The 57,671-nt window shown below is 38.3% G+C and carries 50 protein-coding genes and 2 pseudogenes; 14 read left to right on the plus strand and 38 right to left on the minus strand.

Going from position 1 to position 57,671, the window contains the following annotated elements; translation table 11 throughout:
- Positions 1 to 88 precede the first annotated feature (88 nt).
- The 6 genes from Q1A31_RS05960 to Q1A31_RS05985 form a co-directional block, all read right to left on the minus strand.
- Positions 89 to 1,411 carry a hypothetical protein gene (locus tag Q1A31_RS05960; protein WP_299873754.1) on the minus strand — a complete coding sequence of 441 codons (1,323 nt, stop codon included), beginning with the start codon at positions 1,409 to 1,411 and terminating at the stop codon, positions 89 to 91.
- 444 nt (positions 1,412 to 1,855) lie between these two features.
- A complete protein-coding gene (locus tag Q1A31_RS05965; RefSeq protein WP_299873757.1) occupies positions 1,856 to 4,093 on the minus strand; it encodes a hypothetical protein in 2,238 nt (745 codons plus the stop codon).
- Positions 4,071 to 10,037, minus strand: a complete 5,967-nt coding sequence (locus tag Q1A31_RS05970) for a hypothetical protein (protein ID WP_299873760.1) — start codon at positions 10,035 to 10,037, stop codon at positions 4,071 to 4,073. Before Q1A31_RS05970 ends, Q1A31_RS05965 begins: the two co-directional genes overlap by 23 nt.
- A 133-nt stretch (positions 10,038 to 10,170) precedes the next feature.
- Entirely contained in the window at positions 10,171 to 11,271 is a 1,101-nt protein-coding gene (locus Q1A31_RS05975; RefSeq protein WP_299873763.1) for a hypothetical protein, read from the minus strand.
- An 83-nt stretch (positions 11,272 to 11,354) separates the two neighbouring features.
- Positions 11,355 to 11,876: a hypothetical protein gene (locus Q1A31_RS05980; RefSeq protein WP_299873765.1), complete on the minus strand. Its 522-nt coding sequence runs from the start codon at positions 11,874 to 11,876 to the stop codon at positions 11,355 to 11,357.
- A 13-nt stretch (positions 11,877 to 11,889) separates the two neighbouring features.
- The gene (locus Q1A31_RS05985; RefSeq protein ID WP_299873768.1) at positions 11,890 to 13,011 is read right to left on the minus strand and encodes a hypothetical protein; all 1,122 of its coding nucleotides are present in this window, start codon (positions 13,009 to 13,011) and stop codon (positions 11,890 to 11,892) included.
- Positions 13,012 to 13,358: 347 nt separating this feature from the next.
- Between Q1A31_RS05985 and Q1A31_RS05990 the strand changes: the two genes are divergently transcribed.
- From Q1A31_RS05990 to Q1A31_RS06005, 4 genes are all read left to right on the plus strand, one after another.
- Positions 13,359 to 14,690: a DUF945 family protein gene (locus Q1A31_RS05990; RefSeq protein WP_299873770.1), complete on the plus strand. Its 1,332-nt coding sequence runs from the start codon at positions 13,359 to 13,361 to the stop codon at positions 14,688 to 14,690.
- Positions 14,691 to 14,868: 178 nt separating this feature from the next.
- Positions 14,869 to 16,125, plus strand: a complete 1,257-nt coding sequence (locus tag Q1A31_RS05995; RefSeq protein WP_299873773.1) for a hypothetical protein — start codon at positions 14,869 to 14,871, stop codon at positions 16,123 to 16,125.
- Positions 16,126 to 16,300: 175 nt separating this feature from the next.
- Positions 16,301 to 17,647 (plus strand): 23S rRNA (uracil(1939)-C(5))-methyltransferase RlmD, encoded by a 1,347-nt coding sequence (rlmD, locus tag Q1A31_RS06000; protein ID WP_299873775.1) that lies wholly within the window; start codon positions 16,301 to 16,303, stop codon positions 17,645 to 17,647.
- Positions 17,648 to 17,734: 87 nt separating this feature from the next.
- The gene (locus Q1A31_RS06005; RefSeq protein WP_299873778.1) at positions 17,735 to 18,175 is read left to right on the plus strand and encodes a hypothetical protein; all 441 of its coding nucleotides are present in this window, start codon (positions 17,735 to 17,737) and stop codon (positions 18,173 to 18,175) included.
- A gap of 260 nt (positions 18,176 to 18,435) precedes the next feature.
- Here Q1A31_RS06005 and Q1A31_RS06010 read toward each other — a convergent pair whose 3' ends face one another.
- The 8 genes and pseudogenes from Q1A31_RS06010 to rplU all read right to left on the minus strand — a co-directional run.
- Positions 18,436 to 19,770, minus strand: a complete 1,335-nt coding sequence (locus Q1A31_RS06010) for a DUF58 domain-containing protein (RefSeq protein WP_299873781.1) — start codon at positions 19,768 to 19,770, stop codon at positions 18,436 to 18,438.
- 29 nt (positions 19,771 to 19,799) lie between these two features.
- Positions 19,800 to 20,777: a MoxR family ATPase gene (locus Q1A31_RS06015; RefSeq protein ID WP_299873784.1), complete on the minus strand. Its 978-nt coding sequence runs from the start codon at positions 20,775 to 20,777 to the stop codon at positions 19,800 to 19,802.
- A gap of 78 nt (positions 20,778 to 20,855) precedes the next feature.
- Positions 20,856 to 22,202, minus strand: coding sequence for a DUF4350 domain-containing protein (locus Q1A31_RS06020; protein WP_299873787.1), 1,347 nt, complete (start codon positions 22,200 to 22,202; stop codon positions 20,856 to 20,858).
- On the minus strand, positions 22,195 to 23,799 hold the full coding sequence (locus tag Q1A31_RS06025) for a hypothetical protein (protein ID WP_299873790.1): 1,605 nt from the start codon (positions 23,797 to 23,799) through the stop codon (positions 22,195 to 22,197). The genes Q1A31_RS06020 and Q1A31_RS06025 overlap by 8 nt, the downstream gene beginning before the upstream one ends.
- Positions 23,796 to 24,812 (minus strand): stage II sporulation protein M, encoded by a 1,017-nt coding sequence (locus Q1A31_RS06030; RefSeq protein WP_299873793.1) that lies wholly within the window; start codon positions 24,810 to 24,812, stop codon positions 23,796 to 23,798. The genes Q1A31_RS06025 and Q1A31_RS06030 overlap by 4 nt, the downstream gene beginning before the upstream one ends.
- The gene (locus Q1A31_RS06035) at positions 24,812 to 25,519 is read right to left on the minus strand and encodes an RDD family protein (protein WP_299873796.1); all 708 of its coding nucleotides are present in this window, start codon (positions 25,517 to 25,519) and stop codon (positions 24,812 to 24,814) included. The genes Q1A31_RS06030 and Q1A31_RS06035 overlap by 1 nt, the downstream gene beginning before the upstream one ends.
- Before the next feature lie 193 nt (positions 25,520 to 25,712).
- On the minus strand, positions 25,713 to 26,114 hold the full coding sequence (locus Q1A31_RS06040) for a helix-hairpin-helix domain-containing protein (RefSeq protein ID WP_299874073.1): 402 nt from the start codon (positions 26,112 to 26,114) through the stop codon (positions 25,713 to 25,715).
- Positions 26,106 to 26,399 (minus strand): annotated as a pseudogene (rplU, locus tag Q1A31_RS06045) (50S ribosomal protein L21); the annotation flags it as partial. The gene Q1A31_RS06040 and the pseudogene rplU, both read right to left, overlap by 9 nt.
- Positions 26,400 to 26,651: 252 nt before the next feature.
- Here rplU and Q1A31_RS06050 point away from each other — a divergent pair.
- Positions 26,652 to 27,152 carry a PaaI family thioesterase gene (locus Q1A31_RS06050; protein ID WP_299873798.1) on the plus strand — a complete coding sequence of 167 codons (501 nt, stop codon included), beginning with the start codon at positions 26,652 to 26,654 and terminating at the stop codon, positions 27,150 to 27,152.
- A 166-nt stretch (positions 27,153 to 27,318) separates the two neighbouring features.
- On the opposite strand, the gene Q1A31_RS06055 is transcribed toward Q1A31_RS06050, so the two are convergent.
- Together Q1A31_RS06055 and Q1A31_RS06060 are read right to left on the minus strand one after the other, a co-directional pair.
- Positions 27,319 to 28,047 (minus strand): hypothetical protein, encoded by a 729-nt coding sequence (locus Q1A31_RS06055; protein ID WP_299873801.1) that lies wholly within the window; start codon positions 28,045 to 28,047, stop codon positions 27,319 to 27,321.
- A gap of 177 nt (positions 28,048 to 28,224) precedes the next feature.
- Positions 28,225 to 28,602, minus strand: coding sequence for a hypothetical protein (locus Q1A31_RS06060; RefSeq protein WP_299873804.1), 378 nt, complete (start codon positions 28,600 to 28,602; stop codon positions 28,225 to 28,227).
- Between the two features lie 144 nt (positions 28,603 to 28,746).
- On the opposite strand from Q1A31_RS06060, the gene cmk reads away from it, so the two are divergent.
- The 5 genes from cmk to pyrF all read left to right on the plus strand — a co-directional run bounded on the left by cmk (position 28,747) and on the right by pyrF (position 33,854).
- Positions 28,747 to 29,433, plus strand: coding sequence for a (d)CMP kinase (gene cmk, locus Q1A31_RS06065; protein WP_299873807.1), 687 nt, complete (start codon positions 28,747 to 28,749; stop codon positions 29,431 to 29,433).
- 184 nt (positions 29,434 to 29,617) lie between these two features.
- On the plus strand, positions 29,618 to 31,282 hold the full coding sequence (gene rpsA, locus Q1A31_RS06070; RefSeq protein ID WP_299873810.1) for a 30S ribosomal protein S1: 1,665 nt from the start codon (positions 29,618 to 29,620) through the stop codon (positions 31,280 to 31,282).
- Between the two features lie 186 nt (positions 31,283 to 31,468).
- Complete coding sequence (locus Q1A31_RS06075) at positions 31,469 to 31,774, plus strand: integration host factor subunit beta (protein WP_299873813.1); 306 nt, start codon at positions 31,469 to 31,471, stop codon at positions 31,772 to 31,774.
- Between the two features lie 210 nt (positions 31,775 to 31,984).
- Positions 31,985 to 33,034 (plus strand): hypothetical protein, encoded by a 1,050-nt coding sequence (locus Q1A31_RS06080; RefSeq protein ID WP_299873816.1) that lies wholly within the window; start codon positions 31,985 to 31,987, stop codon positions 33,032 to 33,034.
- 118 nt (positions 33,035 to 33,152) lie between these two features.
- On the plus strand, positions 33,153 to 33,854 hold the full coding sequence (gene pyrF, locus Q1A31_RS06085; RefSeq protein ID WP_299873818.1) for an orotidine-5'-phosphate decarboxylase: 702 nt from the start codon (positions 33,153 to 33,155) through the stop codon (positions 33,852 to 33,854).
- A gap of 37 nt (positions 33,855 to 33,891) precedes the next feature.
- On the opposite strand, the gene rapZ is transcribed toward pyrF, so the two are convergent.
- From rapZ to Q1A31_RS06135, 10 genes are all read right to left on the minus strand, one after another.
- Positions 33,892 to 34,740 carry an RNase adapter RapZ gene (gene rapZ / locus Q1A31_RS06090; RefSeq protein WP_299873821.1) on the minus strand — a complete coding sequence of 283 codons (849 nt, stop codon included), beginning with the start codon at positions 34,738 to 34,740 and terminating at the stop codon, positions 33,892 to 33,894.
- Positions 34,740 to 35,213 carry a PTS sugar transporter subunit IIA gene (locus tag Q1A31_RS06095; RefSeq protein WP_299873824.1) on the minus strand — a complete coding sequence of 158 codons (474 nt, stop codon included), beginning with the start codon at positions 35,211 to 35,213 and terminating at the stop codon, positions 34,740 to 34,742. Before Q1A31_RS06095 ends, rapZ begins: the two co-directional genes overlap by 1 nt.
- 227 nt (positions 35,214 to 35,440) lie before the next feature.
- Positions 35,441 to 35,776, minus strand: a complete 336-nt coding sequence (gene raiA / locus Q1A31_RS06100; protein WP_299873827.1) for a ribosome-associated translation inhibitor RaiA — start codon at positions 35,774 to 35,776, stop codon at positions 35,441 to 35,443.
- Positions 35,777 to 35,891: 115 nt separating this feature from the next.
- On the minus strand, positions 35,892 to 37,349 hold the full coding sequence (locus Q1A31_RS06105) for an RNA polymerase factor sigma-54 (protein WP_299873830.1): 1,458 nt from the start codon (positions 37,347 to 37,349) through the stop codon (positions 35,892 to 35,894).
- A gap of 138 nt (positions 37,350 to 37,487) precedes the next feature.
- On the minus strand, positions 37,488 to 38,255 hold the full coding sequence (gene lptB, locus Q1A31_RS06110; RefSeq protein ID WP_299873833.1) for an LPS export ABC transporter ATP-binding protein: 768 nt from the start codon (positions 38,253 to 38,255) through the stop codon (positions 37,488 to 37,490).
- Positions 38,256 to 38,318: 63 nt separating this feature from the next.
- Positions 38,319 to 38,861, minus strand: a complete 543-nt coding sequence (gene lptA / locus Q1A31_RS06115; RefSeq protein WP_299873835.1) for a lipopolysaccharide transport periplasmic protein LptA — start codon at positions 38,859 to 38,861, stop codon at positions 38,319 to 38,321.
- Positions 38,830 to 39,372, minus strand: coding sequence for an LPS export ABC transporter periplasmic protein LptC (lptC, locus tag Q1A31_RS06120; RefSeq protein WP_299873839.1), 543 nt, complete (start codon positions 39,370 to 39,372; stop codon positions 38,830 to 38,832). Before lptC ends, lptA begins: the two co-directional genes overlap by 32 nt.
- A gap of 75 nt (positions 39,373 to 39,447) precedes the next feature.
- Positions 39,448 to 40,005 (minus strand): 3-deoxy-manno-octulosonate-8-phosphatase KdsC, encoded by a 558-nt coding sequence (kdsC, locus tag Q1A31_RS06125; RefSeq protein WP_299873842.1) that lies wholly within the window; start codon positions 40,003 to 40,005, stop codon positions 39,448 to 39,450.
- Positions 40,006 to 40,986, minus strand: a complete 981-nt coding sequence (locus Q1A31_RS06130) for an SIS domain-containing protein (protein ID WP_299873845.1) — start codon at positions 40,984 to 40,986, stop codon at positions 40,006 to 40,008.
- A gap of 183 nt (positions 40,987 to 41,169) precedes the next feature.
- Complete coding sequence (locus tag Q1A31_RS06135) at positions 41,170 to 42,147, minus strand: calcium/sodium antiporter (RefSeq protein ID WP_299873848.1); 978 nt, start codon at positions 42,145 to 42,147, stop codon at positions 41,170 to 41,172.
- A 219-nt stretch (positions 42,148 to 42,366) separates the two neighbouring features.
- On the opposite strand from Q1A31_RS06135, the gene Q1A31_RS06140 reads away from it, so the two are divergent.
- The 4 genes from Q1A31_RS06140 to Q1A31_RS06155 all read left to right on the plus strand — a co-directional run bounded on the left by Q1A31_RS06140 (position 42,367) and on the right by Q1A31_RS06155 (position 46,535).
- Positions 42,367 to 43,314 (plus strand): cupin-like domain-containing protein, encoded by a 948-nt coding sequence (locus Q1A31_RS06140; RefSeq protein ID WP_299873853.1) that lies wholly within the window; start codon positions 42,367 to 42,369, stop codon positions 43,312 to 43,314.
- A gap of 275 nt (positions 43,315 to 43,589) precedes the next feature.
- Positions 43,590 to 44,264, plus strand: a complete 675-nt coding sequence (locus tag Q1A31_RS06145) for an adenylate kinase (RefSeq protein WP_299873856.1) — start codon at positions 43,590 to 43,592, stop codon at positions 44,262 to 44,264.
- 241 nt (positions 44,265 to 44,505) lie between these two features.
- Positions 44,506 to 46,239, plus strand: a complete 1,734-nt coding sequence (locus Q1A31_RS06150) for a SulP family inorganic anion transporter (protein ID WP_299873859.1) — start codon at positions 44,506 to 44,508, stop codon at positions 46,237 to 46,239.
- Positions 46,240 to 46,286: 47 nt separating this feature from the next.
- On the plus strand, positions 46,287 to 46,535 hold the full coding sequence (locus Q1A31_RS06155; protein ID WP_299873861.1) for a hypothetical protein: 249 nt from the start codon (positions 46,287 to 46,289) through the stop codon (positions 46,533 to 46,535).
- 92 nt (positions 46,536 to 46,627) lie between these two features.
- On the opposite strand, the gene Q1A31_RS06160 is transcribed toward Q1A31_RS06155, so the two are convergent.
- The 12 genes and pseudogenes from Q1A31_RS06160 to dksA form a co-directional block, all read right to left on the minus strand.
- Complete coding sequence (locus Q1A31_RS06160) at positions 46,628 to 47,341, minus strand: electron transport complex subunit E (protein ID WP_299873863.1); 714 nt, start codon at positions 47,339 to 47,341, stop codon at positions 46,628 to 46,630.
- Complete coding sequence (rsxG, locus tag Q1A31_RS06165; RefSeq protein ID WP_299873865.1) at positions 47,341 to 48,045, minus strand: electron transport complex subunit RsxG; 705 nt, start codon at positions 48,043 to 48,045, stop codon at positions 47,341 to 47,343. The genes Q1A31_RS06160 and rsxG overlap by 1 nt, the downstream gene beginning before the upstream one ends.
- 34 nt (positions 48,046 to 48,079) lie before the next feature.
- A complete protein-coding gene (gene rsxD / locus Q1A31_RS06170) occupies positions 48,080 to 49,162 on the minus strand; it encodes an electron transport complex subunit RsxD (protein WP_299873868.1) in 1,083 nt (360 codons plus the stop codon).
- Between the two features lie 3 nt (positions 49,163 to 49,165).
- Complete coding sequence (gene rsxC, locus Q1A31_RS06175) at positions 49,166 to 50,887, minus strand: electron transport complex subunit RsxC (protein ID WP_299873871.1); 1,722 nt, start codon at positions 50,885 to 50,887, stop codon at positions 49,166 to 49,168.
- A gap of 191 nt (positions 50,888 to 51,078) precedes the next feature.
- Positions 51,079 to 51,615: pseudogene (gene rsxB / locus Q1A31_RS06180) on the minus strand (electron transport complex subunit RsxB); the annotation flags it as partial.
- A 1-nt stretch (position 51,616) separates the two neighbouring features.
- A complete protein-coding gene (gene rsxA / locus Q1A31_RS06185; RefSeq protein WP_131905109.1) occupies positions 51,617 to 52,198 on the minus strand; it encodes an electron transport complex subunit RsxA in 582 nt (193 codons plus the stop codon).
- Positions 52,199 to 52,615: 417 nt separating this feature from the next.
- Positions 52,616 to 53,494 carry a DMT family transporter gene (locus Q1A31_RS06190; protein ID WP_299873881.1) on the minus strand — a complete coding sequence of 293 codons (879 nt, stop codon included), beginning with the start codon at positions 53,492 to 53,494 and terminating at the stop codon, positions 52,616 to 52,618.
- Positions 53,495 to 53,659: 165 nt separating this feature from the next.
- Positions 53,660 to 53,965: a BolA family transcriptional regulator gene (locus tag Q1A31_RS06195; RefSeq protein WP_299873883.1), complete on the minus strand. Its 306-nt coding sequence runs from the start codon at positions 53,963 to 53,965 to the stop codon at positions 53,660 to 53,662.
- Between the two features lie 129 nt (positions 53,966 to 54,094).
- A complete protein-coding gene (locus Q1A31_RS06200) occupies positions 54,095 to 55,075 on the minus strand; it encodes a hypothetical protein (protein ID WP_299873886.1) in 981 nt (326 codons plus the stop codon).
- A 13-nt stretch (positions 55,076 to 55,088) separates the two neighbouring features.
- A complete protein-coding gene (locus Q1A31_RS06205) occupies positions 55,089 to 55,796 on the minus strand; it encodes a thioredoxin family protein (RefSeq protein WP_299873889.1) in 708 nt (235 codons plus the stop codon).
- A 32-nt stretch (positions 55,797 to 55,828) separates the two neighbouring features.
- Positions 55,829 to 56,776, minus strand: coding sequence for a tRNA glutamyl-Q(34) synthetase GluQRS (gene gluQRS, locus Q1A31_RS06210; RefSeq protein WP_299873891.1), 948 nt, complete (start codon positions 56,774 to 56,776; stop codon positions 55,829 to 55,831).
- 226 nt (positions 56,777 to 57,002) lie between these two features.
- Positions 57,003 to 57,452, minus strand: coding sequence for an RNA polymerase-binding protein DksA (gene dksA, locus Q1A31_RS06215; protein WP_299873894.1), 450 nt, complete (start codon positions 57,450 to 57,452; stop codon positions 57,003 to 57,005).
- Positions 57,453 to 57,671: the final 219 nt, after the last annotated feature.

Consider the following 57,671-nt stretch of genomic DNA (forward strand, 5'->3'; position numbering starts at 1 on the left):
GGTGGTACAAACATTATAACAATTGAAGTTCAGGCTTTCTTTAGTTTGAATAACTATGGGACAGCAGTGGGGGTGACTTAACTTTTTTTTACTGAACTTTGACCCTAAATAACATCTTAAATGAAGGGTTACCTGCCCCACTATTTCCTAGAAATGGTCCTGTTGTTGCTATCCGAATATGCGTTACATTAGTATCTACCCCATCAGCATCTGCTGTAGGATTATAAATGTAACTACTACCCCCATTATCTGAAAAGCTAAGGTTATCAATTGAGCTTGATAGATTAATAAAGTTATAAGCAAGTCCACTCGGTGTTGCACCATCTTCAAAACGGATAGGACCAGTTCCAGCCCCTGATATATCATTAACATATAAAGCGGTGTGTGCAGGAATAGCATCAGTAATAATGATTGAATTAGAATCGGCAGCGCCTGCTCCCGAGTTTGTGGCACTGATGGTGTATTCTTCCAATGCACCTGGAATAGCTTTTGGATTAGTTCCACCATTTACCGGATCATAAATAGTCTCTAACGTTTTTTGTAAGCTAATACTAGGATTGGATAAGGAAGTACAATTAGCGGGGTCGGCTAAATTATTGTAATTAAAACTTCCCGTCTGTATATGAACACGAAAAGCTTCATTTAATGCATTATTTGTCGAACCGGGTGTATCTGTTATGGCTGATGACTTTGCAAAATTAGACCCATCGAACCAACTTCCGCATGAGAATAAAAAAGTACTAGCTGAACCACTACTACTGCTGCCACCAACTTTAAAAGAACCTGCAGGATAGGGTGTTGAAATACTTCCAAAAGCAAAGCCATGGAATAAATTCCCACTAGCATCACGTGATTGGGCGACATCACCTCCATTACGCATCGTGATGGGATTATAAGAAGGGGTATCGGCTGTAGCACAACTTGAATAACCCGCATCTGAAGATGACGGTGGCCCAGCACAAGTTTTTACGCAGCTTCCTTTTGCTGGCAATACATAGACACCATCGCCATTAGAATCACTAGTATCATCAGCGGGTAAATTATCATTGGGTTCATCATCATTGTATACAACAATGATAGAACCAGGAGGAACAGAACTTAGTGCAGAGCAATTTGTTGGATCAGTCTGTGAATCTAATCGGGCATAACCGGATGATATGCCAATACCTGAAATACTAGCCTGCCAGTCACCATTGTTGTCATCTAGAATCCACTGGTCTAGATTTACAGGAGAAGTTGGATCGGTAGCATCACCTACTACCATAAATTCATAAAACTCCTTTAAGCCAGAGGTACCATTTGAAGCCTCATTTACAATAAGACCAGCCGCCATAATTTGAGTAGAGAAAATACTCGTTATTATGCAGAACAGCGTTAGTATGGTTTTTATTAGAGTCTTATTCTTTGTCATTTATATATGGAATTACATAAAAGGAGTTTTAAATTTATTTTATGTTTGGTCGATTGCTTATAGTTGCTATGTAAAAATATTTGCATGCAATAATAATACATTATCTAGTTGTTTACTTTATGTGAAATCAGATATTTGGTGTATTAATTTTTATTTTTTATGCTTACAAAATACATTCGAAAAGTAGGGAGGGATATAATTTATTTTACTGGACTTTGACATGGAAAAAATCTAAAACCAAGGATCATCAGATGCGCTAGTAGTGCTGAAATGCCCTGATGTTGTAATTCTAAAGCTAGCAACAGTACTAGCTACCCCTCAGCATCAGGTGAGGGGTGATTTATCAGATATTTGGTATAACTTTTTTTAACTTTTAAAGTATGAATCTTTTTAGTTAATGCTTACAAAAAACATACGAAAAGTAGAGGGGTGACTTAATTTGTTTTACTGGACTTTGACACGGAACAAAATCTCAAACCAAGGGTCACCAGATGCACTAGTAGCGTTGAATTGCCCTGATGTTGTAACTCTGAAGCTAGCAACATTAGTATCAACCCCGTCAGCATCTGGTGAAGGGGTTATAGATACGTTACTAGAATTAAAATAACTTACGCTACCCAAAGTTAATCCACTGGATGGAGAGCCGTCCATAAAACGCACTGGCGCAATTCCAGGCCATATCTGTTCAACATAAAGTGCGGTGTTTGCTGGGATAGTGTCTGTAATAACAATTGAATTATTATCAGCCACTCCAGCACCGGAATTTGTGGCCATAATTGCATATTCAGCTATAGCCCCAGGTATTGCCTTCGGATTTACATTTCCATTTATTGGATCAGATATTGTTGATGACGTCTTTTTCAAGTTGATAGTAGGTAATTCATTAGCAGCAATTAAGCATATATCGTCGATATGCCAATGGTCACTAGGAGGACTATCATATCTGTCATTACCCGTATTGCGTATACGTACTCTAAAGTTGGGGTGTTTTGCTGCTGTTGGCATAGTATAACTGAGGTTATATATTTGACCTGCTGTTCCACCACCATCAAAAGTACCAAGAGTTACCCAATTATTTGATGAGTTCAGATATTGAATTAAAATATCGTCATCACCGTTAGGGTTTTCGCTGAATGAATCAGCGCCTCGACGAAGCCATAAGCTAAGTTCATCAAAGTTACTGCTAGTGTTTACAGCAATTGATGTTACATCAGAAGCACCATTAAACATATCTAGTGAGTGTGTTGGTGAAAGCGAAGTAAGGTTAGTAATTGCTGCTCTTGCAGGATTACTCAATATCCAATTGCTAAGACCATTTTCAAAATATTCACATTGCCCAACAGTAAATGCTGGCGTCGTACCACCCGATACCGTAGTTGTAGCGGTGCTGTCATTATTTTCTGTGACATTATCAAAGTTTGTACCAGAGACTGATGCGGTATTACTGATAGAAGGAGAGGCCGAGTTGCCGACTGCAACTGTAAGTGTGATTACTGATGTGCTACTGCCTACTGCTAGATTACCTGTTCTGGTGCAGGTGACATTTTGACCAGAAGCACTACAATTCCAACCTGAACCAGTTGCAGATACATAGCTTAAACCTGTTGGTAAAGTGTCAGTAACAACAATATTACCTGGTTCTATATTTGGACCTATATTGTTTACGGCAATATTATAAGTTGCATTAGACCCTACGCTAAAACTGCTGGTTGCTGTTTTGGTAATATTAAGATCTGATACAGGTGTATTGGTGACACTGATAATTTCAGAAGAAAGCAATACTAAGTCAGTGCCACTACTGTAGGTTGATGTTGCTGAGGTCTCACCCCCTGAAAGATAAGAGCTAATGTCAAAAACATCAAAATCCACTCCATATGAATTATTGTTCACTGAACCTGTGGAAGGTGATGCAGCACGTATATTACTGATTGAATTAAATTGAGCATGCAATGGATTTGAGCTATCCACTAAAGCATTACCATTAAATACTAAATTCTCATTATCGTTATTAAGTGAATTATCTCCCTCCCATGTAAGAGTGGCATGTTTGCCATTTATTCCTGAGTTAGGAGTTCTAAAATTATCTGGTGTAAGAGTAATGCTACTATCTCTGAAAGCCTGGAAGCCTTCGTAAAGGTTAACTACTCTAAAATCTTCACCAGGGGCTTCATAAATTATAACCAGTGACCAGCCAGCTAAAACGCCTTCTGCACTACAGTATGGGTTTACAGTGCTGACTGTTAAGCCGCTAAAATTATAAGTGCCATTACGCTTCGTGTTTACTTGTGAGGTGACATCGGCTACGCCACTAAAAAAATAATAGGTTGACGCATAGTCTGCAGTATATTGTCTATTTGTGGGGGCTGTAACGGTGCTTCCTTCAAAAGTGACAGTATAATCTGGTGTAGGACCAGATCCCGCCCAATATAAATGAGCTGCACGAATAGTAGCGCCAGCCGGTATCCCTGATACAGTAGCGCTATTATTTGTATTTTCACCTAGAACAGCACATGCGTTACCGTTATTAGATTGAGTTCGTCGAGTTGCTTCGACTCCAACAAAATTAACATTTCCAGCATAGCTTTGAAATAAGTCTACAGTTGTGTCAGCAAAAACTGGGAGTGTTGAAATAAATATTACATGACAAACTATAAGTAGTTTAATTAATTTGTGTGACATCATTCTGCTTCACTATTTTATTATTATTTTTCGTATCATTTTCGTCTTTAGTTTTAGCTGTTCTACGATAAGGTAAATCACCTTTAAGCGTATCTTGATTAAATTTATAACGAAAATCTGCATAAACACCTTCACTGGTGTAGTTATTATTATCGAAATCTTCATCAGTGAATCCTTCGACGTTATAACCTAATTCAACCCAGATATTTTCTTTTGGATTAAAACCTACAGAAACTCCAGCTACATATTCGATAGCTTTATCTGTCCAATCTCGTAAATATCCACCATGTAGACCCACATCCCAACGTTTATTTATATCACGACGTAATTCAACGGTTGCTGTATCAATAGTTGATGTGCTTTTTACACCATCATTTTCATCTTTAACGTATTTGATACCATGATGAATTCCTATTTTTGTTTTTTCATTGATTTTGCGGTTGTAATGTAGATTGTGAACGATTTTTTGTGCATCGTTGTTATTAATATTGGCAAAGGCATTTTCACTATCGTTGGTCGTACTTGAAGATTTTTCACTGATTAAATCAAGACGTGAGAAGAAGACAAAATCCTTTTCTTTAGGGTGCCACGCACTACCAAAACTTAACTTTATATCCTTATCAAAGTCACCATCTATATGCTCTGAATTGTAATAGCTTAATTGTGCGCTAAGATTTTTACCATTTTCATAATTTCGAATAATACTCGCTAAGAAATTAATTTTGTCATTGAGCTCACCGTTTCTATATTCCGCACGTGAAGTCCAACTCCAGTCCTTCGTGTTTGAACCTAAGCCCACAGTAAAAGCAGTGTAGTCATCACTCTCTGAACCTTGAATAACTGGTTCATCTTCATTGAAACTTTTCTGGTTGGCACTGTCACCGATAGTTTTAGCTTGATCAACGCTGAAGTCAGCACTAATATTATCGGTTAATTTAACAGTTTGGCTTAAACCTAATGTTGCATAATTACGTTGACCTTCGTCAGTTCTTTCCTGGGTATAAGTAGTTTTAGTTTTTGCGCCTTTCCACAAATCCTTGCTGATGCCTACACGGTTGTTATGTGTTTTTAGTTCACCATTATCGGTTGTTTCATGTTCTGCAAAAACACTGAAACCTTGTGCCAGTTTTACATCTACACCGACTATCATTCTATCTGGGCTAATTTCACTGCCATTTTTAGCAGAGATGTTTTTTTCTAGATCAGTACGTAAAGTAACTTTATTATTTTTAGTAGTATATTGGCCACCTAGTAGTAACGTATCACTTTTTAATATTTCTTTAGAGTTGTCTTCTCCTTCCAAATCCTCTTGTGTATGCCTGTAACCTAGATCCACTTGGTACTGTTTAATTTGATGTGATACACCAAATTTAGCAAGTCGACGCTTATTATCGTTTTCTAAATTCTTTTGAAGTGAGACTTCTGAATTTAACGTCGTTTTTTCATTCACTCTAAAATCGAGTTCGGCACCAATCTTTTCACTGCCATTTTCACTGTTTTGTGAGTCTATTCCAAATCCAGATTCTTGCTTCTTATAGAAAACTCGTGTTTCCATATTCTCGATTTCTTTCTCGAGCTCAATTATGTAAGCCTGACGTTTTTGAAAGTCACTAGCTTCAGTTTTAGATTGTGCTACTTCAATATGGACTTCTGTGTCTGGGGTTATTTTGTATGTGCTATCAGCAGCAATAAGTTGATTGTCACGGCTATTATTTTTACCTTCATGGATAAAACTTATGCCGGTCTCTAGCTTGTCATTTTTAGTCTTTACCGCTATACGTCCACCTGCTGTGATTGATTTATTAGTATTCTCTTCAGAATCATAATCCACAACAATAATGTTAGGGTTAAAGTCTCTATCACGACTGCTTATTGGAAATTTGAAGAAGAGGGTGCCTTCTTCATAATCAATATTGTAATCTTGGTAGCGACTGAGTTGACGAGTTTCTATTATCTTGTCTGAACGGAAGCGATCTCGTGTCTCAATAGAGATGGTTTCACTGTTCGGAATTATTTTATCTTTTAAATAATAAAGTCCAGAAGTCCCGTCACCAGGAATTTCTTCATGATGGTGGTTATTACTGGTTTCACTAATAAAACCTTTGAAGCTGAAACGTTCACCCTGGTATTCAGTATTAATACCATTCAGAGTACGTTGATAGTTAGCCAGTTCCGTAATGGTCATATCTGTTTGATAATCACCATAAAGCGCATAAAAGCTGTCTTTTTCAATTTTTAAGTATAGTTTTTCAGAACTCGGTGCATCATATTGACTATTACTATTGTCTGCGTAGATCGTGTAAAACGCATCTGGGTCTATATTACCGTTTAATTGACTGCCCACTTCCCGGTCTTGTTTGTGCGTGTCATAAGCAGCAGTTAAAAGATATTTACCTTTAACCTGACCCTTAGCGAAGAAAGCCACTCTGCCTCGTTTACTAAACTTATCCGACTTGTCTAAATCTTTCAATGCTTGCATATTGCCAGACAAACGTTTGTGCGCGAGTGTGCCTTCAGCGATACCCACCATGATCCATTCTCTTAGTGCTGGCTTTAACCAGGCAGATATTTTGGTACTTTTATTGTTAGTACCGGAATAATTTTTGCCTGAGCTTGAAAATTCAAGGTTAAGTTTTATTTCTCCAGATTGAGTAGTGGGGTTAAGTTCAATTCTGGCAATGCCACCCTCTTCAATTTGGTATTTGTAGCGGCCTGTATTTGTTTCATTTAGATCGTTGATGGTCTCTTCATTAGTATTTTGTGTTTTTATGCGGTATTTGCTGTTCTCTAGAGTAAAATAACCATTGGTGTTTGCACGTAATGGAAATCCTTCTTCATCTTTTATCAAAAGCGCAATAACAGGTGTAGTTTTACCATCAGCAATTAAAACTGATTTATCTTTAAGTAACTGAGCAGATACAGGATTAGTAGAAAAATGAATATTATGTGTTTTACGTGATATTTCTTTGCCTGACTTATCTTTTAAAATAACAAGTAAAGTGTTGTTTTTTCTCTTTACGTCAATATCCACACCTTTCCAACGTCTAACAGCTACTGTACGTTTTTTGTTAGTGTTGCTACCATCGTAGTTTAATGGTGATACTTTTTTACCGTTAAGAATTACTTCGACTTTATGTTGTGGTGAATTCTTAATGAAAATATTTATAGATCCTATTGCTGGGACATAATTATTTTTAGGCCATAAGATTTCAAAACCCTCAGGTGCGGTTTTTAAATATTCTTTACCGTACAATCTAAATGGATCTTTCGTCCCAGTTTTTTTATCTAGAGTTTCGGTACTTTTTACATAACCATCGATTTGTTTCACATGGAAATCAACGTTCCATAGATTACCCGGCTGCAGATCAACAAAGTGTGACTTAGCATCTTTCGCACGACGAGTATTATCATCACATAACAACGGTTCATATCCAGGGATACTTTCTGTATCTAATTGAACAACATGTGCACCGGGATAAACGCCTTCCATATGCCAGAAACCTTCTTTATCCGTTAGTGCACTTCTTCCAGTTTCAAGATATATTCGAGCTTCACCAAGTACTTCTGGTGGTACTTCATTTTTATCTGATTTAGTTTTGCAACCAATATAAACGCGACCAGTCAATATGTTTTGGCTACGCATTAAGTCGTCTTTAATGGTAACGGTTGCCTGTGCTTTGTTTGAACGTAAAGAGCCACTGGTTAGGTATACTGTATTTATTGCTTCACCAATTTGTACGCCTGCTGACACCTTTGTCACATAGCTGATAGTCCAGGTGCTTGCGACTGGCATATTGATTAAATCGAATGTAAGTGAACGACCATTAAATGTAACTTTGTCATTTAAGCGGCTACCATTTAATTCTGCACTGTCTGGTATATAGCGGAACCCAATTGGTAACAAGTCATGAACTTTTAGGTTATTGAGGTTAAAACCGGTTGTGTTACTAAATTCAAGTGAATATCTAACTAATTCTCCAATCGCAGAATAGTCTTTATCAGCTTGCTTACGAATCTGCAAACTGGTATCAGGTATAATCAGCGCAGCACTAGCACTAGTATCAGTACTATCTTCTTCATCTCGATAGTTCACATTAATCGTATCGCCTTCTGCAATACTTAATATGCCATCTTGTACATTAGTATTATCAGTAGAGGACATGATTACCCCTCTAAATATTCCTGAATTAATAGACGTTTCCGTCAATAACAAAATTTCGGTGTCGTTGGTTCCAGGGATACTTACAGTCACAATTATTGTTTCAAGTCTTTCTGAGTCAATATTTTGATCAAGATCTATCACTTCAATAACAATGGGCTCGCCAAGTGTATATTGATCTGCTTCGACAATAGGTTGTTCTATTGGCAATTTAACAATAGATCCATTAGGCAGTGATATATTTTCAATATCTTCAAAAAATTTACCACCATCTTTATTCGAGTTAAAAGATGTCGATTGAATTATCGAGCTCACACCCGTTTCATTTATTTTTAAGAAATTAATAGTTGAGGGTGTTCTTACTTTAACCATAGCTGTTGCTATAGGTGATTCTGCAAAATCACTGTTTGCCACTACTTTGTTTATCGCTTCTCCGGGGGTTGCCTCTTCATTTACTTTCACTTTATAGGTTAAAACAATTGATGTTGAAGCTTCTAGTGAACCTATTTTAACGTTTAAGTCGTTTCCAGTTACTTCAACAGCATCTGTTGTGAGTAAATTTTCATTAACTTTCAGACTATCAGATTGATAAACAAAACCACTTGGTAAACTATCTTTAAAAGTAAGATTACTCAGATTACGGTTTAAAGGATTAGTCAAAGTCACTGTATATTCGACGATATCACCGTTAGTAACACTAGTACTGCTTGTAGTTTTTGTTAATTTCAATGTGTCGTTTACGATATTTACCGTAGCAGACGAAGTGTTTGAGTTTGCTTTAGGATCATCAGCAATAACATTCGCACTATTTATAAGTGTTCGTGTATTGTCAACAATACTAGTTACAGTCGCTTCATAGGTTAATAGTGCCGTTGAACCTGCATTTATATCTCCCACAATAAAAGATAAACCATTAGTCTCGTCGACAGAAATTGTATTGTTATTAACTCGGGCAGAGCCTGCTAGATAGTCCAACCCAGCAGGTAATAAATCTTTCACTATAGTGCCAGAGACTGAACGACTATTATTATTTTTGATGGTAAGTGTATAGCTAATATTCTCACCAATTTTTACTTCTTTATTACTAGCGTCTTTACTTAATACTAGTGGTATCAAAGGAGTAACAGGAACAATAACAATGGGTTGATTAATTGTTACATTAGATTGTGCCTGTGATGAGGTGACGGTATCAGAAATGGCAATTGCTTTATTGGTAGCATTACCGGTAGGTGTTGCAGTGCTAACATTCGTTTTGTAGCTAACACTCCAATTCGTGTTCGCAGGTATATCGCCCAGGTTTATTACAAGAGAACCTGTATTGCTGCTGATTTGACTAGCATTAACAGCAACATTATTTAATCTTGCAGAATTAGCGATATAAATCAAACCGGTTGGTAAGTTATCCTGAATAATCACATTAGTTAAGATTCTAGGGTTTGGATTCTGTACTGTTAGAGTATAAGTAAGAGTACTGCCAATCACTGCTGAACTGGTATTAACAGTTTTAGAAAGATTAATATTGTCTGTCGGTGTTACAACAGTATCTTTGGTAAATTGAACACTGTCGCTTAAATTTAAGTTATTACCATTAACGGTGTAGTTTGCTGTAGCCGTATTGGTAATTATTGGCATAGCTTCTAAGCTAACTGATGGTGCTGTAAAGCTTAGTATTAATATAAATGTAAATAAAATACGCGCAATCAACCCTTGAAAAACACAGTGGTTTTTCCAGTACTTGGGTAATTTAATATTACCAGTAATAAGAGATGTAAGATCGTTTGGAATCATTATATTTATATTTATTAGTAGTTTGTATGATTTTATTTTTAATTATTATTAAAGAGCATAGATATTAAAAAGTGATATGGTGGAATCAATTGTTTCTGATTCCACCATTACTTGCTAAATAGCAATATTCAAATTATTGAATTTCTACAAAAAACGTCATCGTTGCAGTTCCTGTAGTTGCTGGAACTGTGAAAGGATCACTTGTAACTGTCCCGGTCGTTGATTCACTACAATTAAAAGAAACTCCAGCAGTGCTTGAACATGCTGCAGCAGGAGCTTGAGCTGTTTCATATAGAACAGCACCATCTATCGTATCTGTTATCACAACATCAGTAGCATCTGCAGGGCCTGTATTAGCGACTGTGATGTCATATCTAATAACTGCACCTGGTATACGCTTAGGGTTCGTAGTGCCATTTATAGGGTCATAAACCACTGCAGAAGTCTTTGTAACATTAAGTGCTGCAGTTGAGATTACATATCCGCTCGTATCAGAATGAGAGGCATTTCTTGCTCCTGAATCAGCAGCACCACCAGTACCATCGGCTAAAACGATATCAACACCCGCGGCAGTTTCTGTAGTTCCTGAGTCAACATATGCAGTTGTACCTGTTGCACCTGTAGAAATAGCAGTTGCTAATAATTCCACTTCAGATTGAGCTCCACTAACCACTGTAGCGCTAGCAGCTGGAATAGCACACTGTACTGTGACATTTATGGTTTCATCAGCATCAATAGGATAGTTGGTTCCAGAAGCTAAAACAGGTGCAGTAACTGTACAAGCACTTGTATCAAAAACATCATCAGGACTTGAGGTCGCTACCTGTGTTGGAGTTAAACTGAAATATTCATCACTATTACCAGTATTTGCAACTGTATAGGTAATAGAAGTGCCTGCTCCTGAAGCTTGACCTGGACCAACTGTTACATTTGTGGCTACACCTGTAACGGTTAAGTCTATTTTCTTATCCACTTCAAATGTGGTTGCACAGGTGGCTGCAGCTGGAGGTGTAGATCCATCAACTGGCAAAGCTGCAGTACACGCTGAAGGGTCTGAGTTACCGGTAGGTGAACTATTTATATCAGGTTGATCTGCACCCGAAACTTTATATGAGATTGTTGCTCTGTTGTTTATACTCGTATCTGCTGCTGTACCCGCAGCCCATGCGCTATTACTAGCAAAAGCGAGTATCGCTACACTCGTTAGTGTTTTCATTATTTTAATTTTATTCATTGTTATCTTCTTTTAGGTTTGTGTTAAAAATTAAGATACTTAATCTATTTGTAGTTCTTGTTATTAAGATTTTGTATCAGGGGTTATAGCAGGCGTACTCTGAATCCTACTGCCTGTTTGGTTTGAGGCGCCAAGTTTCCAAGGTATTGCCATTGAATATGGGTATAGTCAGAAGGCTTGGCGGGATATATTTTGCCGTCATTTCCTCTAACCTTAAGCGTACCTGCTTTCCCATAGTGTTTACCGCCGTCAACAGAAAACACGATTTGTGTGTTTTTGCCGTGGGCAGTATTAGGTAAATAAACCGTGTGCTCCGGTATTGGATTGACAATATTGATATTGTCAGCTGGTTTATTACTGATGTTTTCAAAAAAGGTGTTGTATTGAACTGTTTCACCCGGTAAAACTTTTGCTGCTGGAATAAAGTTATACGATTTCTTTCCATCTTTATTCACCACAACCATTTTTTGCACATTTGATGTAACTTTAAGGTGCCCTTGTTGTGCAGCTGATGCTTGCGATGTTAATAAAACGAATGTCGCAATTGCACTAATTAAAATTGTGTTCGCCGTTTTTGATTTATATTTAATCTTTTTATTTATCATGTTGTTATACCCCTTAATTAATAATATATGTCAATAGGATTTCATATTGGCTTCCAGCCGCAAAGCTTCCCAGGTTTATTGTTGCCGTATCGGCGTTTGTAATTCCATAATCAGTGTTGTCACTGTCACTTAGATCAGTTTGGTTCACATTGTTTAATCTTATACTTCCGAGCTTGTAGGTCATATTCATGGGTGTTGGATCGGTAATCACTAAGTTTTCAATATTACCAACGCCTGCGGTATTAACTTGAATTTTGTAAGTAACCTCTGAACCTGTAACTGCAGTATTTCCACTGCTTGGGTCAACAACCGATTCAATGGTTTTATTCATAATCAATGTGGGATCGGCTGTAGCACTGGATGATATATAGGTTCTTCTGGCTGAATGCATGCCATCTCCCATAGCGTCATCTTCACCAGCATCATCAGCAAATACTGTTTCGATGTTGCTTGCGGTGTCAGATCCGGTTGTAACTGTGGTATCTGTTCCATCTTCGTTTTTAACTACTTCAGCGATTAATCCGATTAATGCAGTTTCGCCAGCTAAGATAGGAGATCCGACATTATCCAAAGGAATATCGCATTGCACGCTAATACTCGCTAGCTGATCGGGTGACAGTTTAATATTTCCTGAGGTTGGTAGAACTACACCTGAGACGGGAGTACCACTGACACCCGTTACTTCAATGTTACAGTTGTTACTATCGAAATCATCGGAAGTTAGCAGGTTGTCTACGATTAAATCGAATTCTTGAATCGCATTACCCTGATTTTGCAAAGTGAATGTTACTTCGGCTTGATAATCACCTGGTGTAACATTTGCATTCGTATTACCTGTTACTAATAAGTCAACTTTTCTATCAACTAAAAAGTCGGTGCTTACTCCTTTACCTAGACCAGCAGAAGAGTTACCTGTAGGAGAACTTTCAATAGTTGATTGCTCAGTATTATTAATCTGATAATTAACTAGGGCGATATTACTAATATTGGTACCTGCAGCCACACCTTGCGCATTTACGTTATGAGTAAAAAGCAAAGTCAGTAGGCAAAAAGATACCATCAACAAGAAAGAAAGATTCTTGCAGGTATTATTTAACCAGCGATGTAGATTATATTTTGTAATAGCACTTCTCATTATTTTTAGTATTTTTTATTACAGCTGTTACTTTTCTGTGTATAGCAGAAATTTAAGGTTTAAAATAAACGATTAGAGGTTTATTTGGCTCAATATTTCAATTAATTTATATACATAAGCACTATTACTTAAATTAGATTAATGTAAGATGAATATAAGGGGATATTCAGATAGACGGATCTTGTTTAAGTTGTTGCTTTTACTAGTTATATTGCGTGTTTATATGTTTGCATAGCAAGTATAATTCCGGCAGCTGATTCGGAAAATAATATTCGCAATCACCACTTTTATTGGGCTATCGGAGCTGTTTTTTTCTTACTTTTGTATTACTAAATTTTAAACTTAATATGAAGAAAATAATTACAACAAGTTTCACTTTTTTTCTGTTTTTAATAATCGCCTGGGGTTTATCGTCTTGGTACTTTGGTGTTCAGGCTGAGAAAGAATTTCGTCAAATTTTAGAAGTACAAACCAATAAACTCGGTGAAAAACCATTTAGGTTAGAGTTACTGGATTACGACAAAGATTTTCTTGGTTCAACTGCTGCTGTCCGTGTTAGCTCTGATATTCCATTATTAAATGATTGGCTGGGTGATTTTGAGTTGAAACTTAAATCACTGAATGGGCCATTGTTTATCACCAAGAAGGGTGTTGATTTTGGTGTGTCACGTTGGTTTATTCGCATAGATCCAGAAAGTTTTTCAGCTGAATCAAAGGAGAATCTTTTTAGAATTTTTCCAGAAGAACTACCTAAAGGCGTTTTGATTATTGGATTTGATAAAGAATCCAGCTTTGATTCATCCTTTAAAACGGATTGGTTAGATTCTCAAGTTACTGCTATTTATAATTTGAGTACCTTTTCTTACCGCGGCGCATTTGATATTAAACGGTTAAACTATTCATCGACTGGTATAAAGATTTCAGCAGATGAAGGGAAGATTAGTTTTCAATACCCTAATAGCGTTGAAACCTTGAATGAGATTGAATCCAGTAACTTAGATAATCCGGCTACCTATAAAACAGTATCTATAAATGTTCCCCAGCTAAACATTGATTCTCAAATTATATCACATCCGATAGTTGCAGCCTTAAAAGGTAATAGCCAAATAACTATAAAAAATAATGTGATTGATACTTTTGTTAAGTTGCATTTTAATCGCTTGAAACAATCCTCTGATCAAAATAATGAGGTATTACCTATAGATCAATTGCAGATAACAGCACAGGGTTCTGGTATTCAACAATCGAGTTTTTTGCAAGTGATGGAAAACAAAGCAGAGTTAGATAACCTGCAAATGCAAACGCAATGGGAGCTACAAGAAAACGGAGAACTGCCAGAAGGCCAGGATAAAATTTGGCAGTTACAAAATCAAATTCATCGTCTAAATCAAAAATATCCAGTGAGTTTTTATAACGCCCTTTTTTCTTCCAAAGATAATGTAAGTACTAATCCTAGCCTTGAGATTCAGGCGTCAAATGATAGTGGGCAATCAAGTCTCATCGGTCATCTTAAACCTTCAGTAAATTCGGGTGAATCAACCCGTTTTATAGATTTACTAGAAGCTGAGGCAAGTGTCTCACTCGATGATATGCTTTATGACTTTATTTCGAAACGCACCGCTATACGAAAAAAACAATTTTCATTGCTGTACAAACAGAACAAGTTATTGATGCAGTAGAGGTTTATTCTCAAAATTGATATACTGCCGTTTGCAATTTAATACCGTCTTTTAAACCCAAATAATAAAAAAACCTCTATAAGTAGGGGGGTGTATAAAAGAAGTTTTTTAAAGTTTAAGAAAGAAGGATTAATTGCAACATTATAAAGCTGGGCTGTTTATTTATTAGGGGATAAAAATGCGCTTTTTTAAGTTTACTTTTCTAAAGTACACTATCGTTTTGTTAATGCTATTAATGGCGAAATCGGTTTCTGCAGAAGTGTGGAAATCCGGAAATAATTACTGGAATGATAATTGGGAATTAAAGTATCAGGAATGGGTGAGTACTCAATGGAAGCCTGATTTCTTTATGAGCAAGATCAGACCACAGTACGAACGTATTCCTCACGATTGTGCTGATGCCATCTATTTGATGCGTGCCGTGTTTGCCTACGAAAATAAACTGCCTTTCAAAATTCATTATCTGGGTAAGAAGAATAAGTACATCAGCAATACCATGACAAACTGGGATAAATTACCAGAAGATCAACGCTTCAGAGCGTTTGCATTATTCATGAATGATCGTGTAGGTACGCGAAGTTTGCCTCACGACTCATTTCCCATTGAATTAGCACAGATCAAAGCAGGGGATTTATACGTAGAACCCGGGACACATTCTTATGCAATGACGGGTATTACCGATACAGGTGTGACAGCGATTATGAGCTCAACAACACCTGCCTCTCCAAAGAATATGATTCAGCTGTATTCATTTCCCTTTTTTATTCCGCATGATGCGGTTGGCATGAGCGATGGATACCGTCGTTTTAAATGGCCAAGAAATATCGGTAAACCCATCCAGCAACAGCCCGGTTATAGTAATGAGCAATATCAAATAGCTCAAAAGGTCGGACTTGAATACATCCCATTTACTGATGTGATCTCTAAAAAATTACAACGTAGAGAAGAGCCTCTTGAAGAAAAAACCATGCGTTTAATGCATAGCTTATGTTCATTCGCCAAAGAACGCGTGAATTATGTTAATGATGGCATTGCTTATATCCAGAGACTCAAAGATCAAGGTAAACGTAGTTGTATGACAGCGTCTGAATATGATTACTATTCAACACCTTCTAGAGACAAGCGTTTGTATCGTTTCTTTACCGAAATTCATAAAATTGCCTATTCGGGCGGTGAACTTGAAGAAGATAAAGTCAATGCACAAGTATTGGCTCGTTCAATTTTTCATCCTGAACTCCCAGATGGCTTATTAAAAGAACTCGATGAATTTTGTGGTTTAGCAATTTATCCAAATGATACGGTTAAGCATATTAATTTGCGTCAACTTTGGGAAGCAATGGAAGCTGGTAAGGTTTCATCTGACCCTCATGCACCTTTTGATAATCGTTGGGGTTTATCTGATAGCAACTTTATGGGATCATGCCCGACCTTTTAATTCGAACTATAAATCCGAGCTATAATTAAGCTATACAGTAATTAATGGTTCCTAAATCAATAAAATGCCACCCCCCCACTTATGGGCACTTTTTTTGTTGCTATCTGTTTATTTGAAATAGCTAGTAATCAATAAAAGCCTCTAAAGTGGGGGGGTGTCGTTTGGACAATCACAAATGGCACGCAGACGCTCAAGAAAACAACGCTTACCTCAAGATCCTGTCACAGCAGAGGTCGAATCACTTAGTCACGAAGGTCGTGGTGTTGCACACATAGATGGCAAAGCTGTGTTTATCAGTGGTGCATTACCGGGTGAAAAAGTAACTTTCATATATACATCACAAAATCGTAGTCACGATGAAGGAAAAATTGAAGAAGTCTTAACCGCTTCACCTGATCGCGTCGAACCTAAATGTGTTCACTATGCTATTTGTGGCGGTTGTTCTCTACAGCATCTAAGTTCAGAAGCACAAATCAAATATAAACAACAATCAATGTTAGATGGGCTTAAGCATCTAGGCAAAGTTGAGCCTGAAGAAATATTTGAGCCGATGACAGGTGATGCCTGGGGCTATCGCCGAAAAGCACGTTTGGGTGTAAAGTTTGTCATTAAAAAAGATAAAGTACTGGTTGGTTTTCGTGAAAGACATGGTGGTTTCTTAGCAGATATGAATAGCTGCGAAGTGCTGCATGAATCTATTGGTGTCAAATTACAAGACTTCCAAACACTGATCTATCAAATGGAATCACGAGATTCGACACCGCAAATAGAAGTTGCCGTTGGCGATAAAGATACCGCATTGATTGTTCGTCATCTAAAACCATTATCAGCAGAAGACACGCAATTATGGATTGGTTTTGCGGAGGAGCATAACTTCCAGCTATATCTACAGCCTAAAGGCCCAGATACGGTTCATCGAATCTGGCCAGAAACGGGTGATGTAAGTCTTTACTACGAACATAAAGCATTTGATACAAGGGTTGAATTTGGTCCTCAGGACTTCTTTCAGGTAAACAGCAGTATCAATATACAAATGGTTCCGCGTGCGGTTGACTTATTAAAATTGACAGGAACAGAGCGCGTTTTGGATCTATTCTGTGGATTAGGTAATTTCACCCTACCTATTGCTAGAAATGCGGCACAAGTGACTGGCGTAGAAGGTGACTTGGTAATGGTAAAACGTGCGCGTGAAACTGCTATCGCTAATGGTATAGAAAATACAGATTATTTCGCCTGTAACCTAATGGGTACAGAGCAAGAACTTAAAAGCCAACCCTGGTTGAAAAAGCAATACGATTGTATTTTACTCGACCCACCACGTTCTGGTGCCAAAGAGATTATCGAACTCTTCGGTAAGTTAAAAGCGAAACGTATTGTCTATGTATCTTGTCATCCGGCAACCTTGGCACGTGATGCGGGTGAATTAGTGCATACGCATGGCTACAAGCTTGTGGGCGCAGGTGTGATGGATATGTTTCCTCAGACAGCACATGTAGAGTCTATTGCGGTGTTTGAGCGTTAAACACCATATATAGTCATTTAACGCTCAAAAAAAGCCCCTTATCTGAAATGGTTAGTCTGAGTATTTTATTCTGCTAATCTCAGAGTCATGATTCAAACACAACGTATTCGCTATCGTCTTAAACAACAGAAATTTAAAGAAGTATCTTCTGGTAAAGGTGTGGTTGAATATTTTCTTGTGGATGAATACGGTAATGAGCGTTCAGTGTCAGCAATGGCTAAACTCAATTGGCGCAAGCAATTAAGCTCTATTAAACCAATTCACCATAGAGAACTTCCTCTAGTTGAAGCGCTAGCAAAAGCATCTATCAACGAAACCATCGAAGTAGACTTTACTGATTTTAATAAAAAGTTTAAGCGTGGTTCTATTCGCAAACAGAAAATATCAGTCCCAAAAGTAAAAGTCAGTAACAAGAATCATATTACAGATATGGGCTCTGTCATTGATCACAAAGGTAGATTGATGCAGTTATTGGCTTATTCGCTAGTAGCATTCTTGGTCATAATGATGTTGTTTAAGATGCTTTAAGAGCTATAAAAAAATAGTTAAGACCACAGTTAAGATATAGCTAAGAAATAGCTATTTACTAAGATCAAAAAAAGCCTCTAGCTATGTATAAATTCTATTACGTTTTTAAAAAACAAAAACTTAATATCATTCCACAAAGCATAAGTTCCTTTTATCATTTAAAACAACGAAATGAAAAGTCAGTTAAAGTAGGGGGGGGACCTTCAACTTCATCAATACAGCATCCAAGCCACGCTTCCAAACCATGCTTTCAAACTAAGCTAAAGTGCGCCGCTACTCTTTATCGATAAATAAGCATTAATTAAATCTACTGTTAGCTTATCAGGACTGACGTCCATGGCTCTAATGCCGTTGTTTACTAATTCTTCAAAGGTACTCTTGCGTTGCTGTAAATAATGATGCGCCGCTGAGTTATCTAGCGCGTCGTTTAAATCTTCAATCGGTTTATCTAACATATCGCCAATACTCGATTCCCGAAGGCTGGCGAGTAATACCAGATGCCGCTTTTTCAAGATACTAATCGCAGGTAACAGATCATCGCCATCTTCATCTCTAGTGTTGGTTAAAATAATCACCAAGGCACGTTTTTTATGACGAATTAATAAGTCCGTTGCCGCTTTACTGTAATCAGGGGATGAAGTACTGGGTTGAAGGTCATACACCGTGTTAAGGATTTGTTGTACATTGTGTTGTCCTTTACGTGGACTAAACCAGCGTTGATCTTCACCTGAAAATGTCATTAAGCCGACAGCATCACCTTGTCGCAGAGCCACATAGGAAAGCAGTAATAAAGCGTTTAGGGTGTGGTCGAAATGCGAAAGATCATCATCTTTAGCCATCATCCGGTGACCACAATCGAGCATGAAAATAATTTCCTGATCTTTCTCGTCCTGATATTCACGTGAGATGAGTTTTTGCACTCTGGAGGTAGCTTTCCAGTCAATTTGACGCATAGCGTCACCTTCACGATATTCTCTCAGCTGATGAAAATCCTGACCTTCACCACGCCTTCTTTTTTTGATAATTCCCATCTGACTTAAATTATTGTCAGTGGCTAATAGCGCATAATGAGAAATAGCCGCAAAGTTTGGATACACATTGGTTTCACTGCTGACTGGTAAATACTGATTTATACGCCAAAACTTAAACACCGATTGCAGTTTGATTTGCACCTTGGGAAATATTAATTTTCCTCTTTGATTGGCAATTATTTTGTACTGTATTTCTGCGTGCTGCTCTCCCGGAATACTGATATTGACAGGTAAGCCTTCTGCATGGACTTCATTCGGAAAATGATCAAATATATCGAGGTTTTGCGGCTTGCTACTTTTATTATGGATGATTAATTCAATATGACGGCTGACTCCCAGTGGAATAGAGCCAGGCAGATGGCGTTCTACCGAGATGATATCTTTGGGGTTTGAAATAAAGGTGCTAATAAGCAGATCAGCAACAAGAATAACAGCAATTATGGCTGCTGAAATCTTCCACAGCAGGGTTAGCGCAGGGATGAATATTGCAATCAAACCGATAGCAGCAAGCGCCGCTATCAAGTAGAAGGTTTGTCGATCCGGGATTGGGAGTTTAGAAAGCATGTTTTATTATCTATGGATTAAAAAGTGCCTTATTGTCTAGGTGCTTCGATTTTATCGAGGATACCCTGCAATATCTGATCCGTTGAATAACCTTCTAATTCCATCTCGGGAGCAAGTGCTAAACGGTGACGTAAGGCCGGCAATGCTATTTCTTTGATATCATCAGGTGTAATGTAATCGCGAGCATGTAACATCGCCTGAGCACGTGCAGCACTGATTAATGCAATACTGCCTCTGGGACCAGAGCCAATACTCAGACCTTGCCAATCTCGCGTTGCCTGAACGATTCTTACCGCGTATTCAATGACACTTTTATCGACTTCAATATCCGCTGCCAAAGCTTGCATGGCTTGTATCGTCTCCGGAGTAGCTACTGCTGATACATTTGAAATATTCAGTTGATTACCAGTTTGCTTATTCGTTACAGCGGCAACCATTAAACTTTCTTCGTTATCTCGTGGGTAATTGATATAGATTTTCAGTAGAAAACGATCAAGTTGTGCTTCGGGTAATGGGTAGGTGCCTTCCTGTTCTAGCGGGTTTTGTGTCGCTAACGTCATGAATGGTAGTGGAACAGGATGTGCTTCACCTTCAATGGTCACTTGGCGTTCCTGCATTACTTCTAATAGAGCTGATTGGGTCTTGGCTGGCGCACGATTGATTTCATCTGCAAGCAGTAAATTGGTAAATACAGGACCTTTACGAACGCTGAAAGATTTATTGTCCAGATCATAGAGTGTATGTCCTGTTACATCAGCAGGCATCAGATCCGGGGTGAATTGAATACGGTTAAACTGACCAGAGAATGTTGCTGCCAGAGCCCGCACTAATAAGGTTTTACCAAGACCGGGGACACCTTCAATTAATACATTGCCACCCGCAATCAATGCAATTAGCGTTTCATGTATTACCTGTTTTTGGCCAATAACAGCTTTGCCAATTTCTGTTTTTAATTGTTGTGCTAATTCACTAGCTTGTTCAAGCGTCATATTTGTCATTTCGGTCATACTGTGGCCTTTCATTAATTCGTTTGTATCGTATTGATAAGTATTTATATTTTCAGTTTTATTTGTCTGTTTCTATCTCTATTTCGTACTTCTAATGGTCTCAAGAGTGCGAATGGTCTGCGTAAATTCATCAGGCTTTTCAATGGATGTTGAAAAAAGTGCGCGATGAATATCTTTAGGGTTTACCTTAATCGCTTTACTCAATTCCAGGTCTTTAACTACTAGCGTTATTTGTTGTTCTTCGTTTAAATGATTCCAGTTAGGGTGTGATAACACTAACTTTTGATTGATAGCATCCCGGGTGCTTTCCAGAAGTTCTTGTTTATGGTTATGTTTCCAATAGAAAGAACCACTGCTACTGATGTGTTCAGTCAAGCTACGACGATCTTCTGCGTGCTTAGGGATAGCGGGTCCAAAGCGGCGTGTTGCCTGTAATAACCATGCAATAAAAAGTACCAGTAAAGAAATAATAAACATCCAGGCATTTCGCCAGATCAAATCCCATAACGGTGGCATTTTGTCACTATGGATCAACCAGACTTTTGAAGGTTGGTCGATAGGTTGATTGATGCCATGAATCAGGTGCCAGAAGATTTCTGCATGATCAGCTTTCTCAATTTGTTTATTCTCTACGAAGTCTAATGAAGAAACTAAAGTAACTAATCCGTTTTCTATTTTTTGTCTCACGATGAAATTAGAAGAACGTAGTTTTACGATTTCTGTTTTATCCTGATAATAAGGGTCTACAAGAATAGGGTGGAACCAACTGTTTTGAATGGCTAGTGCTTTTGGAGCATCCTGTAACTTGATTTTGAATAGATGTTCAGTCGAGTCATCTGCACTATCGTTTTCTTCTTCGTGTTCTTCAATTTTATCAAGCTGTTTTTTATCAACAGCTGTTAAGTCTTCGTACTGAATTTTGTTACCAGTACTAATTCCCATGTAATTTTGCAGAGGATCAGGACTGTACATATTATCTGTCAATCGACTGTCGATAGAGGTACTTTGGTAGCCGTCTATCGAGTCAATTGATTCAGTATTATCCGATTCCAGGCTTTTATCTGATCGGTGAAAACGCCATTTATTCGTAGCGAGTGCAATCACATGACCGCCTCTTTTAACCCAATTGATGAGTTGTTGAGTTTGATAAGCGGATAGCGTTGTGCGTTTAGAATTGATGACGATAACGGTGTCGGTACTTGGATAGCCAGTAAAACCCTGAACACTGGTTTTGGTTTCTGTTGGGATACCCATACGTTTAAGAAAAACGCGTCCGGCATATAACGGGTTGCTTCTGGCTTCGCCAAATAAACCCGTGTGGATGGTTTTTTCTTTTTTCTCATGCGTTTCTAAAAACACATAGATAGCGCCACCGAGTAATAACGCGAATAAAGCAGTGATAGTGATTCCGAGTGGTTTACTCATCTTTGCTACCATCTTTTTTTGAAGTGTTTGATTCTAAATCTGATAACACTTTTTCAATGGCAAAATCACTAACCCATGTATTGAATAACTGTTCCATCGCTTCATTTGTAGGGTGTCTGTGCGCATAGGCGATCATCTTCCAGTTATTGGTTAGATTATCCAGAAATAGGTGTTTAGCTTCACTTATTTTCTTTTGTGAATGTTTGAGTACATCGCCTTCTGTAAAGCTGTCTTTAAGTTGCACGTGCTCAATATTAATGAGTCTAATTAATGCGCCACGGTACAATAAACTCAGCGACTCTCTGTGTTGTTTATTGTCCCAGAGTTTCCTGGATTCACTGATGATGTCATCGGGTAATGAATCGGGTCTGACATCCATACCGAACATAACTTCAGGTGCTTGATAGCTTTCTTTCTTGGCTTTTCGTTCGATATTGAAGAGGTGTAACCAACTATCACGAAAATAGAATAACAGGAATAATACGATAGCGACCAATATCCATAAGGCAAACTCAATGATGAAACCCATTATTTTTGCAAAGGGTTCGAAGAAGTCTGCAAATGAAAATTTGTCAGGATCATTTTTCGGTTTTTTGGCGGTATCTTTTCTAACCCAGTAAGTGACGGTTTGCTTGTCATTTAACTCTTTGGTCAGCATTGTTTCTTTGATGACTTGCTTTGACGATTCTGCGGGAAGTCTCTCATCAGATAGAAACTCAGTGACTTCTATTTCAGAATTCGGATCTACATTAGTTACTTCATCTGCTGCGACAGGTGATGACGTAGATAATAGAGATAAGGTAAATACACAAAGAAGGGCGGGTATTAGATTTCTAGCGAGCGTTTCAAAACGCAATGCTAGCTTTTTAAAGTCCAGTTCAATATCCCATGCTTCGAGTTGGGTTCTTCTATTGATATACAGGGCAAAACTCGCACCTATATAAAACGGATGAATCAGCGTGACCGCAAAGACATAAAATAAATAATTCAGTAGATCGATCCATCTTTCGTACTCTACTTTGTTTGAAAACATCCCCACAAAAAAATCATTGGCTGTTTTCTCTGGAAGGAAAAGCATGAATAAGCCAAACAATGAAATGACAATAACAATTTCTATATTGACCATCACAATGGTTAACCAGGCGGCGTAAGTGTGTGCGATTTGATGTAATACCGATTGTCGTTCGGACCTGCGAGATCCTCTTAATTGTTCCAATTGCCAGATAGGTAAATTAAAACCTCTGGATAATGAGAATCGTCTAAATGTCAGGCTCTGAAATAGACCAGTATTCCAGATTAATGAAGGGAGTGCTTTAAGCACTTGCCAGGTACTGAGTTCATCATTAAACAGTTTATGACTTAAAATATGTAATATGACTCGGTCATAGAGAGGTTTTAACCACCAGAAAATCAGGCTGGCAATCCAGACATTTCCTTTTGGAAAAATTAGGTATAAAACGGAAGCAATGCCAAAGGTTAGAAGTGCGAGTGGCAGGTATATGGATAGCCACCACTTTTGTACCATTGAAAATCCAAGATCAATGGCTTCCCAAGGGTTTCTCAAACGGATATTGGCTGTTATTTCATTGAGATTCATGAATGTATTGAAGCCCGACTCGTGCGACCAAGAAAATAGAAATACATGCCAACCACTGTCCAGAGTATCGCGCCGGCAACATATTTAATCATCACAGGCATGACTGTTGATGACCAGAAGGCTTCCAGAAATGCAGCGATTACACTCATCACGACCACGCCGTACATTATCAATACAGCGATTTTTCCATTGTCTATCAGTGCTCGCCCTCGGGTTTTTCTACCTGGACGGATTAGCGCCTCAGCAAGTTTTAAACCCGCAGCACCTGATAAAACCATAGCATTTAACTCAAATGCGCCATGCCCAACAACAAAGCCCCAGAAGCTATCGATATAACCGATATGGGTCATATGACCAAATGCCGCACCAAGAAAGATACCGTTAAAAACCAGGAAGAAGATGGCGCCAATACCAAATAACAGGCCACCTGCAAACATCTTAAAATCAATGCCAATATTGTGTTTTATATAATAACCAAACATGTATAAATCGGTATCAGATTCTCGTTCACGGCCAAATCGTTGATTACGCTCAGGTTCGTACATGTCTTCCAGATTATTAACCATGCTGCCATCCATCACGCTATAAATAAGATCAGGAAAAAACTGGATGGCAATAATAATAGCGATAAAAGGAACATAAAAAAGTGCTGCAGCAATGCTGACTATTTTCCATTCTTGTCTGACTAAGCGAGGGAAATCGACGGCAAAATATTTCATTATATTGCCGATGAAATTAGTTCTGCTGCTATATAGCTTATGATGTCCACGAACCACTAGCTTGTTCAATTTGTCGACAAGTACTGGGTTATACATTCGAGAATTTGCCAAGGCAAAGTGATGGCAAATCTGGCGATAGACTTTTGGTAAATCTATCTCTTCTGGTGCTTCAATTTTGTTCTTTTTGCTTCTTTTTTTCCAGAATGTCAGATCTTGATAATCTAACCAGTTTTCAAAAGTGTCCCAAAGGGCTGTGTTTTTTTCAATGAATTGAGATTGCCTGACTGAACTCATTAGTGCTTAGCTCCCATGATCCAGTTTGCAATACCTAATAATCGGGAGCTGGCTTGCTTGTTTTCAATGCTATTTTCACTTGAATTCTTTAATAACAATGGGGTGGCAATTTGAGCGAGTTCTTCAGCGCGTTCAGCAGTTAAGTAAGGGATACGTTGTTGAAACCGAATAAGTGCCTGCTGTTCGCTTAGATTTAATGCAACAGGAGGAGAAATTGCTTTGGTTTTATCTTCTTCAATGGTTGGGTAGTTGAGTGATTTATGCAGAACCACGGTACCCGCTACAAGGTCACCAAGACGTTGAAAACGTTTAGTAAGCAACATGCTGATAAAACCGAAGCCATAAAGGAAGGGAAGAAAATCTACAAATCTTAATAGGTTTCTGATAATTGATGCGCCTGGGCTGATAGGACTAGCATCTTCCATCGACACATATAAATTAAACATTTTTTTACCCGGTGTTTGACCTTTTTTATAAAGCTCAAAGTAAACGGGGTAAAACCATTCGAGTATAAATGAGAGGATTAATGCGATACCAATGCCTGTTTTACCGAAAAAAGCTAATGCAGCAAAAAATACGCCATTAATCGCTAGGCGGATAAGAATATCAATGATCCAGGCAAGCATTCTTACAACAGGCCCAGCTGGTGAAAGTCTTAAACTTATGCCTTCAGGTGTATTAACTTGATAAAGGGTGTCGAGGGTCATTGATCATTTCTATTTATAGATAAGTGATGATTTTATTGTATCTCGAACATATCAAGATTGATAAAGATAAATCCCAGTGTAAGAAAATTAATTTACTAGATATAACAGACAAAAAAAAGCAGTTCAAGATGAACTGCTTTTTCTATGATTGCAAATGAATACAATCAGATACAAATTAATGATTAAAAAGAAATTATTTCTTCTCGATTCCACCATCTAATTCGTCTTGTAATGTTTTTAGCTCATCCCACTTTTCATCGGCTGCAAGCTTTGCTTGTTTTGGCCAAGTGTCAGGTTTCATTGCACCGAATTTGCCATCAGCTTCATCAAGAATAGTCTGAATTGCAGGTACTTTTGCTTTAGCAACATCAGCGAAAGTAACAAGTCCAGCCGCTACTAATGCTTCTGCAGCTTTAGGTCCGATACCTTCAATTTTTGTTAAGTCATCTTTAGCAGTAGACTTTTTTGGTGCTGCAGGCTTCTTTTCTGCTTTCTCTTTAGCTGGCTTAGCTTTAGTCTCTGCGTCAGCATCTTTAGTAGCGGCTTTTGCTTTCTTTGCAGGAGCGCCTTTACCATTGATGTTCTGAATTTGAATTTGTGTAAAGTTCTGGCGGTGACCAGTACGTTTCTGGTGATGCTTACGACGTCTGAATTTAACGATCTCTACTTTCTTTGCACGACCATGTGCAATTACTTCAGCAACTACTTTAGCGCTAGCTATTGTAGGTGTTCCAACAGTGACATCATCACCATCAGCGATCATTAATACTTCTTCAAAATTTACTGTAGCGCCAACTTCTGCGTCTAAAGTTTCTACTTTAAGGACGTTTCCAGGCTCAACACGGTATTGTTTACCACCTGTTTTGATTACTGCGTACATTTTATTATTCCTTCGATACGAGTGTTAAAAAAGCAGCTAAAGCACCAATTAATTGTACTTTTGCTGTGGCGCGCGATTACACGTGAAAGCGCCTGTGTTGTCAAGGCTTCTGGGGAAATAATCCAATTTAATATTCAAAGAGTTATTTGTGTATTTATTAAATCATTTATCCAGAGATTTATTAACTAATCCGCTTGTCTTTTTGAGCTAAGATAATTGCAACAAAAGATACGGTCAAGTTTAGGATAAAATGTGAGAAAACTATTTCATTTCAACAGTATAAAATTTGCAGAAAAATACTTAGGGTTTCTATCTGAAGAAAAGCGATTAGAACTGTGGCCAGCATGGTGGATGATGCGTATTAAGGTAACATCGTTATCCGATAATTGGCGAAAGGTAAGGATTACATTACCACTAACATGGATTTCAAAAAATCATGGTGGTGGTATGTTTGGAGGCTATCAAGCTTCCTTGGCTGATCCAATCGCGCCATTGGCCTGTGCAAAAGTGTTTAGTGATTATCAAGTGTGGACTAGAAAGTTAACGGTTGATTTTCAACGTCCCGGAAATACAGATTTGGAATTGCGCTTTGATTTTCCGAGAGAACAAGAAGAACAGATTTTTAAAGAATTGCAAGAGCGAGGTCGCAGTAATCCCGTTTTTGAATACGGTCTGTATCTCAGTACAGGTGAGTTGTGTACCTTGGTTGAATGTGTAGTGGCAATTAGAAAGAGTGGTTATTTAAAGCAATGAACTAAAAGTATGTAAATTGAATATATAAAGTTTAGTGATGGTTGATATGTCTTTAATGAGTTGAATGACACCCCCCTACTTATAGGCACTTTTTTAGAAAATCACAAAAACTACCTATAAGTAGGGGGGTGACTAAATTAACTTATTTCAATTTTGGTTAATTGATTTATTTTGGAGCTTCTTGTGCTTCTGTTGCTTTGTTTTCAGGAGCAAGAATGACGCCTTTCACTTCATTGGGTGAAGGAATTTTATTTACTATATCATTGACTTTTGATGAAACCTGAGTCTCAACTGAATTCGCTTTAACTGGTTGATTTTGCGTATTTTGCGGTAACATTTCTTTAATAGGTTGCTGTAAAGTCTGTTGGTTTACGTTAGGGTTTGCTAAAGACCTCGGCGCAAAACGAGGTGGGGTTGGCATCATGGGTGCTCTTTGTTGAATTCCAGGAGCATATTGGTTGTTATTATAATTTCCTCTAGAGCTATAATTCCATGGGCGTTGTTGGTTGTTCCAGTTAAAATTTGGCATATTCCAGTTTGAGCCATTATTGTAGCCATTGTTATTGCCCCAATTCATATTTGGCATATTCCAGTTATTACCACCACCATTATTGCCCCAGTTCATGCTTGGCATATTCCAATTGCTGCCTGAATTATAACCATTTCCGTTTCCATTGCCCCAGTTCATAGAAGGCATATTCCAGCTCGATCCATTGTTATAACCGTTGCCGTTACCCCAGTTCATGCTCGGCATGTTCCAGTTAGAACCATTATTGTTATAGTAAGGGGCAGCAGAATTATTAGAAAAATAACGTGGGGGATTTGTAACGTTATTGGGTGATGCAAATGCAGAGCTTGTTAATAAAATGGAAAAGATCAGTGTTATTTTTTTCATGAGACGTCCTTATAAAATGTACAAAAATTAAAAGATATAAGTGAAAACCTAAGCGAATAGCCGATAGTCATATTTTTTTTTAAATTGATAGAGCTCGTATATAAATATTAGCATAAGAAAGAAGGACTAAAAATTTAGCCCTTCAATACTAGATTTATTTGGGTATCTATTTTTTTATTATTGCGCAGGAGCAACAGGGGCCTGTGGGTAGGCATATCCGCCATTGGGAGGCATGTAGCCATAAGGCGCTTGGTTATTATATCCGTATGGATTCATTCCATATCCACCGTTAGGCATTCCATAGCCACGATTATATCCGCCGTAATTACCGCCCCAGTTGTTTCCACCCCAATTATTATCGTCCCAGGAATCCATAAACTCTTCCATCCAATACATGGGGGTCCATTCTGGCCAGTCACTTTCATCCCAGTAAGGGCCGTTAGGTCCCATTTTCCACTCGCCATTATTGCCTCCAAAAAAATCTGAAGCATGTGTAGCTGGTGTTACTAAGAAACTTGCCATAAATAAGGTGGCTATTAGCATTAACTTTTTCATGATGATCTCCTTGTCTTAAAGTTATAAAAGTATTGTGCAATACAATTAGTATATATGTATATACTAATATAGAGATAGAAATCATGAGTTTTGTCAATAAAACAGGCATAATTCGCATTTTATTTTAACAGCGAATAATTATTAATGAATATCACGCGAGAAAATATTCCTATTATTACTATCGATGGTCCTGCAGGTTCAGGTAAAGGGACGATATCTCAATCAATCGCTACTCGATTAGGCTGGAATCTTCTGGATAGTGGGGCTTTGTACCGACTTGTAGGTTTGGCAGCGCATATAAAAGAGGTTGAATTAGATGATGATGAGGCACTAAGTCTTATAGCTCGTGACTTAGATGTAAGTTTCAAGCCTGGAGATAGCGGTATCGTAGATATTATTCTTGATAACAATACTGTCACAAATGACATTCGGACCGAAGAGGCGGGAGCTGCAGCCTCTAAAGTAGCAGCTGTTTCTGGTGTTAGAAAGGCCTTGCTTGAACGTCAAAGACAATTTCAAACGGAACCAGGTTTGGTTGCAGATGGAAGAGATATGGGTACGGTTGTTTTCCCCACGGCTAAAATTAAGATATTCCTTACTGCTAGCGCTGAAATTCGTGCAGAACGCCGTCTTAATCAGTTGAAACAACAAGGGATAAATGCTAACCTGCGCGGCTTGATTCGTGATATTGAAGAACGCGACGCCCGCGATACTAATCGTAAGGATGCGCCACTGATTCCTGCAGAAGATGCCATTATTATTGATACCAGTACTATGAGTATCGGTGAGGTTGTAAATACTGTGATGGAAGCGGTTGAAAAAGTCTACTAATTACACATCATATTTAATCAGAATTTTAAAAAATAGTGGTCCTTAAAAGCCCGATAGAAAACAGAAGTAACTATCTTTATGTATCGCTATTTAATGAACACCTTATGTCTATCAATACTGATTGGCGAAGGTTTAATTTAACCGTTTAGTATGGGTTTACTAACGTATATATAGGTTTTATACCATGAGTGAAAGTTTTGCGGAGTTATTTGAAGAAAGTCTAACGTATATCGAGATGACCCCTGGGTCTTTGATTACTGCAACTATCGTTGACGTAACTCCAGATTTTGTAACAGTAAGTGCAGGCCTTAAGTCAGAAGGCGTAATCCCAGCAGAGCAATTTAAAAACGAAGCAGGCGAATTGGTTGCTGAAGTTGGCGATGTTGTTGAAGTTGCACTAGAAAGTGTTGAAGATGGATTTGGTGAAACCAAATTATCTCGCGAGAAAGCCCGTCGCCTACGCGCTTGGGAAATTCTTGACGAAGCACTAACAAACGATGAAATTATTACAGGTGTGATTACTGGCAAAGTTAAAGGTGGTTTCACCGTTGAACTTGGCGATATTCGTGCCTTCCTTCCTGGTTCATTAGTTGATGTACGTCCAGTACGTGATACAGCTTACCTAGAAGGCAAAGAACTAGAATTCAAACTTATCAAACTTGACCAGAAGCGTAACAACGTTGTTGTTTCTCGTCGTGCAGTTGTTGAAGATGAATACAGTGTTGAACGTGAAGCACTTCTTGAAAGCATTGAAGAAGGTAAGCAAATCAAAGGTGTTGTTAAGAACCTTACTGATTACGGCGCGTTCATTGATCTTGGTGGCATTGACGGTTTACTTCATATCACTGACATGGCTTGGAAGCGTGTTAAGCACCCTTCTGAAGTTCTTGAAATCGGTTCTGAAATCGACGTATTGGTTCTTAAGTTCGACAAAGAAAAGAGCCGCGTATCACTGGGTCTTAAGCAAATGGGTGATGATCCATGGCAAGATCTTGTACGTCGTTACCCTGTTAACACTGTTCTTACAGGTAAAGTTAGCAATCTAACAGACTACGGTTGTTTCGTTGAAATTGAAGATGGTGTTGAAGGTCTTGTTCACGTATCTGAAATGGATTGGACAAACAAGAATGTTAACCCAGCTAAAGTTGTAACACTTGGCGATGAAGTTGAAGTAATGATCCTTGAGATTGATGCTGATCGTCGTCGTATCTCTCTTGGTATGAAGCAATGTAAAGCGAATCCTTGGGATGAGTTTGCTAAGACTGCAACTAAAGGCGAGAAAGTAAAAGGTGTTATCAAGTCAATTACTGACTTCGGTATCTTTATCGGTCTTGATGGCGGAATTGATGGCTTGGTTCACTTGTCTGATATCTCTTGGAATGTTCCTGGTGAAGAAGCAGTACGTGATTATAAGAAAGGCGATGAAGTTGAAGCGACTATTCTTGCGATTGATCCTGAGCGTGAGCGTATTTCTCTTGGTGTTAAGCAGATGGATCAAGATCCATTCTCACTATTTGTTGCAGCTAACGAGAAGGGCAGTATCGTAAAAGGAACTGTTACTGAAGTTACTCCTAAGATGGTTAAGATTGATCTTGGCGAAAACATCGAAGGCGTATTACGTGCATCAGAAATTTCACGTGATCGTATCGAAGATGCATCTACAGTAATGAGTGTTGGTGATGCAGTAGAAGCTAAGTTCATGGGTGTTGATCGTAAGACTCGTGCAATTAATCTTTCTATCAAAGCTAAAGACTACGCTGAAGAAGCAGAAGTAATGAAAGAGTACAGTTCAGCTTCAGCTACAACAGGTACTTTAGGTGATATCTTTAAAGAGCAGTTGGATAAGTAAACTTTAATATTTAAGTTTATTTATTAAACGTCACACAGAAGCCGATTATGTTTATACATAATCGGCTTTTTTTATGTAAATTCAGTTGCTTATTAAATTTTGTCGACTATTATGTAAGTCATAATTAATAATAAAATAACATTTTCTGTCTATTAATAGATCGTCTGAAATGCAGGGAGAGCATAAATGACCAAATCAGAAATTATAAATATACTTGCGAGAAAACAGAGTCACTTAAGTAGTAAAGATATAGAACTATCAGTAAAGATTTTATTGGACCAGATTAGCGATACTTTAACCAGTGGTGAAAGAATCGAGATACGAGGTTTTGGTAGTTTTTCATTACATCATAGAACGGCGAGAAAAGGGCGTAATCCAAAAACAGGAGAACAAGTTCAATTATCACCAAAGCATGTGCCACATTTTAAACCGGGCAAAGAAATGCGTGAACGTGTTAATGAAAACAAAGATAATTTTCCTATTCAAGATTAGTTCAATGACTTAAAGTGATTTTTCACTTTAAGTTTTTTTGCATTTAAAAACTGCAACCTACAGATCGGATATATAAATGGTAGAGATACTCTTCTTACTACTTCCGCTTGCTTTTTATTCGGGCTGGAGAGCAGCGCGTAAAAGCTTGCAAAGTAATCAAAAAAAAAAGCACAACTATCTGATAGTTTCGTAAAAGGTGTTAATCACTTATTGAGTGAAGAGCCAGACAAGGCGCTGGAAGTTTTCCTCAATTACCCTGATATCGATGAATACACCGCTGAAACATTTCAACTACTAGGTAATTTGTTTCGAGATCGAGGCGAAGTCGATAGAGCTTTGCGCGTTCATCAAAACGTGATTGCTCGTTCTAATTTAAATGCCAAGCAAAAACAGAAAGCCATGTACGCTTTAGGGCAGGACTTCTTCGCTGCCGGTATGCTGGATAGATCAGAAAGTGTCTTTCAAGAGCTACTTGAAAGTAACGTAAAGTGGATATCAAAATCTGATATATGTTCATCTCTCAGAACTATCTATGAGCAAACACAAGAGTGGCAAAAAGCCGTCGAGGCTACGGATTGTGTTAAGCAAAATACCAAAAAATCTGACGATTCAAATAATCTTATAAATAACGATAGTCTGATTTCACATTATTACTGTGAATTAGCTGATCAGGCACTTAGAGAAGGAAATCTGCATGAGGTAGATGGTTATATTGCCAAAGCTAAAAAGGCTTATAAATCATCAACACGTTTGATGACCCTACAAGGTGATGTAGCACTTCATCAAAAGCAATATAAACAAGCTTTGAAGCATTATTTGAAAGCAGTCCAGGAGGACAGTCGCTTATTAAACATGCTGTCTACAAAAATTGAAGAAACGGCAAATCAAACAGGAGATATGCCTTTTGTTCAGGATTCACTATTAAAGTTGTTCAAAAAGCATAAAGATAAGGCTATTTTTGAAGTAATACTCTCGCTGTCGACTAAATATGAATTAACGACCGATGTTGATACTTTGATTGCTGATACCTTGCCAACAGAGAAGCTTAATATTGAGTCGATCTATAGAGCAACAGAATATATCAATGCCAGAAAAGGGGAGTTTCAACCTGAAAAAGGAATGCTTCTGGTCAATCAATCGTTAGGAAATTATCTTAAAGGATCTCCTGCGTTCCGTTGTGAACATTGCGGCTATAAGATGCATGATTATTTATGGCGTTGTCCAGCCTGTCACCATTGGGATACAGTAGAGCATGCTTAACGTTTAGCTCTATAATAAATTTTAACTTAATTAGATAATCACCTAAAAAATGCCTATAAGTAGGGGGGTGACTTTCTTTATAATTACAAATATATAAACACTACTTTGAGAATGCGTCATGCCTAATAAGCTATCTAGTAAATTAATAATCGCCCTTGATTTCCCAAATAAGAAACAAGCCATACAGTTTATCAAACCGCTTTCACCAGAGAATTGTAAACTTAAAGTGGGTTTCGAACTATTTGTTGCGGCAGGTCCGGACTTTGTAAAACACTTGGTCGATAAAGGTTTTGATGTTTTTCTTGACCTGAAATTTCATGATATTCCCAACACGGTTGCATCAGCTTGCAGAAGTGCAGCAGATTTGGGTGTGTGGATGATGAATGTACATGCCAGTGGCGGACAAAAGATGATGCTTGCAGCGAAACAGGCGCTTGAAGAAACAGATTCAAATGCCAAGCTGATTGCAGTAACGGTTTTGACCTCAATGGATAAAGAGCAGTTGGCAAGCACGAATATTACTTTATCTCCGGAAGAGCAAGTAAAGCATTTAGCCAGGTTAACCAAGGCTTCTACTTTGGATGGGATTGTTTGTTCGGCGAGAGAAGCAAAAATGCTTAGAGAGACGTTGGGACCAGATTTTTTGTTGGTAACACCTGGAATAAGACCCACAGGTTCAGATCAGGGAGATCAGCATCGTGTGATGACTCCTGCGGATGCAAATGCTGATGGTGTTAGTTATATAGTAGTTGGCAGACCGATAACTCAATCAGACAATCCGTTAGCGGTGATTGATCAAATAAATCTGGATATGCAATGAGATAGTTGAGAAAAATTATAAAATAATTGAAAAGAGATTACTCTAGCTCTCGATGTTGAACAATCACAGCATCTTTATAAATAGTTTCAAAATGCCTAGCCAGCTTTTCTATTAAGTACACCGATCTATGGTGACCACCCGTACAACCAATAGAGATAGTTAAATAGGCTCTTTGACTGGAAATGATTCTAGGTATCCACTTTTCGATAAAATACTTCAGGTCATTTTCCATTTCATTGACGATGTCATGAGATGATAACCAATCAGAAACTTCTGTTTCTAAGCCAGTATGTGTGCGTAATTCAGGTATCCAGTAGGGATTAGGTAGGCAGCGAACATCAAATAAATAATCAGAATCTCTTGGTGTGCCATGCTTAAATCCAAAAGACTGAAACATTAGCGATAATGATTGTTGTTTTGTATTGCAAACTCTTGAGGTTATTTTTGACGCCAGTTCGTAAATATTGGTTGTGCTGGTATCGATTTGAATATCAGCTATTTCTCTTATAGGTGCAATCAAATCATATTCTTTAAGTATTGCTTCTCTGAGTGTTGTTTCTGAGTTACTTAAGGGATGTTTTCTGCGAGTTTCGTCATAACGTTTGATCAGAACTGATTTGCCGGCATACAAATAAATCACATCTGTTCTAAATCTTTTCTTTAATTTTGCCACCATTTCTGGCAATTTTTTTAGGTATTTTTTTCCACTACGTATATCTACACCAATGGCAATTTTTTGATGCTTTAACAGACGATCTGTTTCAAATACGTTTTCAAATAACTCAAGTGGAAGATTATCGATGCAATAGTAACCCTGGTCTTCAAGTGTATGAAGTACTTGTGTTTTTCCTGCTCCGGACATTCCACTTGCTATAATAATATGCATTACGCGTTCTCTAAATTAAAAAACTTATCAAAATACTGTGCGACTAATTCTGCATTTTCTGACTTTAACATCGAGTCTAGTTCTTTATCTTTAAGAAGTTTTCTGTAGTAGTCAGAAAGCATTGCTGAACATTCTTTTTGCTGCTTGTTAGGGACTAAAATGGCTAAAAAGAGTTTAATGTCTTTTTTGTCAGCACTATTTAGACTTAATCCTTGTTTAACAACTAATAGCGCTGCTCTAGGATTGGTTATTTCTACATGCGCTCTTGGGAGAGCTATGCCGTTACCGATATATGTATCACCTAATTTTTCGCGTGATACCAGTGCATCAAAAATTTGATTTTTAGTAACTTCTTTTTGACCTTTTTCAAGTAACTCGGTTAAAGCATCGAATACACACTTCTTGCTTTCAATTTTTTTTACGAAGGCGACTCTCTCGGGTACTAAAAGTGGAAGTCTTTGGTTATCTGTCATGCACTATTAATCCCTATGAGATTTTATATTTATTGAGGCTTGTTAATCTTTGATATTACAGAATATTTTATAGTGATTCTATTACAATAGAATGAAACGGGTTATTGTTTTTAAATTTTGAAGAATATCGATTATTTTTATAATTCAAAATGCCCCTTATAATTTCTATAAGAGGCATTTGTTAAAGCGTTGTTTTAAAATGAATTGAAGCTGTTAGATCTAAAGCTTCAAGCGAACTGATCCATAACTATGTTTCTATGGTTTCCTTCATTTCTATGATGACTTCGTATCTTTTCTTTATGCTTAAGAATCTGACGGTCTAGTTTGTCAGCGAGTGAGTCGATTGCTGCGTACATATCCTGTTCATCAGCATCTGCAAATATATGATTACCACTTACATTTATAGAGGCCTCAGCCTTATTGTGGTGTTTTTGAACTTCTAAGATGACATGAATGCTGAGAACTTGATCAAAATGACGCTTTAAGCGTGTTACTTTTTCCCGTATATAGTTATTAAGTAATGGGGTTACGTCAATGTGATGACCAGTAATATCTAATTGCATATTTTTCACTCCTATCATTGAGGTTGTTGCGATTCTTAACCTGAAAGCCCTTTCAGTAGATCGCTGTGTGAAGCTATTGATACTTGTACTATCTTTTATTTAAATAGTTGAACTCCTATGCGAAAGCTTTACGATCGTGAGAAGAAGGTATCGATTGTGCTTCACGATATTTTGCGACAGTACGTCGCGCTACATTGATTCCTTGCTCATTGAGCAAGTTCGTCAATTTGTTGTCACTCAGCGGTTTCTTTGGATCTTCCTTGGCAATTAGGCTTTTAATCATTGCCCGTATTGCGGTCGCTGAGCATTCTCCGCCTGCATCAGTGCTGACGTGGCTGGAGAAAAAGAATTTGAATTCGTATACGCCTCTGGGAGTGTGCATATATTTACGTGTGGTTACGCGAGAAACAGTAGATTCGTGTATGCCTAATTGATCGGCTAAATCACTCAATACCATGGGTTTCATGGCTTCTTCGCCATACTGAAGAAATGGAAGTTGGTTTTCGATAATGGCATGTGCCACATTTAGAATAGTGCTGTTACGATTCTCAAGACTATTGATAAACCATTTAGCTTGTTGCAGGTTGTCTTTAATATACTTATTAGTTTCCTGACTACTTGCGGTTTTTTGTGTTGGTTCTTTCAGCATATCTTCGTAGTAGCTATTAACTTTTAACTCCGTTTTAGTGCTTCCGTTCAGTGAAATTTTCCACTTACCATTTATTTTTTTTACATATACATCTGGAACAATATAATCGGTCGAAGAATCATTAAAGAGTTTGCCCGGTTTAGGATCTAATTTACGGATCAGATGTATTAGGTTTTCTAGTACTGTATCCGTTACTCTTAAATTTCTTTTAATACCTGTATAATCTCTTTTTTCCAGCAAGTCCAGATTTTTCTCTAATAAGCGTTTCGCTTTTTTGAACAATGCGTGGTCAGAATATTCATGTTCTAACTGCAAAACAAGACATTCTCCCAGAGATCGTGCAGCAATTCCAGAAGGTGAAAGATGTTGAACATAGGTTAACACTGCTTCAACTTCATCAAATTCGACAAGTAATATATCTTCTAGTGTTTCATGTATTTGTTCAAGCGGTTCGGTCAGGTAGCCGTCATCATCTAAGTAATCTATGATCAATTTGGCGATTTCTTTATCTTGAAAACTTAAGTTACCCATCTCTACTTGCCACATTAGATGTTCTGTGAGGCCTTGTTCAGATGAGTGCATCGTTTCGATAAAGTCAGAGGTGCTATTCGAGCTGCCGTTTTCAGAATTAGATGTTTTCCATTCGGGATCGTAGATATCATCCCAATCGGCGTCTATTTTCATATCTTCAGGGATATGTTCTTCTTTAGCGTTTGTGCCTTCTAATTCGGTATTTGTTGTGGGTTTTTCTTCAATCGGTTGAGAGTCTTCGGTTCTTTCAAGAAGGGGATTTGTATCGAGTACTTCCTGAATTTCTTGTTCGAGTTCTGTAGATGAGAGCTGCAAAAGTTTAATTGCTTGTTGCAATTGAGGGGTCATGGACAAAGACTGTCCAAGTTTTATATTTAAACCCTGTTTTATCATTTTGTAATTTCTGAATGCTCTTTTTTATTGTGAATAAATTGTAGCACGTGTTGAAAATAATTGAAAAAAAAATGATTAATGGTACGGATATTGCATATCTATTATTAGCTTTTTAGATTTAGGCAAATATGAATTGATTTATAATTTAAAATCCTCTCCTAAATAGATTTCACGCACTTGTTTATTATTTAAAATATCTTCGGCGGATCCATCTGCAAGAATGTCTCCATTACCCAAAACATAAGCACGATCACAGATACCTAGTGTTTCTCTTACATTATGATCTGTAATCAAAACACCAATTCCTCTTGCTTTGAGATGAGAAATAATCTTCTGGATTTCAATCACTGATACTGGGTCTACGCCAGCAAATGGTTCATCTAAAAGAATAAATGAAGGCTCTGTAGCTAGTGCTCTGGCAATTTCTACGCGTCTGCGTTCGCCACCAGAAAGGCTAATTCCTAAGCTATCTCGCAAATGTGTTATCTGAAATTCTTCTAAAAGGTTTTCTAGTTTGTCGCGACGTTCGATTTTATTGAGGTCGCTTCTGGTTTCAAGAATGGCAAAAATATTATCGGCGACACTGAGTTTTCTAAAAATACTTGCTTCCTGAGCAAGGTAGCCAATGCCTTGGCGAGCCCTTAAATGCATAGTGAGCTTGGTGAGATCTACGGTTTCTGGTTTTGTGTTTGATTCTGAGTCTGGTGAAGGCGTAGATTGAATAAAGACGCTGCCTTTATCAATAGCTACTAATCCTATCACCATATAAAAGCAGGTCGTTTTTCCTGCTCCATTAGGACCCAGTAAACCAACCACTTCAGCACTGTTTATTTCTAGTGATATGCCTTTTAAAATGACGCGCTTACCATAACTTTTATGTAAGTCTTTTGCGATTAGAACACTCAATGGTTTACCTATTACCTATCATAAAAGTTATTATTAAAACTGTTATCTGAAGTCTTAAAAAGCCTATTTAGTTTTATTAGTAGGGTAGAAAATAGCTTTGACTCGTCCTTTACCAGGAGCATTTTTATCGCCTGCTTTTAATTCGCCATTGCGGGTTGAGTATTCGATATGGTTGCTAGTGAATTGGTCATTGTTTTGAGAAATACTGGCATTTCCATCAAGCACAATACGCTTTTCTTTTACCTGATAAATGACTCTATTAGCCTTACCTTTTGCTAATTTACCATCATCCATTTTTTGTTGAAAACTTACGGGTGAGCCATTAGCGGTAATTCTACTGATTTCATTGTTCACCGCATTTATTTCAATTCGAGATGCTCTAATATCAAGCGTACCTTGAACTATAGTCACATTTCCTTCGTACACAGCCAGGCCTTTAGCTTTATTAAATAAAACGCTGTCTGCATTTATGTGGACGGGTTTTTCTATATCATCTTTAAGCGCATGACTAGGGGAAACAACCAGTGTTGACAGTGCAATGGCTGCAATAAAAAACCAAGCAGTTTTGTTGAGTTTATTTACTAGGGATAAATATGGCTTGTACATTTTTATGAATCCTTAATTCTTCTTCATCGAGTTTGGTGTTAAAACCTACGCCTTTAATAATTCCATTTACAGAAGTCAGGGTAATTTCCTCTTCTGAAGAAAGCTCTCTAATCAGAGGATTATAAGTCAAATTTCGGGTTAGCAATTCAAAACTTTTTGTGACTTCTTTACTGTCTTTAACGGCAACCACTTCACCATCAAGATTTATAGGGCCATCCTTTTTAATTTGCTCGGCTTTTTTAGCGGTTAAGGTTATGACTTCTCCATCTGTATCTTTGGCCTTTAGCAGAGGTGAGAAAATTTGACTCGCTCCTGTTGATTGTTGATGAACTAAATGTTCACCTTTTATCAAATAATGCATATTGCCATTTGGATAAGTATTTAAAACGGTAAAATCACTTAGGTAATAATCGATAAGTTTTTCATTTTTCGATATCGAAAAACCTTTGAAAGTAAGCCATGTAGAATTTAACCAGGTAAACCCCAGCGCAATCACCGTCGCTATAATCAAAAAGAGTAACCCACTACGATTCATTTAAAGGCTCTTGTCAGTATTTTTATCAACATGGTCTATGGATCTGATTATTTAACTGCGAATATAACTTTGAAGAATATCATCTAGTTTACCTTGTGCATCAAGAATGAATTCGCACGCTTCGCGTCCAGCGCCACGTCCTCCATTAATGGTGCAAATTAGATCCGAGTTTTCTTTAACAAACCAGTGTGCATCAGCCACAGCTATGGATAATCCAACCTGGCTCATAATCGGCAGGTCAATGACATCGTCACCTATGAAAGCAATATTCTCTTTATCCAGCTTTGTTTTTTCTAACAGCTCGTAAAAGGCCGGTACTTTATCTCGATAACCTTGATATATATATTCGGGTGGAATTTTTAAATTATTAGCACGATGCATGACGAGTTCAGACTTTCTGCCAGTTATTATTGCTACATTCACACCGTTATCTAAAAGTAATCTAATGCCGTGACCATCTTTAGAATTAAACGCTTTGTATTCCTGACCCTGATTATCAAAGAATAAGCTGCTATCGGTTAATACCCCATCTATATCAAAAATGAGCAGTTTGATTTTTTTGGCTTTTTCTCTTAGTGCTTGATTGTCATTATTTAATAATTCACTCATTTATACGATTCCAGCTTTTAGTAAGTCATGCATGTGTACGATACCTTGAATTTTTCCATTATCATCAGTAACCGGTAAAATTGTAATTTCCTTATCTTGCATCAGGTTTAACACGTTCACAGCAAGCTCATCACTTTGAGTCGTAATGCAATCTTTGTGTGCAATTTCACCGATGCTAACCTTTTTCAAGTCGATACCTTCTTCAAAGGCTCTACGTAAATCGCCGTCGGTAAAAATACCTAACAAGTTATTATCATTATCGCTGACTAAAGTAGCACCTAGCTTTTTACTGGTCATTTCTAAAATAGCGTTACTCAATGTCGTTTCTGGTAAGCAGATTGGTGTGGCTTCACCGTCTTGCATGATATCTCTAACATGAACCAGTAATCGTTTACCTAAGCGACCACCAGGATGAGACCTTGCAAAATCATCAGGGGTAAATCCTCTTGCTTGCAACAATGCAACTGCTAGAGCATCACCCATAACTAAGGTAACTGTAGTACTTGAGGTAGGGGCTAATCCCATCGGACATGCTTCTTTTTCTACCGCAATGTCTAAATGAAAATCTGAAATTTTAGCCAGAGGCGAATTTATGTCACCTGACATGCCAATAACCATAGCGCCTAATCGTTTAACCACCGTCGCTAACATGACTACTTCTTCAGTGGTCCCAGAATTTGAAATTGCTACGACTACATCTTCCGCAGTAATCATACCCAAATCACCATGTAGCGCTTCACCGGGATGCACAAAGAATGCAGGGGTTCCGGTACTAGCCAGAGTTGCAGCTATTTTATTGCTGATATGTCCGGATTTTCCCATGCCAGAAATAATCACGCGTCCTTTACAGGCCAGGATTGCTTCGCAGGTATTTACAAAATTTTCATCGAGTCGGTGTTTTAAGGCCTCGACGGCTTCTATCTCTGCGCTAATGACAGCTTGAGCTAATCCGATAAAATCTCTTGTGTTGTTATTTTTCATATTGCTCATATTACTTTTGTGACTTGATGTTGAAAATCGTAGATCCGTTAACAGTGTTTTATACGTTTTATCAGATAGAGCATCAGTGTTAGTTACAGTACTTTATTTTATGTACTTTAAACGATTTTAACGTATAGATTAGTATAAAAATGACCATTTTAAAGAAGCTGATTAAAATGTGTGCTACTGAATAGTCTTAAAGTAAAGTAAGGCTTCGTAAGCAATAAACGCTAGAAAAAGCACTAAACCATTCAATTTAGTAATTTTGTAACGGGCATTTTTGAAACAGCCATAACTAAACAACAACAAAACGACAGTTAATCCTAACATTACCCAAATATCTCTATCCAATACACCTTCTGGTATTTCCAGTGGTTGTATCAAAGCAGGGATAGGTAAAACAGCTAATGTATTAAATAGATTTGATCCTACTATATTTCCTACCGCGAGATCAGTTTCACCTTTACGAGCACTGCTTATGGTCGCAGCTAATTCAGGTAAACTTGTTCCAATAGCCACTATCGTTAGTCCTATAACCAAATCAGTAATGCCCATGATACTGGCAATACTCGAAGCGCCCCAAACGAGTAATTTAGAACTGACTAAAAGAAGTAAAAGTCCTACTATGGTCCAGATGATGGCCTGTTTAAAGGGCATTGCTTCGGGTAATTCTCCGAGAGTTTCATCAATTAAAGGGTCATGAGTGTGCCTGTCTCTTCTGGCTGACGATATCATCCAGTAAAGAATTCCGGCCATCGCACAAACAAGAATCACACTGTCCATGCGCGAGAAATAGTTATCCAGCATTAACAACCAGGCAAGAATTGCAGAAGCCAAAACTAGCGGTATTTCTTTCTTCAATAAGCGCGAATGTACTGGTAGTACGAAGAACATCGCGGTCACACCAAGCACTAGCGTAATGTTAGTGATATTAGAACCAATTGCGTTACCAATACCCAAGCCAGGATTGCCTTGTAAAGCCGCTGCCGCTGATACCAGCATTTCGGGTGCTGAAGTACCAAGACCAATGATTAACATGCCAACAATAAGTGGAGAAATACCCATCGTTCTGGCGATATTAGAAGCACCATCGATAAAACGATCTGCACTCCATATCAATAGAAATAGCCCGAAAATGATAGCGGCAACAAAAGTTAACATAAATTGATTTAGTCTTGGAAAAACGAGGGATTATACAGACTTTATTCAATCCGGATAATAGAGTTAAAGATTATAAAAAATATTAAATAACAAAACTATTATGACCTGAAAAGTGATTCCAGCAGTATGCAAAAAAATGCCTACTAAAGTAGGGGGGTGTCATTTTCTTTGGTGGCGTTATAATAAAACACAGTATTTATTAAAAGACGCTTTCGCACGATGAATAATCACAATCCACATAATAACAATAAAGGTTATTTTGAAATAGCACGAGAGTCTTCTACTCTTTCCTTCGATGAATTTTCAGAAAAATATTACCAGACTGAAACACCCGTAATAATCGAAAATATAGGAGAAAACTGGTCAGCTATTAATCGTTGGAATGAAGCGTATATTCGTGAAAAGCTAGCGCAAGATTCAACGGCGAAAGCCGCTTCGCTATGGTACTGGATGGAAAAAGGTACTCTTGAGGAGGATTATCAAACACCGGAAATTATTGAGCAGCTGCTAGCTTCGGATGATGTTTTTCCACGCAATGAATTAATGCGAATCTGGGCGCACCCTCAGGGCAATGTTTCCAGTTGGCATTATGATGCCAATATGGTGAATGTTTTTAATGTGCAGATGACGGGTAAAAAAGAATGGTTTTTAGTTTCGCCTGATACGCCATTAGATTGTTATCCATTCACTAGCTTTGCGATCATGGACGATAATGACGAGAAGATATTCAACAAGAAAAGTTACACCCATCTGATTTTGAATCAGGGTGATATGCTCTTTATCCCACCTTTATGGTTTCATAAAGTGATATCGCTAGAAAAAGAAAACCTGAATTTGAACTGGATTTTTACTAAAAGAAAAACTGACGTTGTTAGTTCGACATTGAAGCGAGAATTAGACCGGTATTCTCTGCAATCTTATCTATCGAATCACCGATATCAGTGGGTGCAAAACAGTTTTGCCAATATTAATCAGAATATTCCAGGGTATCTTCGCTGGAAATGGCGATACCCAGAAATGATAGAAACGCCAGTTTTACCTAAATCATTCGGATTGATGCGACTTACGCTAAGAGAAATAGCATTATTGGGTAAAGTTGCATTGCACGCCAATAAAATCAAGCCATATATTCAAAGCATTCGCTCCATAAAAAAATTAAAAAGTTAATACCAGTATGTATTTTATACCCCAATAAGCACAATTTTTGACCATCGTTAAATGTCAATTAAGAATCACAAGAAATTACAAGACATATAGTGAATATTAATAATTGCCAAAAACCGACTAAAAGTAGGGGGGTGTCTTTTAAAGTTAATTTTTTTCATTTACCCTGTATTAAAAGCTGTATTTTATGATATAAATATAAAATAACATTTTTTAATAGTTATCATAATAAATTATCATGCTATAAGTTCGACCAAATTTTAACTAGGGAGAAGTTGATGAATATTTTGGCCTTTGGTCCAAATGGAAGTGGTAAAGGCACGCAAGGTGCTATTGTTAAAGATAAGTATGGACTTGATCATATTGAATCTGGTGCCATTTTTCGCGAGCATATTAAAGGTGGGACCGAACTCGGACTCAAAGCGAAAGAATATATCAATGAGGGAAATCTAGTCCCTGATGAAATAACAATTCCAATGGTGTTGGAAACTCTAGCCAAGTCAAAAGATAAAGGTTGGCTGCTTGATGGATTTCCACGTTCACTTGCGCAAGCAGAAGCGTTAGATAAAGCCTTAAAAGAATCAGGAATGAAGCTGGATGTCGTCATCGAAATCGTACTTGATCGAGAAATAGCCAAAGAACGCATTATGGGTCGACGTTTATGCGCTAATGATAATAATCACCCAAATCACATTGCCTTTGAAGCTATTCGACCTGTAGAAAAAGACGGTAAATTAGTTTGTCGCGTCTGTGGTGGAGAACTTTCTGCCAGAGCGGATGATCAGGATGAAGATGCAATTAATAAACGTCATAATATCTACTATGATGATAATACAGGCACTATGGCGGCCGTTAATTACTTCAAAACTAACGGCAATGCAAAGATAATATCCATTGACGGTTCCAAAGGCATCAAAGAAATTTCAGAAGAGATTATTAGTCAGCTTCCTTAATAATCTTTAAAAACCTTTGGATACATCTAAAACCTGAATATTTTAAAAAATATTCAGGTTTTTTTTTGACGAAATATTTAATGTTTTGCATTAAAACATAACCCTTAGGAAATAGCCTGAAAGTAGGGGGGTGACATTTCTAACTAATTAGTTATAGATATCTTTTTATCCTTGAGCTAATCGATTTAGAGGCATACAATCCGCACCCATTATTAATGCTCCCTAATATAGTGATGGACTGATGAAAATTGAAGCTCTGTTTCCTTTTCTGGCTTGGTTTAAACTCCTAAATAAAGAAACTTTTAAAGCCGACATCATTGCAGGCCTGACGGGAGCGGTCATTGTACTGCCTCAGGGTGTAGCGTTCGCTACCATTGCAGGTCTTCCTCCAGAATATGGTTTATATACGGCAATGGTTACACCCATCGTTGCTGCATTATTTGGCTCTTCGTTTCATTTGGTTTCGGGGCCTACCACAGCAATATCCATTGTCATTTTTTCAGCGGTTAGCCACCATGCAGAACCAGGAACTCCTGAATTTGTTTCGATGGCGTTAACACTTACCTTTCTTGCCGGTGTGTATCAGTTAAGTTTTGGTTTAGCACGCTTGGGAGCGCTTGCTAATTTCGTCTCTCATACCGTTGTCATTGGATTTACTGCGGGTGCTGCAATCCTGATTGCTACCAGTCAGATGAAAAATATCACCGGAATTCATGTACCCAAGGGAGAGTCCTTTATTCACACCTGGGTAGATCTCGCTGTAGGTTTTACTCAAACGAATATTTACCTGGTAATAATTGCTTTAGCAACGATGATTGCAGCACTGGGCATCAAAAAATTAATTCCTCGGTCACCCTATTTGTTAATAGGAATGATTGTTGGGAGTCTGTTAGCGTTATTTTTTGGTAAGTTTACTGACGATATAAAGCTGGTAGGAGAGATCCCTCGACACTTGCCTCCTATGTCAATGCCAAACATTTCCTTTGACGCGGTTCAGCTATTAGCTTCAGAGGCATTTGCAGTTGCTTTACTAGGTTTAATCGAAGCGGTATCAATAAGTAGAGCTATTTCTACCAAGTCAGATCAACGTATAGACTCTAATCAGGAGTTTATCGGACAAGGAATGTCCAATATGGTAGGTAGCTTTTTCTCTAGTTATGCGGGGTCTGGTTCCTTTACACGATCTGGTATTAACTATGAAGCGGGTGCTAGAACGCCATTATCTGCAATTTTTGCTGCTTTATTCCTGGTTGTGATTGTTTTGTTAGTTGCACCGTTAACGGCTTATTTGCCGATCGCATCGATGGGTGGGGTAATATTACTGGTTGCCTATAACCTGATTGATATACCGCATATAAAACAAACGCTAACATTTAGTAAATCAGAATCATCGGTATTAATTACCACGTTCCTTGCTACGTTGTTTCTTGAGCTTGAATTCGCTATTTATTTAGGTGTGTTGTTATCGCTAGTTTTGTTTTTGGCGAAAACCTCAACACCTAAAATACCTGTGCTTTCGATTGATGATGGACCAAAAAACACACATCGTAAGTTTATTGATATACGCGAAAAACCAATCTCAGAGTGTCCACAACTGAAGATTATTCGCATAGATATGTCGATTTATTTTGGTTCGGTAAATCATATCCAGAAAAAATTCGCCAAAATTTCTGACACTGAAAATATTAATCACATACTGATAGAAGCCAGTGGTATTAACTTTATCGATTTAGCGGGTTCTGAAATGCTAGTGGCTGAAAATAAGCGATTGGTTAAACAAGGTGGTGGTTTATATTTCGTCGGCATGAAGCCTGGTGTTTATGCAGATGCTGCCAAATCTCACTTCATTAAAATGATCGGAAACGATCACTTTTTTGACTCTAAATCTCAAGCCATCAGACTTATCAAGAAAAGACTGGATGACAATAAATGCGAAAGATGCGAAGTCAAAATATTTAATGAATGTAGTAACTAAACGAATCGAATCAATGCTTAACTAGTAGAAAAAGACAGGTCAGAAAGATGCAACGAGATGAAATTCTAACAACATTAAAAACCATGGCTGAAGAAGGTAGTACGCCCGCTGAGATGTTACGTTATCTGGTTTTCAATGAAGAGATAGAGCAACAATTAGAATGGATGAAATTGTTCTCTGAAGCGTTTGATGTAACCTTGGGTGAAGTGACTGCATTAAGCGCCTGGTGGCACGATGATAGCGCGGAACTAAACGACAATGACATCAATGCTTATATCGCACCTTTGATAAAATAGTTGGCTAGAATTAAAAAGGTTTTAATTTATTGTTTGTTTTTTGTATCTGTGATTTATGCATGAATCTATAAAATACAATCCGTAAGAAGTGATTAAGACTTCAGCTTTTTATCTACAACGTTTTTCATTGCAATCAGTAAACCCATCACCAAAAATGCACCTGGCGGTAATATAGCCAATAAGAAACCCTGATATTCTTCAAAGGGTTTGATGTACCAATCCTTGGCAATATCGCCGAACATCAGTGATGCATCGGCAAATAAGGTGCCACTGCCTAATATTTCACGTATCGCGCCTAAAGCAATCAATACCAGCGTGAAACCTAATCCCATCATAAAACCATCAAGTGCGGCACGTTTAATAGTGTTTTTAGAGGCAAATGCTTCTGCACGTCCAATAATTAAACAGTTAGTAACGATCAAAGGAATAAATATGCCTAGCACGCTATGAAGCTCTGGGGTGATAGCATTCATGCTCAAATCAATCACGGTCACGATGGAAGCAATCACTAAAACATAATAAGGAATGCGAATTTCTTTGCGTACCCAGTTACGTGTAAAAGCGATAATGATATTGGAAACGGTTAAGGTGATAATCGTTGCGATTCCAAGGCCTAAGCCATTGATCAAATTACCCGTTACTGCAAGTAGTGGGCATAGACCTAATAATTGCACTAGTCCCGGATTATTATGCCAAAGACCATCCATAGTGATCTTCCTGCGCTCACTATTATTCCAGGCTGTTCCCTTTGGGGGTAGAGCATCGTCCAGGTCTAAACCAGTATCAGTGGGTGAAGTGGCAGACATTATTCAGATTCCTTTAATTTTTTATTGGTTTTTAATTTATCTTTATTCTTTTGTTTGATCTGTTGTTTAGTCAGTTTCTCAGGTTTTAACATAAACAAACCATCCATATTTTCTTGAGCATAGAGTAAGGTTGATCTGGCAGCATTGACGATAGCTCGTGGAGTGATAGTAGCGCCTGTAAACTGATCAAAATCACCACCATCCTTCTTTACCTGCCAATGTTCAATGTCAGGATTGCCTATGGATTTACCATTAAAACCTAGTACCCAATCAGTCTTGCGGATTTCCATTTTATCGCCAAGGCCAGGTGTTTCATGGTGTTTTACCACGCGAAGTCCTTTCACTGATTTATCGTTGGCATTGATACCCAGTAATAAAGTGATAGCCCCACTGTAACCTTTCAATGTAGTTACTTCAAAAATAGCCGTAACTGGGTTGCCTTGCATGGTTGCGAGATAGACGGGTGTTGCATGACTAAAACCGCTTTCAGTAGGCTCAATGATGATTTTGCTGTTTGCCAAATCATTGTCATACGAACTTTCAGGTGCGATTTGGTTTAACGCTTTCAATAGCATCTTTGCCTGATTTTCTTCAATTTTATGCTTGGTTAGACTATTTGTCGTCGCAACGAGAACAACGCTAATGAAAGCAAAAAACGCTAGCGAAGCACCAGCCTTTTTCATGGCTTCGTAATGCTTTTTCACTGTTTTACCCTGCTCAAGGCTTTATATCCTTGTGTCATGATTTTTTATCCTGTTTGCGTTGTGTTGCACCAGAAGAAAAGAATGACGGTTTATGACCAAATACACGGGGTTGGGTATAGTAATCAATCATTGGTACTGCCATATTCATAATCAGAACGGCAAATGCAATTGCATCTGGATAATTACCCCAAACGCGAATGATATAGATAAAGAAGCCGATGCTGGCGCCGTAAATTAATTTACCTATTGGAGTGGTACTTGCGGATACAGGATCTGTTGCGATAAAAAAAGCACCAAGAATCGTTGCGCCGCTGGTGATGTGGAACAGAGGGCTCGCAAAGCTGTCGCCAGAAAAAATATAAAAAACGGCGGAAATAAAACCTAAAGTTCCAAGTAATGCGGCTGGTATCTGCCATTGAATTACTTTTTTGTAGAGTAACCAGATACCACCTAGGATGAAAGCAAGGCTGCTCCATATCCAGGTATTCTGTGAAAAGGTCTGTAGATATGTTGAGCCTTCAAGCACTTTGCCATAGTCCGTACCCGCTCTAAGTCCTGTTTTTACTTCATCGAGTGGAGTCGCCATGGTAATCGCATCCCAAGCGGGCTTTTGATCACCAAAGATGAAACCCAGTTGTTCGACCAAGCCAAAGTCATATGCGCCTAAGCCCTCGAAAGTACGGGGGTGTATCCATTGACTCATTTCAAAAGGAAAAGAAACGATAAGTACCGCAAAACCCACCATGGCGGGATTAAATGGATTGTATCCCAAACCGCCATATAGGTGCTTAGCCACAATTATGGCAAAGAAAACCCCAACAAAAATAATCCACCAGGGCACTAATGGCGGCAATGTTAGTGCGAATAACCATGCCGTGACAATTGCGCTTAGATCACTTAGAAATGGTAGTAATGGACGTTTGCGTATGATCAAGGCGAATATTTCTAGAGACACCGCAAAAACAATCGAAATGATTACATTAAGAAATATCCCTGCACCAAAGAAGTACATCAATGTAAGTGTGCCGGGAATTAATGCAATTAACACCTGTAACATCACACTATTGATGTTTTGAGAGCTGTTAAAAAACGGCGATGTTTTGGTTTTGAACTTCATTATCTATTGAGCTTCTTCTGTATTAGCTTTGGTGTTGGTCTTGCTGCTAGTTTCTTTGGTTTTAGCATCGCTCTGTTCTGATTCAGTGCGTGCCTGTTTTTTCGCTTTGGCTCTTTCCATGGCCGCTTTTATCGCATCGGCTTTTGGTGAGGAACTTTGTTCGCCATTTGCACCATTGGGTTTAGCGGCCGCTTTTTTCTCTTGCAGCGCGGCTTTGTGAGCAGCACGTTTCTCATCTCTTTCACGCTTATCTCTTTCTTTTCGATAGAGTAAGAATTCATGACGCTGTCGTGATAAATCGGCTTTTTCCAGGGCAACTTTCTGTTCGCGAATTTCACTTTTACCAAACCTGAAATAGTCCACGAGCGGAATATGGCTTGGGCACACATAGCTGCAACAGCCACAATCGATGCAATCTCTGAGGCTATGATCTTCTGCTTTCTCGAAATCTTTAGCGCGGATATGCCAGTACAGTTGTTGCGGTAGCAATTTAACCGGACATACTTCCATGCACTTACCACAACGGATGCATGGCAGAGTTGGCTGATTTGAAAAAGCCGGATTTGATTCACGCAACGATGTCGCTGATATAAACAGTGCACAGTTAGTAGCTTTGATTACTGGTACATCATCATCCGGTATGGCAAAACCCATCATGGGACCACCCATAATCAAATTTTCCGCCATTTTGGTATATCCGCCAGCTTGTTGTGCCAGATGACTAAATGGTGTACCTATTAATACTTCGAAGTTTTGTGGGTGTTGAATGCCATTACCAGTAACAGTAATAATACGTGATAATAAAGGCTCGCCCAGATAGATTGCTTTGTAGATGCTATAAGTTGTGCCCACATTCGAACACATCAACCCTAGCTCAATCGGTAGGCCACCTGATCTGACTTCTTTGCCTGTGAGTATTTCGATTAACTGTTTTTCGCCACCGCTTGGATAAATGGTAGGAATAGCGATAACTTCTATATCTGAAAAATCAGCGGTTGCTGCACGCATGGCAGCAATGGCTTCGGGTTTATTATCTTCAATCGCAATCTGGCAATTTTCAGGTTTAATTAACGTTTGTATTACCTGAATGCCTTTCACAATATCAGCACTACGGTCCTGCATTAAACGATCATCGCAAGTGATATAGGGTTCGCATTCAGCGCCATTGATTATCAATGTTTTGATTTTATTTTTATTCTGCTGGCTCGCGCCCGCTAACTTAACCGCCGTTGGAAAAACTGCACCACCTAGGCCGACAATGCCTGCTTGTTCAATTCGGTCTAATAACTCAGAATAATCAGCATTCGCTGGATCTTCAATAGGCGTTAGCTTGTAATCTCCCCAGTCATCTTTTCCATCAGTGTCGATAACCGCACATATCTCTGTAAGACCAGATGGGTGCGGGATAGAGTGCTCACCAATAAAGCTTATTTTGCCAGAAGTAGGCGCATGGATAGCGGCACTAATAAAATCGGATTTTTCTGCAATTAATTGACCTTTTTTTACCTTATCTCCAACGCTAACTACCAGCTCGGCAGTTTTACCAATGTGTTGGTGGATAGGAACAATTAATCTCTCTGGTATGCCCGCAAATTCAATCGGTTTCTGATTCGAATCTTTTTTATGAAAAGGTGGATGTACACCACCATGAAACTTATATAGTTTAATGTTCTGTGATAACCGCAGAGCAGTAGTTGATGGGTTTGTAGAAAGAGAAGCATTCATCTTTATGCTGCTCCTCTTTTTGACTCATTGTTAGAGTCACTTGATTCGGTTACATTTTTTGTATTTACAGAATCTGTTTTATTTTCTGCTGCAGTACTTTGTGTATCATTAGATGGCTTGGTTTTTACCTCGACTGATGACTCTTTAATTGGCGTCTCAATGATAGTAGGAACGGTATGATAGGTCTTTTCAATCGATTTTGGCTCTATCCACTTCCAGCTTTGTGGTGTCTTCTTGATGGGCTCCATTACGATACAATCAACCGGGCAGGGTGGAAGACATAATTCGCAACCGGTACATTCGGATTCAATCACTGTGTGCATCAGTTTTGCAGCGCCAACAATGGCATCTACAGGACACGCTTGAATACACAGTGTGCAGCCAATGCAATCCTTTTCGATGATGACCGCAACTTCGGGTGATTCTGGAGCAGCTTCGGCTTCTTCATCGAGTTCCATGGGCTCAACATCCAGTAAATCAGCCAAAGCTAAAATAGTGGTTTCGCCACCTGGAGGACATTTGTTGATTGGGGCTTCGCCTTTGGCAATAGCTTCAGCGTATGGTCGACAACCTGCATAACTACATTGGCCGCATTGAGTTTGCGGCAGCAGGCTATCTACTTGATCGGATAATGGATCACCTTCGACTTTGAACTTGACTGATGCATAACCCAGTACCAATCCAAAGAAGACCGCGAGGCCAACCAATATGATAATTGCCGTTAACATATTAACCCTTGATCAAACCTGTAAAGCCCATAAAAGCGAGTGCCATTAAACCTGCTGTTATCATGCCAATAGCATTGCCTTGAAAAGCTTCAGGAACATCTGCCGCCGCCAGACGTTCGCGCATAGCGGCAAATAAAACTAAAACCAGAGTGAAACCAAGCGCAGAACCGAAACCGTACAAGGCAGATTCTATGAAGTTGTTAGACTGCTGAACATTCAATAATGCGACACCTAAAACAGCGCAATTAGTTGTTATCAATGGTAAGTAAATGCCTAAAACATTGTGTAATAACGGGCTGGTTTTATGCACCACCAATTCAGTAAAGCCAACGATAGCGGCTATCACCAGAATAAAACTAATGGTGCGTAAATATTCAAGGTCAAAAGGCGCTAATAGATACTCGTGAACCAGGTAACTTGAAATGGAAGAAAGGGTGAGTACAAACGTTGTTGCCAAGCCCATACCCATAGCTGTTTCGAGTTTGCGTGAAACGCCCATAAACGGACACAAGCCAAGAAACTGAGCGAGAACAATATTGTTCACCCAAACGGTGCCGACAATGATAAGTAGGTATTCAGTCATTATGTAAGTGCTACTAATTTAGCTGTTTGTGATGCGTGATGAAAAATCCCATCACTGTAAAAAGAGCGGTATTTTGACATATTTGGGCGATAAACCTAACTGATTTTATAGGGAGAGGATATAAAACATACTAACTTTGTTGGTTATTCCGATATGAGTCATGAAAGTGATCATTTATTTTATTTATTCGTTCAAAAGTGCTTGATATGTTAGCAAATAATAATATACTTAATTTTGATCTTTTCGATGCATTCTTGTTGATGGGTATTTAATAAGAGTGGGAATAGATCGTTAATACCCTCCTAGCGGTTGGCGCTCCTTTTTGGGGCGTCTTTTTTTGCCTGAAATAAAGGGCAACATTAGAAAAAGTGCCTAAAAGTAGGGGGGTGACTAAATGATAGCCATCTAACGTATTTCTTAAGCTATATTCTTCTGTAGCTGCTTCTTCTCTCGATTAGCGATTAGGAATGAGGACATACCTGCCAGAATCAATGTAATCAAACCAATCAAACTTAATTGATCAGGCCAGGTATTGAATACCACCACGCCAAAGAAAGTCGCGGCAACTAATTGAATATAGACAAACGGGGCAATGACACTTGCCGGCAATTGACGGCTGGCTTCTATAATTAAAAGATTGCCGATTGCAGAACATAAAGAGCTTAGTAAGATCAGCAATGATAGATTCATATTAAGTTCTGGCATTTCTTTAATCCCAAACGGTGTTAATACGAAACTGCCAATGACCAGAGTAGAGATTAAAATCAGTCGCGGTCTAAATGTGCCTGCCAACCATCTGTTTGTCACCAGAAAAAATCCGTAAAATGTACCTGCCATTACAGCATAGATCATGCCAGTACTCATATCAAAGCCCGGTTTAATCACCAGTAGCGCGCCGCCAAAACCAATAAACAATAGAATTGAGCGTACTAGAGTAATAGGTTCTTTAAGAAATATGGCGGCGATAAAGTAAGATAAAATCGGGCCGATAAAAAATGCGCCAAATACATTGGCAATGGATTCTGTTTTAACGGCGGTAAGAATTGAAGAGACTGCGCCAATGAAAAGTGCGGCGCGAATCAGTAATCGCAAATCTAGAAAATGACGTAATTCTGACAATTTTAGTCCGCTAAAAGGCAGTAAACAAATAGCGCCAATAACAAAACGGGACCAGGCAACATAAATTGGGGTAACCCCTTGTTGCATCAGTAATTTCCCTGCAGTATCACCCAGCGGTATAAGCGTCATCGCCAGTAAAATCATTGCTATAAATAGCAATTTATTATTCGAAGTCATGGGTAAAAGACAGCCCTTTGTTAAAGCCTGGTTGAACAGCGAAGAGAAAAACTAAAAGATGAGTGATTATGATTTGACAGTTGCAGTCTAATGCTAAAGCAAATAATCGTGTTTAACGTTTTAAACAATAAAACGAAAAACACGCTAAAAGTAGGGGGGTGACCTTTACTTACTTCCTCCACCACATTCGGGTGAATCAGCCACTTTACCAGCTTTTTCAAAGTATTCATCGGGTGTCATGGTATGTAGGGCTAATGCATGAATCTGTTGTAGTTCATCCGCCAGGGCTGCATTGATCATACGGTGACGGGCAATCAGCATTTTTCCATCAAAGGCATCACTTACGGCTACCACTTTAAAATGAGATTCAGTCGCTGGGCCACTATGCATATGACTTTCATTGATTACTTCTAAAACTTCCGGAGAAAGGGCTTCGTTTAATTTTTCTTCGATAATGGTCTGCATATTCATAGTTTTGGCTCTGTATTAGTCGCTGTTCTTTAAAAAGCTATTATGCGGCTTAGATAATTTTAAACAAGATGATTTCGATGGTGCATAAAAATTAGATTCACTGATTGATTCAATTATTTATTCACCGATTTAAGTTTTCTCAGGATAGATTAAAAACCTGTTTATTGTTTTTTCGCTGAGTATATTTGTCAATCTAACTAATATTGCGGTTAATAAAAGTGCAAATAAAACACGGAAATATAAGGCTCCGGTAATGTCAGCCCCAAGCAGCATTATTAGCAAGGTGTCTTCAATAATGCTATGACATAGGGCCAATAGCGTTAAGGAACCAAAAACATCCATTTTAGTCACCCGTCCGCTTTTGGCTTCATTGATTAATAATGAGCCTCCGTAAACAATGCCAAGGGTAATTCCTACAATGGTGATTGATGTGGTTCTCTCACTTAAACCTAATACTTTTAAGACAGGTTTTAGTAACCAGCTCATGAGTTTTTCTATGCCGCTTAACTTCAATAGGCGTAAGAATATTACCAGGACAATGATGACTAGAAATACTTTGAATAGCGTCTCTACTTGTAATATTGCCCAGCCCATAAGAGAGCTATCAGTGCTGACTTCGGGTTTAAATAAGGCGGTACTTGGTGTGTCTAGATATCCACCTAAACTGTAGAGTTGGTGCAATAAAAACCCGAGTAATAATGCGCCGACCACGCGTAATAAAAATAAATAAAGTACACGCACACCTGCTTTTTGAGCGATACGTAATTCAATCGGCAGCGCATGAGCATATAACATCATTGCACCTAAAACGGTAACCTGAGCAACAGTTAACGGTTGCTCTATCGCCATCGTGACATAGATGATCATACCGCCGTAAATATTGCTGATTAATGTTGTTGCCCAAACTAATCCCATAGAGGCAGGTAAGCCAACTATTTCCATAATCGGTGCCAGCACTATGCCGATGAATTCAATGCCGCCCAATTCTTCAATAATTTTGACGATAATGATGATGGGTATCATCAGTTTAAACAGGTTATAAGTAATTGAGAGAATTTCAAGCGACAGACTTTTTAGCCAGCTTATGAAAGCGGTGTATTGCATGGACATATTCTAGAGCGACCTAATTATTCTGTTTTAGCGCTGATAGGGAGTCTTCGATGATTTCTTTGATTTCATCATCATTGTCTTTTTGGGTATCTGCTTTCTTTAGAAACTCAATAGCTCTGCTATCGGCCGTCATACCTAAATAATGCAAAGCATCAGCACGTATGCGCTTATCCTGATGAGTAGTTAATGCGCCCAAGTCATCAACCAGCGATTTTAGTAGATCAGTCCCCGTAAATTCTTCAAATATAACGCCTATACCTATTCGTGTACTCAATACCGTTCCAGAGTCGCCCAATAAAGTCATAATGTCTTGTATGGCTGCGTGGTCTTTATTAATAGTCGCAATAACTTTAGCGACTTGTCCTTCTGATAATAGAAAATCGAAGTCAGCAACTTGATTGTTAACCTCGTTAGTTTCGGTATTTTGCTCTTCCTTTGCCCAATTGATGCGTTGTTGTAGTGCTTCAATCGTTTGAGCGCCCGTTAGTTCATGTTTTCCAATGCGCACCCAGGGTACAGATCGTACTTTGTACTGCTGCATTGCTTCTGGATGCTGTTCGAGGTTGATTACATGGAGACTGCCTAACTCCCCTGATTTAATTAATTTGCTTAATGAATCAAGAACACCGGGACAATGCGCACAATGACTGCTTAATAGCATCAAAGCTTCTGGTGCAATAGGTGTTGTTGTGGAGTTGGTGTTTTCATCTTTCATTGTCATATCTCAACAGTTTTATTTGACGATCTCATTGATCACTCGAATGCTGTAAATTTAGTCATTACTTTAGGAATATTATCATTCTTCCAATGTTGAAAGGCCCATTGCCACAAATCATCCAATGATTCAAAGTCAGAGCTGTTGGGTGGATTTTGTCCCAGAAATTCAAGAGCGGCTAGTAATGTTTCAATTTTTTGAATACGTGAATTATTTTCTGTCGAAATAGCGGGTGAATGGTTTTGCTTGCTGAGTTTTTTCCCGTTAGCTGTAACTGCAGTAGGAAAATGCAAGTATTCTGGCTGCGGATAACCCAGTAAGCGTTGTAGGTATATTTGTCTTGGCGTGTTATCCAGTATATCCGAGCCACGCACTACTTGATTAATTCCTTGAAGCGCATCATCAACCACAACAGCCAGTTGATAAGCATATAAACCATCGCGACGCTTTAAGATGAAATCACCAATCTCATGCTCTATATCCTGACAAAAGATATCCGGTTGGCATAAGTCCTGAAAGCAAATCTCTTCGCTGATTGTTTTGACTCGAATGCTTGGGTTTTCGATATCAGGATTATTGATACCGTTTCTGCAAATACCAGGATAAATATAGCCATAGGTATCTGTTGCTGATAATGATTGCAAATATTTACGTGTACAGCTACAGGGGTAAATGTGGTTTGAAATGCTATCTAAGGCGGCTTGATATTTTTCATTTTGATGACTTTGGTATAGGATTTCTCCATCCCACATAAAGCCAAAAGACTCGAGTGTTTCTATAATGGATTGACTCGCGCCGTCCTGTTCTCGTTGAGTATCTACGTCTTCTATGCGTAACAACCATTTACCATCAGGATCTTGTTTTGCCGCTAGATAACTTGCAGTAGCAGCAATTAATGAACCAAAATGAAGAGCACCAGTGGGAGAAGGAGCAAATCTGCCAATCGGTGAATCAATATTTTTATTTGGTTGTATATCTAAAGTCATGAATACACGTTAGATGATGTGATTGTTAAAAACAATGTTTGTTCTTGTTATGTGCGTGCGCGCTTATAGTCGTAGAAAAACCGCCTGTAAGTAGGGGGGTGACTTTGAATGTAAATTCTAAAAAAAGTATTCTAAATCAGAAAAGCTGAATAAGAATACATAAAAAAGGGAGTCACAGTCGAAACCGTAACTCCCTTAATGATTGATGTCATTAACTCAAGTCAGTTTAAGCAATCTGCTTTTCCTTGATCTCTTCGGTTGTTTTGCAATCAATACATAGTTCTGCTGTTGGGCGTACTTCTAAACGTTGTAATCCGATTTCAATACCGCAAGCATCACAATAACCGTAATCATCGTTATCAACACGTGCAATCGTTTTATCAATTTTACGTACTAGTTTGCGTTCTCTATCGCGAGCGCGAAGCTCAAGTGTGAATTCTTCTTCTTGGGTTGCTCTGTCAGCAGGGTCAGAAAAGTTACTTGCTTCTTCTTGCATGTGACCCATGGTACGATCTACTTCTTCCATGAGTGCTTTTTTCCAAGCAATTAAGATACTTCTAAAGTGCGCAAGTTGATTTTCATTCATGTATTCCTCGTCTTTCTTAGGAACATAAGGTTCGATACCATCAACAGGTAAAGCGGACTTGCGTGTTATTGGCGTGTTGTTTGTTGCCATACTTGTACGTCTCCATGTTTGCATTTGTCTACCATAGCTATAAATGTAACTATGTTGCGGCAAAATTTTACGCGCGTATTGTACCTGAATTTTCTGTTAGGTAAATTAATACTTTCAATCAAGCAATTTTAAGTTATAAGTTATTCATAACATTAGTCTTACTCAGATTAATATTGATATACTTTTCTACTAACGGGGCTTTTATTGCGCTTATTGACT

Source organism: uncultured Cocleimonas sp. (assembly GCF_947495625.1).
GTDB lineage: Bacteria > Pseudomonadota > Gammaproteobacteria > Thiotrichales > Thiotrichaceae > Cocleimonas.

Bases quoted from the DNA above. Each gene is read 5' to 3' on its own strand.
- Q1A31_RS05960 (WP_299873754.1), bottom strand. From the start codon at position 1,411: ATGACAAAGAATAAGACTCTAATAAAAACCATACTAACGCTGTTCTGC.
- Q1A31_RS05965 (WP_299873757.1), bottom strand. From the start codon at position 4,093: ATGATGTCACACAAATTAATTAAACTACTTATAGTTTGTCATGTAATA.
- Q1A31_RS05970 (WP_299873760.1), bottom strand. From the start codon at position 10,037: ATGATTCCAAACGATCTTACATCTCTTATTACTGGTAATATTAAATTA.
- Q1A31_RS05975 (WP_299873763.1), bottom strand. From the start codon at position 11,271: ATGAATAAAATTAAAATAATGAAAACACTAACGAGTGTAGCGATACTC.
- Q1A31_RS05980 (WP_299873765.1), bottom strand. From the start codon at position 11,876: ATGATAAATAAAAAGATTAAATATAAATCAAAAACGGCGAACACAATT.
- Q1A31_RS05985 (WP_299873768.1), bottom strand. From the start codon at position 13,011: ATGAGAAGTGCTATTACAAAATATAATCTACATCGCTGGTTAAATAAT.
- Q1A31_RS05990 (WP_299873770.1), top strand. From the start codon at position 13,359: ATGAAGAAAATAATTACAACAAGTTTCACTTTTTTTCTGTTTTTAATA.
- Q1A31_RS05995 (WP_299873773.1), top strand. From the start codon at position 14,869: ATGCGCTTTTTTAAGTTTACTTTTCTAAAGTACACTATCGTTTTGTTA.
- rlmD (WP_299873775.1), top strand. From the start codon at position 16,301: ATGGCACGCAGACGCTCAAGAAAACAACGCTTACCTCAAGATCCTGTC.
- Q1A31_RS06005 (WP_299873778.1), top strand. From the start codon at position 17,735: ATGATTCAAACACAACGTATTCGCTATCGTCTTAAACAACAGAAATTT.
- Q1A31_RS06010 (WP_299873781.1), bottom strand. From the start codon at position 19,770: ATGCTTTCTAAACTCCCAATCCCGGATCGACAAACCTTCTACTTGATA.
- Q1A31_RS06015 (WP_299873784.1), bottom strand. From the start codon at position 20,777: ATGACCGAAATGACAAATATGACGCTTGAACAAGCTAGTGAATTAGCA.
- Q1A31_RS06020 (WP_299873787.1), bottom strand. From the start codon at position 22,202: ATGAGTAAACCACTCGGAATCACTATCACTGCTTTATTCGCGTTATTA.
- Q1A31_RS06025 (WP_299873790.1), bottom strand. From the start codon at position 23,799: ATGAATCTCAATGAAATAACAGCCAATATCCGTTTGAGAAACCCTTGG.
- Q1A31_RS06030 (WP_299873793.1), bottom strand. From the start codon at position 24,812: ATGAGTTCAGTCAGGCAATCTCAATTCATTGAAAAAAACACAGCCCTT.
- Q1A31_RS06035 (WP_299873796.1), bottom strand. From the start codon at position 25,519: ATGACCCTCGACACCCTTTATCAAGTTAATACACCTGAAGGCATAAGT.
- Q1A31_RS06055 (WP_299873801.1), bottom strand. From the start codon at position 28,047: ATGAAAAAAATAACACTGATCTTTTCCATTTTATTAACAAGCTCTGCA.
- Q1A31_RS06060 (WP_299873804.1), bottom strand. From the start codon at position 28,602: ATGAAAAAGTTAATGCTAATAGCCACCTTATTTATGGCAAGTTTCTTA.
- cmk (WP_299873807.1), top strand. From the start codon at position 28,747: ATGAATATCACGCGAGAAAATATTCCTATTATTACTATCGATGGTCCT.
- rpsA (WP_299873810.1), top strand. From the start codon at position 29,618: ATGAGTGAAAGTTTTGCGGAGTTATTTGAAGAAAGTCTAACGTATATC.
- Q1A31_RS06075 (WP_299873813.1), top strand. From the start codon at position 31,469: ATGACCAAATCAGAAATTATAAATATACTTGCGAGAAAACAGAGTCAC.
- pyrF (WP_299873818.1), top strand. From the start codon at position 33,153: ATGCCTAATAAGCTATCTAGTAAATTAATAATCGCCCTTGATTTCCCA.
- rapZ (WP_299873821.1), bottom strand. From the start codon at position 34,740: ATGCATATTATTATAGCAAGTGGAATGTCCGGAGCAGGAAAAACACAA.
- Q1A31_RS06095 (WP_299873824.1), bottom strand. From the start codon at position 35,213: ATGACAGATAACCAAAGACTTCCACTTTTAGTACCCGAGAGAGTCGCC.
- raiA (WP_299873827.1), bottom strand. From the start codon at position 35,776: ATGCAATTAGATATTACTGGTCATCACATTGACGTAACCCCATTACTT.
- Q1A31_RS06105 (WP_299873830.1), bottom strand. From the start codon at position 37,349: ATGATAAAACAGGGTTTAAATATAAAACTTGGACAGTCTTTGTCCATG.
- lptA (WP_299873835.1), bottom strand. From the start codon at position 38,861: ATGTACAAGCCATATTTATCCCTAGTAAATAAACTCAACAAAACTGCT.
- kdsC (WP_299873842.1), bottom strand. From the start codon at position 40,005: ATGAGTGAATTATTAAATAATGACAATCAAGCACTAAGAGAAAAAGCC.
- Q1A31_RS06130 (WP_299873845.1), bottom strand. From the start codon at position 40,986: ATGAAAAATAACAACACAAGAGATTTTATCGGATTAGCTCAAGCTGTC.
- Q1A31_RS06135 (WP_299873848.1), bottom strand. From the start codon at position 42,147: ATGTTAACTTTTGTTGCCGCTATCATTTTCGGGCTATTTCTATTGATA.
- Q1A31_RS06140 (WP_299873853.1), top strand. From the start codon at position 42,367: ATGAATAATCACAATCCACATAATAACAATAAAGGTTATTTTGAAATA.
- Q1A31_RS06145 (WP_299873856.1), top strand. From the start codon at position 43,590: ATGAATATTTTGGCCTTTGGTCCAAATGGAAGTGGTAAAGGCACGCAA.
- Q1A31_RS06150 (WP_299873859.1), top strand. From the start codon at position 44,506: ATGAAAATTGAAGCTCTGTTTCCTTTTCTGGCTTGGTTTAAACTCCTA.
- Q1A31_RS06155 (WP_299873861.1), top strand. From the start codon at position 46,287: ATGCAACGAGATGAAATTCTAACAACATTAAAAACCATGGCTGAAGAA.
- Q1A31_RS06160 (WP_299873863.1), bottom strand. From the start codon at position 47,341: ATGTCTGCCACTTCACCCACTGATACTGGTTTAGACCTGGACGATGCT.
- rsxD (WP_299873868.1), bottom strand. From the start codon at position 49,162: ATGAAGTTCAAAACCAAAACATCGCCGTTTTTTAACAGCTCTCAAAAC.
- rsxC (WP_299873871.1), bottom strand. From the start codon at position 50,887: ATGAATGCTTCTCTTTCTACAAACCCATCAACTACTGCTCTGCGGTTA.
- rsxA (WP_131905109.1), bottom strand. From the start codon at position 52,198: ATGACTGAATACCTACTTATCATTGTCGGCACCGTTTGGGTGAACAAT.
- Q1A31_RS06190 (WP_299873881.1), bottom strand. From the start codon at position 53,494: ATGACTTCGAATAATAAATTGCTATTTATAGCAATGATTTTACTGGCG.
- Q1A31_RS06195 (WP_299873883.1), bottom strand. From the start codon at position 53,965: ATGAATATGCAGACCATTATCGAAGAAAAATTAAACGAAGCCCTTTCT.
- Q1A31_RS06200 (WP_299873886.1), bottom strand. From the start codon at position 55,075: ATGTCCATGCAATACACCGCTTTCATAAGCTGGCTAAAAAGTCTGTCG.
- Q1A31_RS06205 (WP_299873889.1), bottom strand. From the start codon at position 55,796: ATGACAATGAAAGATGAAAACACCAACTCCACAACAACACCTATTGCA.
- gluQRS (WP_299873891.1), bottom strand. From the start codon at position 56,776: ATGACTTTAGATATACAACCAAATAAAAATATTGATTCACCGATTGGC.
- dksA (WP_299873894.1), bottom strand. From the start codon at position 57,452: ATGGCAACAAACAACACGCCAATAACACGCAAGTCCGCTTTACCTGTT.